We start from the raw sequence: 47,659 nt of genomic DNA on the forward strand, positions 1-47,659 counted from the left end.
TTTTTAATTTGATGCAATTTAGCAATATTACCACGTCCACTTCAAAAAGCAACGGATTTTGTCCTGAATTTGCTTGAGTTTTTGAAAAAAGTCACGAAAGCCTTGACCCACCTGGGATCCGGCGATCGTCATTTCTCATTGAACGCTCATAACCGATCCTTTTTCATGAAAACAAATCGGCTTTAGTTGCTTCTTTTCATGAAAAAAGCGTAAAAAAAAACACCCACTCAAGAACTTTCTAAACTTGAGTGAGCGCCACGGGAGTAGCCTTGGGCGAGCGAAAAATCAAAAATCTTTAATTTTCCAAAAATACGTCGTTTTAGTTTCACGATCGCTTACGCTGACATTCATCAACGTAGTCCATGCGCAAGAATAAACGCGCTACTACTAATGGTTATTCGCCTGGTTTCACAACACGTCAACAACATGATTGACCACCAATCCAGCCAGAAGATCGATTGGTATCGAAAGTTTTTTCTGCCCAGGACACAAAATCTCCCGTGCCTTCAGACTACCATTGTTACGGCTGATAAACAATGAACTCGGCCTAATTTGTGACCTGGCCGAGGCGAAACTCCCAGTGTTCATCCACCTTGTTGGCAATAAGATGTTGATCCGGGTTCGGCGTAAAAGTACCCAGGTCAATTTCAGCCGTCTCATCCGTCACTGTTAGACTTTCAAAACGGTCTTCAAAGAACGACCGCAGCATCTCTAAATAGTTATGCCGTCGTTGGGCCTGCTTAACCGCCCCAACTAGTGTATAGCCATCATCCAAATACGCCTTAATCTGTTGGACCGATAACAGCGTCTGATAACTGAATTTCCGATTATGTCCGTCGGCAATCACCTGACTGTGAATATAGCCCTTGCGTTCCCAATACCGAATTTGACTCTGTGAAACTCCCGTTGCCTCGGCAACGTCCCCGATTCCAAAGATTAAGCCTTCCATCGGAATCTTTTTTAATAATGTTTTTAGGTCTTCATCCATGGTCGTCTTGCCACCATCCTTTTCTCCGCCCCTGATCCTACCCAGTCCGGTGTCATCATAATGAAAGCGTTTGTGATTTTTATGAACTTTTTTCGGATCAATGCTCACTTTTCTCTAATCAGTATAGATAATTTAAAACCATTGTCAAGGTTGTTGACAAAGCTCCCCAATCTGAGTATAGGTATTCCCAGAAATAATTTTAATGATAAAAGAGGGAAAAATATTGGGAAATGCAACTGATACCAATGGAAAGTCCTACAACCGGAGTTTACTGGTTATTCTCCTATTGATTGGGACTTTCTGTACGGTTTTGAATCAAACCATCTTAAGTACTGCCTATCCAACCTTGATGAAGGCCTTTGACGTCTCAACGTCGACCGTTCAATGGTTAACCACTGGTTTCCTATTAGTTAACGGAATCATGATTCCGATTAGTGCTTGGTTACTCACCACGGTTAGCACCAAGTGGCTTTACATCGCCGCAATGTCGACCTTCCTATTGGGAACGGTTCTTTGTTGGACGGCGGTTAGCTTCCCAATGCTCCTAATCGGTCGATTAGTTCAAGCCGTTGGGGTTGGGGTTTCAATGCCACTGCTACAAACGATGATGCTAACGATCTTCCCAGCTAACCAACGAGGGACTGCCATGGGGTTAGCCGGAATCGTTATCGGGCTGGCGCCAGCCATCGGACCGACCTTGTCTGGTTGGGTTATTGACAACTGGACTTGGCGGGACCTATTTGGCATGATCGTGCCAATCGTGGCCATCGTCGTGATTGCCAGCTTCTGGATCATGCGGAGTGTTTTGGAAACCCACAAGGAGCCCTTGGACTTCATCTCGGTTATCCTATCCACGATTGGCTTTGGGAGTATGCTCTACGGTTTCTCATCCGTCGGGGACGACGGTTGGGGCAGCGCCATTGTGCTCTCAACCTTAGCCATTGGGGCCATCTTTGTCGGCCTGTTCATCTGGCGTCAATTAGTGATGGATGAACCATTCTTGAACTTCCGGGTCTACAAGTCTCGTGAGTTCACGGTTTCAGCTATCCTAAGTTCTGTGGTTAACATGGCCATGGTTGGGGTCGAAATGGTTATTCCTTTATACCTACAAATGGTCAAGGGAATGTCAGCCTTTCACTCTGGTTTAACCTTGTTAGCCGGAGCCTTAATGATGGGGATTATGAGTCCCATTACCGGACGGGCGTTTGACCGCTTCGGTGCCAAACGGTTAGCCGTCATGGGGATGTTTCTCCTGACCCTTGGGACCTTACCATTCGTTTGGATCACCAAGGATACCGCCACGATTTACATCGTCTTGCTCTACGCCATCCGGATGTTCGGGATTGCCATGGTTATGATGCCAGCCACCACTGCTGGGATGAACGCCTTACCACTCAACATGATCAGTCACGGGACGGCCGTCAACAACACCCAACGGCAAGTCGCCAGTTCCGTGGGAACTGCCATCTTGATCAGTGTCTTGACTAACGTTACTAAGGGTAACATGCCAGCCAAGCACGTCTTAACGACAAACCCACTGAGCTATGCTAATGGTGCCATTAACGCCACCCTGTCCGGCTACCACGCCGCCTTCTGGATCGCCATTGGCTTTAGCTTCATTGCTTTGATTATTGCCTTCTTCTTGAAGGGCAAAAACCACTCCGAGCACCTTGCCGACGAAGATTCCACTCAAGGAGGTGCCGCCTAATGATTATCTTTACGATTATTATCCTGGTTGTGCTCGCCTTTATCTTCTTTATTTACATTGAAAATAAGACAGTCAGCAACACCTTAACCGGATTAGCCGTTTTAGCTTTACTCGCTAGCATCTTTGCCATGATGCAAAACGACCGCGAACACCTCGGCTTACACAATGTAACCGAGACCAGCACCCAAAAGATCTACTCGGCCTCCCCTTCTAAGCAGATGCCGATGATGATTTACCAATCCGTGGGGACGGCTGACAAGCACCGGGTCTATGTTTATAAGACTAGTGCCAATGCCAAGAAGACCCGTCACACGGCCGCTAAGACTACCACCAAGAACGTGGTTAAGCGGACGACCGGTGCTAACCGAATTGTGACTAAGAAGATTTACCGCGAATACAAGAATAATACCAGTAAGTTCTGGTTTGGCTTAGCCGGAAACGGTCATAAGTACGTCAAGGAAACCAACACCATCTACCTCAATAAAAACTGGACGGTCCTGAGCACAACTCAAGCCAAACAGCTCCAAAAGATGGCGAGTTCCAAGAGCTTTCAAGCCAAGCAAAAGGCTGCCGCCACTGCCTACGTTAAGCAACAAATGATGGCTGCGATGCAGAAGAATCCATCAATGAGTCCTGCTCAACAGAAGCAAGTGACCAAGCAAGCTGCTGCGGCCTTCCAAGCCCAAGCCATGCAAAAACTGATTCAACAAATCAAAAAGTAACCATCAAAAAAGGACGTCCCATTTCACTATCTGCGTAGTGGAATGGGACGTCCTTTTCATTTACCAACAAACAAAAACAACCGGTGATCATCACCGGTTGCTAATCATTCAAAGTTTACTGATTCGTTACCAACACTAGTTGGTTTGCGTTAATTTGGTTTGTCCCCGGCGACACCGTGGCAGTAACCCTGAGAGGTCAGCTAAAGATGTCCCGTTATCCTGGAAACATTGGATCATGTCAATCCAGTATAAGTCTGAATCGTCAAATTCGGTGGTTGAGTGTTCCTCTCCCAGCAACCCATTGTTCACGTATTCTTCTACGCGATTAGCATCAACATGTGCAACCGCAGATAATTCAGTCAGATTCATCTTCATCACTGTACCCTCGCTTTCTTTATTGTCAATGAGAGTATCATACAACCACCTTTAGACAAATGCAACCCTTTTTCTTACGATTTTTCGAGGGTTAATTTTCGGGTTTACGGAACGCCGTCAGAGGGCTAAACTAAAGATTAAAATCTTCACATTTTACAAGAAAGGAAACCTGTCTATGAGTCCTTCTTTAACCTTTAGATCCGGCGTGCAAGATGTCTTGCCAACGGTCTTTGGCTATATTGGCGTGGGTCTAGCCTTTGGGATTGTTGCCCATACCAGTCACCTGAGTTTACTGGTTGTGGCGGGCCTGTCCTTTCTGGTTTATGCGGGATCGGCCCAGTTTATAATCACCAGTATGCTCTTACTCCACGATCCCTTATCCGGCATCTTTCTCTCAACCTTTCTGGTCAACTCACGGATGATTCTCATGAGTACCAGCCTGGCTCAGTATTTCCGTCATGAAAGCCTGGGAAAGAATCTGTTTATTGGGGCGTTGGTGACGGACGAGACCTTTGCCTTAGCCATGAGTAAGCAGAATCTCACCCACGGCCGTCTAAGCTTCGCCTGGCAGGCGGCGGCAAACTTGGTCGCCTACCTGGTCTGGGGCCTGGCAACGCTAGCTGGGGCCTGGTTAGGCGGTTTAATCGCCGATCCCGCCCGCTTTGGCTTTGATTTTGCCCTCACGGCTATGTTCATCGGGCTAGTTTACCTCCAACTTATCGGCGACCGCAAGTTAGGGCTTCCCCTGCAATTGCAGGTCATGGCTTTCGTCGCCCTGGCCTACTATCTGCTCTTAAGCATCATGAGCCAAAATTTTGCCTTATTGATGGCAACCATCGCCGGTTGCCTATTCGGAATGGAGTTGAGAAAATGGCAATCACATTAACCGAACTGTGGGCCATCCTAGGATGTGGTGCTGTGACCTTGCTCTCACGGGCGCTACCATTTGCCTTCGTCAAACAGATGCGGATGCCCGGCTGGCTCCTCGACTTCTTGACCTTTGTACCCATCACCATTATGACGGCCTTAGCCTGCGAGAGCCTCTTTGTGGGCCACACCGGCCACCTGGCTACCCTCAACGTTACCAACTGTCTGGCAGCGATTCCCGCAACCATTGCAGGGATCCTCACCAAGAGTCTATTGATGGTGGTGGTTGTGGGTATCATGGCCATGGCGGTCATCCGATACTTCACACTTGGAAACTAACCGAATGGGATAGGAACGACAGCGCTGGTCGTATGCGCATTTCAAACTTATAAGTTCAATTGCATTAAAAAACGAGCCTGATTTGTCAGGCTCGTTTTTTTACGCCTTTTTCTCGTACGGTAAAATTAGATTCAGAACAATCCCGAGCACGGCGGCCACCGCCAGGCCAGAAAATTCGTACTGACCAACCTTCAAGTAGTCGTTTCCGATCCCAATCACCAGGATGGCGGAAGCAATCATCAGATTACGTTTCTGATTAAAGTCCACGTGCTTCTCAATCAAAATACGCAGACCACTGGAGGCAATAACCCCGAACAATAGAAAGCTAATACCCCCAATAACCGGGTTAGGAATACTGTCAATTAAGGCACTCAGCTTGCCCACAAAGCTAAAGATAATCGCAAAGGTGGCGGCGCCAATCAGAACGTACACACTGTGGACTCGTGTGATTGCCAACACACCGACATTTTCGCCATAGGACGTGACTGGTGGGCCCCCCACAAAACTGGCAATAATCGAGGCCAACCCATCTCCAGCCAACGTGTGATTCAATCCCGGGTCCTTGAAGAAGTCCCGGTGGGTAATTTCATTTAGAACCGTGATGTGTCCAATGTGTTCAGTCATCGTTACAAAGGCAATCGGGGCCAGACTAACGACCGCCCCCCAATAAAAATGTAGCGGATAGCTCACTCCAGGAAATTCAAACTTGGGGAGCTGGAACCAGGCTGCCTCTAGTACCGGTTGGAAGTTGACCAGTCCAGCCACGACGGCAATGAGATAGCCACCAACAATCCCTAGGAGAATCGGAATCAGGGCCAAGAATCCCTTCAAATACAGGTTAAACCCAATGGTCAGCAACAGCGTTAGCATGGCCACCAGGAAGAACTGCCAGTGATAGGTGCCGTTGCTATCGACCGTCGCCTTTTGGGCCGCACTACTGGCCAATGACAGGCCAATCACCATGACCATCGGCCCGACCACCACCGGTGGCAAGGCCCGGTTGATCCAGTCCGAGCCAAATTGTGCCACGACTAGCGCCACAATCAAGTAGACCAGGCCGACTGCCATCGTCCCCTGAGCAATTCCCGGGTAACCGGTCGTCTTCATCAGGGCCACCATGGGCACAATAAATGAAAAACTCGAACCCATGTAGGCGGGAATTTTCCCCCGCGTAATCAATATGTACATCAGCGTGCCGACACCAGAACTAAATAAAGCAATCCCGGGATTCAGTCCAACCAAGATGGGCACCAGAACCGTGGACCCAAACATCGAGAATAAATGCTGTAGCGACAGACCAAACCATTGACCCCAGCTTGGGCGCTCCCAAATATCGATGAGCGCGTCTGGATTGCGATAACGTGACGGTGATTTCATAGGTGGTAACCTCCAAGATGATTTTTGGGTACGAAAAAGGGCGCGTCCGTCCCGTAAGGTAACGTCGTGCCCACTCAGTGTTTGCATTTAGCCCAGCATCAGCCAGAGAGTGCACCCTTCATTGCCTCACGGGACAATGGTTAAAGGAAACTATTTCTACGAATTATACGGAGCGTCAGCACCCCTGTCAAGGGTTCTAAACCGACAATCATCTCGAGGCCGTTAGCCGTTGATGCCACACATTAATTAACCACAAACCAATTAACAAACAGCCGCCGATGATAACCAGCGTCCGATTAGCTAACCAGTCCGTCACAAAACCAAAGATAAAACTCCCCACCGGTTGAAAGGCATCAATTGCTAGAAACAGGATACCAAACATCCGGCCGAGAAACTCCGGGGCCGTTAAATTCTGGGTAATGGTGATCGCCCGAATTTCAAAACTGGAATAACAGAAACCAAAAACCGCGCTGACCGCTAAGAGCACCCAATAGTTCGGCCAGAGACCCGCCAAGATTAACGCACTACCGGCCAAAACCAAATCCCGATAATTCTGGCTCCGCTGCGGATCCTGATGATCCAAGGTCAACCGCAGGCCACCGAGAATGCCCCCGACGGCTAACATCATCAGCAAGTAACTATAGCGGCTGGAATCGCCGTCATACAGGTGTTGAACATCATAAGGGAATACCAGCCTGACCGCCGCAAATAGGACATTAATCAGACCACCTAAGGCGATCGTTTCTACCAGGCCCGGCCGTTGCCAGACATAGAGCCAGCCCGTAATAAGACTGGCCCGAACCCCGAATTGAGACGCCTCTCCCGTGGGTGCCTGGTAACGAATGCTCAGGTACAACGCGAATGAAAGTAAAAATGACCCCGCGTTCAGCAAGAGGAATCCTCGCAAGTCTAACCAATGCAATGCTAGTAGTAAGCCACCCAGTAGTGGCGCGCAGATATCCGCTAGGTCAATCAACGTATTGCTGACGGCATTAAACCGTTGGCGACCACTCAAAGTAATCAGCTCCGGAATCATCGCCTTGGCAGCCGGCAAACTAAAGGCTAGCCCAATATCCAGGAGAATGGTCAGCGTGATCAACGGCGCGGCTGTGATCTGCTGAGGATTCAGCCAGAACGCACACCCCAAGCATCCTAAAACACTCAATAACTCGGCACTTACTACAATCCATTTCCGATTCAAGTTATCAACGACGACGCCACAGAGGAGGTCACCAAAAAACAAAACCACCCCACCGATCGCCTGAATGATGCCTAACAAGGACGCGTTATCCGTGGCCTTGACCACGAACCAATTTAACCCAAACAGGTAAAGGGCATCCCCTAATCGGGAAATAAACGGTGCCAATAACAGGGGATAATTAAAGGACTTGGGGGTCGACTTGACCGTTGGCATAAGCCCCACCTCTTTTGTGATTACCGAAATTAATCGACCATCCGCCAGGCTCCTTCATCGGCCTTCGAAATATCATTCAAGAACTTTAAGACTCGTTTAGCTCGATTGGGCTGTTGTTCGTTGAGCAGATTCAGCCCCGCACCGGTCACCATTGGTTGACTCAGCCGGAAGTTGCCTTCATCCGTTTCTCCTGTTGCAAAGGCCATTACGGTTTCACCGGACTCAATCTGCGTGGTCAGGAAGAACATGGTGAAGTCATCATCGTCCATCATGTAAGCCGGCATGGCCCAGATATTGGGGGCAATCTCTTGCATCTCCCCCGTGCCGGTCCCATCGAGAAACTTAAACTCCTTGTGGTTGGCCTGAGTAACGGGCTCCTTCAATACCAGCATCATTTGAGCAAATTCGTCGTCGCCCATCTGTAGGTTATCTTTCATCTTAAATTGCCTCCTTGAATAGATTCATGCTAATCATTATACCAGCGTTGTTTGTAAAATTAAATCACGCTGTGCATCGCTGCCCAACTGAAAGACATGATCCCCAATCTGTTGGAAGCCCATCCGCTCGTAAAACTTTCGGGCCGGCCGATTGTGTTCCCAGACACCGAGCCAAATGGTCGTCTTGTGTAACCGCTGAGCCCGCTCAACCGCATGTTGATACAAGGTCCTGCCCAGTCCCTGCCGCTTGTAGGCGGGGAGGATATAGATTCGCTCAATTTCTAAGGACTGGTTCCCGCAGGGCTCCGATTGCGACGCGTCCCAATTCAGCTTCAAGTAACCGGCAACCTGACCGTCGACTAGAATGAAGTCAAACGTTGTGGTTGCCTGTGTCAGTTCCTTCGTCAATTGTTGTGAACTATAGGCCGTATCCAAATAGGCGGCCAAGTCTTCGGGAGTGTTCGCCTCACCAAACGTATCCGCAAAGGTCTGGCGGCTCACCCGTTGTAAGGTGGCCAAGTCACCCAGCGTACATGGTACAATCTGTGTTGTCATCATTAATAAACTCCTTAATAGTGCCTGGTCTGTCCCTGCTTAACGCGTTCCCAATCTGCTGCGACGTTGCCCGCCACCTGTTCCAGTAAGGTCGCCAATGTGGTCGCTTCCTCGACCGTCAGCCCCTTTAGGGCCACACCATTCGAGTAGGCATTCTCGCGTTGAACCAACGGATACACGTCAGCCCCTGCCTCGGTAACATAGAGTCGCCGAATCTTCCGGTTGGTCTCATCCGGTCGTTTTTCAACCAGCCCCTGCTGTTCGAGCTTCTTAACCGACCGGGCAACCGTGGTCCGGTCAACCTTCACCATCGTCGCCAAGTGGTCCTGAATAATTCCCGGATGCTCGGCAATTCTTGCCAGATAGAGGTACTGGCCCTTGGCCAGCTTGACCTGCTGGAACTCACGATTGGCAATGGCGTCTAGTGCCCGGTAGATTGACCCAATCGGTCGTAAAATTTCCGTCATGAGTGACGACCTCCTTTGAATAGTCTCTAGTCTATCGCGATTATGTTGTATTTGCAACATAATTAAGCGAACAAAAAAAGGCCTCTCCTAATCAAGAGGCCTCTGCATTAGTCATTAATTAGCGATACTGATTGGTTTCCCAATCTCCAGTTGCATGTGGTAGTAATTGTGATCGCCAACCACTTGGGTTCCAACAACTTCATAGCCCATCCGTTCATACAAACGCATAGCGCCAGGATTCTCGAAGTCTACGATCAGTCCAATTACTGACTGTCGGTCACGCCGGGCATAGACGGGTAAGGCCCGCAACAATTGGCGGCCAATTCCCTTGCCCTGCTGAGCAGGGTCTACTGCCAGTGAATCCAAGTACCATTCACCAGCTGCTGTTTCCGGTTCAGATTCCAGCGGTTCGTCGAACGCTTCACTCTGCGCCGTAAGGCGTGTAATGACATCATCCACGATGTCTTGTCGTTCGCCAGGATAACCAAAGGCTACCCCAACAACTTGGCCATCGGCCTCGGCCACCACCGTGGTTGCCGCACCGGACAAGTATGTCCGGGTACGGTACGCCGCCGTGATGACCTTCAATAAATCGGGGCCTGGAACGTCTTCCAGGTCAGTCAACTCCATCTCATCATAGATCAAGTTCATCAACGGTGCTATCTGAGGCGCATCCGCTGGTCGAGCTTCACGAATTATCACAAAAAATCCTCCATTTCTAGTTCACTCACTAGATTACCGGAGGATGTCATGCTTGTCAATGAATATGATTACCGTGACGCGTGGATTGCAACCCGTTGTCCAAAGTGCAGGCCAACGAGAAAGAGGACACTAGCTGTGATCCATGTTCTCATGGTGAGACTCCCTTCGTTTCGTCGAATCACCGTCAGTGGCCGCTGCCGCCTCCCGTAATTCTACTAATTCTTGTCGAATTTCACCTAAAATTTCTAACTGAAACCGTTCAATTTCCATTGTATGCGGAACCTGATTCTGAGCCAGGTGATCAACCTTGGCATGGAGCAACCGTAACTCATGCTCCGATTTCAGATTAACATGGTAGTCATTTTCGGCCATCATGCGGTCCCGGTCCGCGGAGCGGTTCTGACTCATCATAATAATGGGCGCCTGAATCGCTGCTACACAGCTTAACACTAAGTTAAGCAGAATAAAAGGATAGTTGTCAAAGTTGACGCCAAACATATGGAGTCCGTTAATAATCATCCAACTAATCAGAACAAACATAAAAATAAAGATGAACCCCCAAGATCCCCCAAACCGGGCAACGTCGTCCGACACCTTCTGACCAAACGTTAAACTTTCGGTCAGGCTCTCATTAACGTCAATGATATCGTAGTCGTCACTCTGTAGGGCCTTGGTGAGCTTGTGATTAATTTTCCGAGTTTGCTTCAAATCGGCGTTGATCATGGCATCGACATGTTCTAAGCGATACTTTAACAGGTGATGGCCGCAGATATAATCGGTGGTATGACTCTGGGGAAACTCCCGTTTAATTCGATTGCGCAGGCCCGCCTCTAATTCCGACAACTGCAGACTAGATTCCAACGAAACAGGTTGTCCATCAACTAGACAAACCAGTGATTCTTTTTCAGCCATCTGATATTGCCCCCCTAATTGGCTTTAAGTGTTATCAACAACTGTTTGAGGTCTTCAGGCAATGGACTCACAAATTCGCGGGGCGTCTGATCGAAGGGATCGGTAAACGCCAGTCGCTGAGCATGTAGCGCCTGGCGGGTTAACCCCGCCACCTCGGGACCACCGTACAGGGCATCCCCGATTAAGGGATGGTCCAAGGCCGCGAAGTGGGCGCGGATCTGGTGGGTCCGGCCGGTATGAAGTTGTACCCGGACGACCGTTGCCGTAGCAAAACGCTCGGTCACCCAATACTCCGTCACGGCCCGGCGACCAGCCGGCGATACCATTTGATTATAACCGCCCGGATCGCTGGCCAATGGCTGGTCAATGATGTCATGGTCCCGTTTCAATTGACCGGCAACCATGGCTAGGTACTCCTTGTGCACACGATGATCCGCCTGCAGCTGACTGGCCAGACTGTTGGCCAGCCGATGCCGCGCCACCCAGACCACACCACTAGTGAAGCGGTCCAACCGCGTCACAATATGGGGGCGCAAGTCCGCACTACCCTGGGCTGCCCAATGGCCTTTAATCCGATTAACCAACGTATCTTCACGATTGGCCGGACCCGGAACAACGTTCAGTCCTGCCGGTTTGTTCACGATTAACCAATCACGATTCTCAAACAAGACCGCGATCGGCTTCTCACTGGTCGCAACCGTGGGGTCACTCTCCTCGGCAGGCAGGTTAATCGTCACCCGATCACCCACCTGTAAATCAACAGCGGCCGTTGCCGGTCGATCATTGACACGAATCGAACCCGCCGTCTTCAGATCACTGAAGACCCGGTGGCTAATGCCCTGTTGTGTTAAGAACCGCTTTAAACTCGTCACGGGTGCCGTTACCGGCCAACTTAACTCCATTACCCAATCTCTCCTTTAATCAACGACCAGATCAACCATCCAGTCCAATTGATCATTGTGTTGGTTTAAATACTCCGGATGCGCCATTAACTCTGGGTTAATGGCCGCAATCTTTCCGGCAAACGGAAAACGGAGGGTCAAGGACTCCTGCTCACCGGTAACAATCATCAGGGGGTCGCCGAGTAAGACACGACCAGCGGGCTTCAACCACTCAATTTCCTTGACGGCTCCCACCATTTCCCGGCCGTCATCGGCAAAGCCGATCCGGACCATATCTTCCGCGTGCGGTGTTAACCAAAGAGCATCTGCACTGGCTTCCAAACGATCAATCATCCTGGTCACCCCTTCAATAAAGTCTGTTTATCAATCAATAACCATTTTACCATAGGCTCCGAATTCACGGGATTTATTTTCCCCGTTCCCTAGCCAAAACCGTTATAATGAGACTATTAAAAGGGGGAGATTGCCATGATGAAACCAGGTTATTTGAACGGGGGACTCATTCTCATCGCCGGCATTGCACTACTAATCTTTTTGATTTTAAAATTGATTCCCAACACCACTCACGACAAGGATACCACCGCTCTATTGGTGATCTTTACCGTCGTAGCCTTGGGGATTATCGGCATGGGCAGTTGGATTTGCTGGAGCTAAACGTTTCACCAGGTGAATAGACACACTAAGGGCGAGTGACAACTGTCACCCACCCTTTTTAATTACGCCTGTTTATTTGCACGAATCACAGCCATGAAGGCCGCACCATACTTGGTAAGCTTACTTAACCCAACCCCCTTAACCGTCAGGAAGGCGTCGTCATCCGTTGGCATGATTTCACACATTGCCTTCAGTGACTGATCGGAGAAGATCACGAATGGCGGCACGTGTTGCTCTTCCGCCAAATCATGCCGAACCGCTCGTAATTCTTGGAAAAGTCCATCGTCAACTGGTGCCAGTCGCTGCACGCGTTGGGCCATCTTACGATAGACTTTGGTCTCCCCTTTCAGGACCTGGGCACCAGTGGTGGACACATGCAGCGTGGGGTATTGACCCCCAATCGCTTGAAGATACCCGCCTGCCGTCAAGAAATCGATCAATGTGGTCAGCGTCTTCTGACTAGTTCCTCGCATGATGCCGTAGGTTGACAGATCGCTCAGATTATTGTCACGAATCCGCTGGTTATTCGCGCCCGCCAGGACCTGAGCCACCACACCCTTGCCGAACCGCGATCGCAACCGCACCACGCACGACAAGATCTTCTGGGCTTCCACGGTGATATCCTGCGCCTGTCGGTGGTCCTGACAATTACTGCAACGACCACAAGGCTCCGAGTCCTCACCAAAGTACTTCAGAATGAATTGTTGCAGACAATCTTGGGTATTCGCGTATTGACTCATCATCTGCAACTTCACATACGCCTGCTGCCGGTGTGCATCGTCCATCTCCGATTGATCAATGAAGAAGTGTTGAATCTGCAAGTCGGCCGCATGAAACAGCAGAATGGCCTCACTGGGCAAGCCATCCCGGCCAGCCCGGCCAGCCTCCTGGTAGTATGCCTCCAAGGTCCCCGGTACTTGAGCATGAATCACAAACCGTACGTTACTCTTGTCAATCCCCATCCCAAAAGCATTGGTAGCCACCATGACCTGAACTCGGTCATACAGAAAGTCTTCCTGGTTCTGTTGGCGGACCACATCATCGAGGCCCGCATGGTAGGCTGCCGCCTTAATATGGTGTCCCGTCAACAGCTTGGTCAGCCGCGTCACTTCCTTACGCGTACTAGCATAGATAATCCCAGTCTCCCCTTGATTGACCTCTAAATAGTCCAGGATGTAGCGGTCCGTATCCTGATCCTTGACCACCGTCAAGTCCAGATTGTCACGGGCAAAGCCGGTGTTGACCTCGTTTTGGGGATCAATTTGTAATTGCTGGCAGATGTCTCGGGCCACCTGTTCCGTTGCCGTCGCCGTCAACGCCAAGACCTGTGGGTGCGTTGGCAACTGTTCAATCGCCGTACTCAGCGCGAGATAACTTGGTCGAAAGTCGTGGCCCCACTGGGAAATACAGTGCGCCTCGTCGACAGCCAGTAGATCAATCGGTAGTTGCGCCAACGCCTGAATAAACCCCGCTGAGTCAAGTCGTTCCGGGGCAACATACAGCAATCGATAATCCCCGCGCCGTAATGCGCTCAGACGGTCTTGAATATCCGGCCACTCGAGGGAACTGTTGATAAAGGTCGCCGGGATGCCACTGTCGTTCAAGGCATCGACTTGATCCTTCATCAACGAGATCAGGGGCGATACCACCACCGTGATCCCATCGAATAGCATGGCAGGAATCTGATAACACAGGGACTTCCCGCCCCCAGTTGGCATAATCGCCAGGCTATTATCGCCGGCTAAAACATGTTCCAAGACCAATCGTTGCCCAGGTCGAAAATCATCAAAGCCGAAATTTTTCTTCAATACTTGTTGGGCCGCCGTTAGATCCATTGTGTTTACTCCTTAATAGTCAGTGTGTCCATTCTAATAGGAAAACTTGTTCGTGACAACCGAACAGCGCCGGCCGGCGACTTCAAGTCACTGTGGCAGATCATTGATTTCTACCGCATTAGTTTATCCTCATCGTTCTTTAATGCTATAATATTAATCAACAAAAGGAGTGATTGTATTCATGAAAAAAGCTATCAAAGGTTCATGTACCACTATCCTCGTTGGTAAGAAAGCCTCCCTCGACGGATCAACCATTATTTCCCGAAATGATGACGGTCACGAAGCTCTCGACCCAGAACAATTTGTCGTGATTAACCCCGACGATCAACCCCGTGACTACACGGCGGTTATCAGTGGCGTTAATGTTAAATTACCCGACAATCCCCTGCGCTACACGTCAATTCCTAACTCTGTGTTAACCAATGGTATCTGGCCAGCAGCCGGCATTAACAGTGCCAACGTGGCCATGTCCGCTACCGAAACGATTACCACTAACCCCCGCGTCTTGGGCATCGACCCTTACGTTGTTGGTGGAATTGGTGAAGAAGACCTGGTAACCTTGGTTCTCCCTTACATTCACACCGCGCGTGAAGGGGTTGAACGGATGGGCAGCCTTCTGGAAGAATTTGGGACCTACGAGCCTAACGGCATTGGCTTCTCCGATAACGACGAAGTATGGTGGTTAGAAACCATTGGTGGTCATCATTGGGCTGCCAAGCGGATTCCTGACGACGCCTACGTGGTTGCGCCTAACCGCATGAACATTGACGACTTTGATTTCAACGCCGACGATACCTTAGCTTCCGCCGACTTGGAAGACATGATTGCCAAATATCACTTGAACCCCGACTTCAACCAAGTCAATCTTCGGCATATCTTCGGGAGTGCTTCTGTGAAAGACACGGTTTACAACAACCCCCGTGCTTGGTTCGGCCAAAAGTACTTCAATCCTGAAATTGACCAGGATCCCCAAGGCCAAGACTTGCCATTCATTTGCCACGCCAATCGGAAGATTTCCATCGAAGACGTGAAGTTCGTGCTGAGTTCTCACTACGAAAACACCAAGTACGACCCTTATGGTCACGGATCAGAAGACGATAAGAAACTCTTCCGTCCAATTGGGATCAACCGGAACCATGACGTGCACATTCTCCAAATCCGGAACGACGTGCCACAAGCTATCGCCGGAATTCACTGGTTAGCCTTCGGTGCCAACACCTTCAACACGGTCGTACCTTTCTATGCCAACGTTGAGGACACCCCGGCCGTCTACAAGAACGCTACGAGCACATTTGACTTGAACAACATGTACTGGTTGAGCTGCACCACGGCCCTCCTGGGTGACACGGACTACGACCTATACGAAGACTTCCGTAACACCTACGAATTGGAAGCCATGAGTGCCTACCGCAAGATCCAAAACGACACCGATGCCGCCGTTGTTGCCGGCAAGGATGCCGACTTGGCTCAAGCCAACGAAAATTTAGCTCACGAAGCTTTCACGCGTCAAACCAAGTTACTCGGTGACATGGTCACCTTTGGTTCCGAACACATGAAGCTCCGTTATAACTTAAACGATTAATTTCCCATTTAAAAAGCGCTGCGAATTAATTTTCGCGGCGCTTTTTTGGCTAGAATTTCAGCCCATATTCAAACTTTAGTTGCTTATAATAATCCAATTCGATAAAGTCGGTGGGTCGGACCTCACCCTCACGCTTGTCAAAATAGGCCACCCCGGCCAGTTTCAGCATCTTATAGACGAACTGAGAGCAGAATAAGATGTTGGGTTTAAACGAATGTTTCGCCACGAGACCGACCATATTATAGGCACTGCCTTCCCGATTAATCTCGGCAATCTTGTCAACGACAAACTGCTTTTGCTCCCGCGTAACTGGCAAGCTGTAGACTAACAGGGATGCCCCGTCCTTTTGGTGAAAGAACTCTAGGGCTTCAGCATTCATCCCCGGCGGATAGACGTTATCACCCCCGTTATAACTGATGATGGTATCCAAATTGCGGTCAAACGCCAGTGACACGTGGTTAAATTGCTTCTGGGTGAACACCGAAATCATCTCGGAAGCCGCGCTACCAGTATTGGAAACGGCTAGATATAAATGTAAGTCATCCAGGGTGGCGGTCGCCGCATCGAAGTATTCTGACGTCAACGTCCCATGATTGATGTAATGGGTGGCACTATGCCGGGGTAAATCAGCCAAAATGGTCTTAAGATGATCCAGAGAAATTTTATCCCGCGCCTCACTCGCCTGCCCTAAGACATTATTGATTTTCTGAGCGTCCGCTCGTAGCTCATCGAAGCTGACCGTGGCTGCCTCTTCAATGGTTGGCAGATAGAAAACCTGTTCATTATTGGTCGTCACAAACCGCTCCACCCATAACGGAACGACCAAGACCAGTAACGCCAACGCCTTGGCCACGAAGTACATGATCGACTGCCCGCGTAATGGGAAAACCCCCACTGCATAGAAGACTATCTGGAGGGCCAGTAGCAGTCCGTAAACCACGGTCAACCCCCATTTTGCGCCGCGGGGGAATTGTGCCAACCAAGTCTTCACCACCATCATCACCACCAGATAAACACTGGTAGTAATTAGAATCGGTAAATTAGCAAATAAAAACAGGCCCGCCAACAGGATCCAGCCCAACCCCCGAATGCGGATTGATTGCAGGTCATTGATTAAACCACTCATTGTTTGTCACCCTTCACTGTTTAAATAACATAGTCTAAAGAATACACGAGCCATCACTCCCTAACAACCTAAAAATGGATGCGACCATCATGGCCGCATCCATTTCTGTTTAATCCCAATTATTTAATTGCCTGGGCAACCGCAGCATTTACCGCTGAGGCTTCTGCTTCGATCAGCGCAACTCGTGTGGCCACCACCTTGGTGTCCATTTGAATTTCTCGGGTCAAACCAGGGGTATTGATCTTAGGTTCGAAGAAGGCCTTGAACTCAGCCAACCGCTCTGCCGTCCGGAAGACACCGGATGTGACCGTGATGTAAGTGGAGAACTCCATGTCGCCACCAACGGTATCTTCTAACCATTGCCAGTCGTTACGTAACCAATCCCAAGCCGCCTGCTCACCGGCGTCATTTGCCAGGACGCCACGATACCAAGCCCGTAAGTCTTGGGGCTTAATGGTATCGGCATCTTCAAACTTCTCGATCAAGCGAGCAATCAAGCCCGCATCGGTCGTACTGGTTAAGGCCACTGATAAATCGGCTTTGTAGCTAGCATCGGCCGACGTCCGGTAGGCGTTCAGCAGCCGGTCAAACAGATCGGCACTCCCAAAGTTCTGGACCTCGTTGCGGAGCACCAAAACCCGGGTTGCGGCCGGTAAGGCGACCAAATGGTCACGGTTAGCTGTGAACAAATCATGAGCGGCCTGAATCGCGTCCGCATTCTTGGCGTACAGGGCGGCGTTCAACACCGTTGGCCGCGCCAATTCATCATCGTTAGCTTCACCAGCCTTAGCCGTCCAGCCTAACCGGCTAACCGCGGCAGCACTTATCTTGTCGAAGAAGGTCTTCAGAGCCTTTTCGGCATCAGAGTCCGGCGTCACAAACTTCTTCAGGTTACCCGCCACGCTGTACAAAGCGGTATTTACCACCGCCGACTTACTGTCGGAGAACCGATCTAGTAATGGCACGATCTCGGCGTAGGAAACTTGACGACCATCGGCCAGTAACCGTAGATCTTGGAGTAATTGTAGTTTGGTGATGGGATCCAAACTGTCGGCGTGATCCAGGATGTCGGCTAACAAGGTGTCGTCGTACTTAACGATGAAATGTGAGCTGTTTCCTTGATTCAACCGGAACGGCTTCCCGTTAGCTTGCCGTAGGTCGGCATAATCTCCCACCGTTAGACTCTGGTCTTGTAACAAGGTTGGCACCGCTTGATAGTTGCTTTCCAATGGCACTTGCCATTGACGGCCCACCTGCTTGCCATCCCCGATAAAGAATTGTTCTTGCGTCAACGTTAAGTTGCCATCGACAACAGCGGCCGATACCACCGGATAACCAGGTTGTTCCAACCAGTCGTGCATGATGGCGCCAATATCCATTCCAGAGGCGGCTCCTAAGGCGGCCCACAGGTCGGCCCCGGTAGCGTTACCGTAACGGTGTGCCGTGAAGTAGGCTTTCAGGCCCTTACGTAAGGCGTCATCACCGATAAGTGCCCGAACCATGACTAGCATACGAGCTCCCTTGGCGTAAACGATGGCACTGTCGAAGACGGAGTCAATCTCTGCCGGTGTTTCTACCTGAACATGAACGGATTGGACCCCATCCGTGGCATCCCGTTGCAGGGCCATTGGCGCTTCACCGGTCTGGAAGGCTTCCCAGATGTGCCAGTCCGGTTCCAAGGCATCGACGGCTACGTATTCCATCATGTTAGCAAAGCTTTCGTTTAACCAGAGATCGTCCCACCACTTCATGGTTACCAGATCGCCGAACCATTGGTGGGCCAATTCGTGGGTGATGACCGTCGCCACGCGACCCTTGATATCAAAGGCCGTGTTGTCCGGATCAATCAGTAAGTAAGCCTCCCGGTAAGTCACCAGACCCCAGTTTTCCATCGCCCCAGCCGAGAAGTCTGGTAAGGCCAACTGCCAAGAGTGTGGGAGTGGATATGGCGTTTGATAGAAGTCTTCGTAGAATTCAATTGCCCGCTTCGCAATGTCTAAGGCAAAGTCGAGTTCGTTGGCCTGGTGGGCCTTAGTGGCGAATACCCCAACCTTGACCCCACTCTTGGTCGTGGTGATCTTGCTTTGCATATCCCCAAAGGCTAAAGCAATCAGATAGGTTGACATCCGAACCGTGGTATCGAAGACGTGCACGCCATTGTCGTTGCGGATTTCGGGCATGTTGCTAATAATCGTTTCGCCCGGCTTTTCGTCGAACTTGATAGCCAGGTCAAAGGTCGCCTTGGCCTCTGGCTCATCAACACAGGGGAAGGCCTGTCGCGCAGCCGTCGTTTCAAACTGTGTCCCGATCAGTTCCTTCTTCACCCCATCGACTTCATAGTAGGATGGGTAAATACCCATCATGGAATCGGTCAGGGGCGCCGTGAAATCAATTTTCAGCGTGGTTACTCCCGTCCCTGGCAAGGTGATGTGAATGCCCTCGCTCTCATCATCAAAGGTAAAGGGAACCGCCTGATCATCGGCCGTAACGGCGCTGATGGTCATGAATTTTTGGTGAACGGCAATGGTCGTCTGCTTGGCGTCCCCCGTAATGGTGGACGTCCCGGAGATCAACTTGGCTTGCCGGTTAATATCGAGGTAAACGTTGTAATGTGTGGGTTGAAACAACTCGTAAAAATGTGTGGATTCTGCCATGATTTTCTCCTTAAATTGTTAGAATAGTTTAATTATACGACAATTAAATACCGGACGCCACGAATCCTATCGGAAGAATCGAAACGGGCCCACCAGTCGATTAAGTACCGACTGACGGGCCTATTTGATAGACTGGTTTAAAATATCACGAAAAGCAGTTACTTCGCGCGGGTCATGAAGATGCTAGTGCCCCGTTCCGTGCCAAAGACGATCTTCTTGCCATAGGCCGCCAAAAAATTTTGTCGGGTGAACATCGTTTTCCCTTTCAAGGTAACCATGCCATAACGATATTTAGTTGACTTGATGGTATGAACCTTATGGTCATAGTGTCCACCATCAACCGGCAAAGTCCCCTTCATCTGCCATTTAGCCGACTTCTTGTAGACCTTCAGCTTCAGTTTGGGTAGCCACATCGTCTTCTTGCTGTGATGCTTACTGTTGTATTGTGCCTTCGATACCCAGGTCCCCCGTAGCTTCTTCGGAATCGTCTTCGAACTCGCACTAGCCGATACCGTTAGTGACGGGAGAATGAGTCCTAATACCATGACTGATAATAACCGCTTTTTGAATTTCACATGTCTCACTCCAAATATGTATTTTGCCCCATCATTAGAATAACATGTTAATTAAAAACAGCCAACCTTTAATCAGGTTGACTGTCCAAGTTCTAATAACTTAACTCACTGTCCGTGGCCAAGTCGTCATAAGATTCAGATTCCAGCCCAGACGCGGGCGTGAAATAGTTAATGTCTAATGAAAGACGCGGGCGATCCCCGCAACGTTAGAGCGTTGACCGTTCTTGATCGGTTGCACCATAATCCGTGGTGGCCAGCTTTCAATAACCTTGCCTTTGCCCAGGTAAATGGCGACGTGCCAAATCGTATGCGTCCCTGGTTGGTAGTAGAAGACCAAGTCGCCCCGCTTCTTGTGACGGTAAGCCACGTGTTGAAACTTCTTGCTAGCCCACAAGTTCCGGGAATTCCATTCATTGCCGGGATAAGCATGATGGATAGCGCTGATTGGCTTGGGATTGATGCCACCCGCATACAGTGCCTGCATGACGAGGCCAGAACAATCCGTCCCATAAATTGGCTTGGAAGAGGAACCCACTAAATAAGGCTTGCCCTTATACTTATAAGCTTGTTTGATCATGGCTTCAATGTGGTCAGTCCGACCGTTCCAAGCATGGGCTCTTAATGGCGCCACATATGAATCAATACTCTTCCAGCTAGACTTAGAGAACCCGAGCTTGACCCAGGTCTTCTCGTTGACCGTCCCTGTGGCCTTCAGGTGATGCTTACGCTGGAATCTCTTCACGGCATAAGACGTGGCTGAATTGTACTTGTTGTACCCATTTGCAGTGCCCAAGCGGCGCATAATTTTCCACGTTTTGATACCTTCGTAGCCGCGCTTGACCGTGTACCCCACCTTGCCGTAAGGTTTGATCTGGTTGTAATTGACTTGATAATACTTCTTCGGGTTTTGGTAACCCTTCGTCTTGGCAACGCAGGCCTTGTTGGCGGTGACGTATTTGCCGGTATTGGTCTTTAAAACGGGGGCATGCCCATCAACCGTCACTACCTTAGAAATCTTGGCATAGTGGCCTTTGTGTACCGTTGATGCGTGATGCTTCTTCGCGGCGTCTTTGTAGTAGGCAACCGTCTTCTTAACCCGGATGATCCCAGGATTGGTCGTGTAGTAACTGGTCTTAGCTTGCGCGGAAGTACTGAACCCAACGCTGGTTAGACCGGCAATAACAAGTAAAGTGGATAGCCATTGTTTCTTCATGATGATCTACTCCTTTATAAATTTTTATGTAATCAGTGACTAATTAGTCAAACAAGCTCCAGTGGGGGCGACCAGGACGATTAATGCCCCAGCCACTGAATGACCACTTGTTCGTTCAGTAATAATACGGCTTATGAGCAAAGGCTCTAGTTTTCGAAATCTTTAACCGGTGATGGCTGAACGTCTTGATGTAATAGTGAACATGTTTGCCATGCCGGGTAACACTTTTAATCGCATAAGGATTCGAACTGATTTTGTGCGAAGGAACCTTCGTCATCAGCAGAACAGTCAGTTTCCCGGCTTGTTCTTTTGGGGCCTTGCCGGATCGGTATTCATTAGAAATGAAGTTTTTACCAATCCCGAGTAGCTTAAAATGTTTCTTGACCACCTTCGTGACATACATCGTCCGAACCCTTTTCGGCGTCTCGGTTTGCCATTGGTCGCAGCTGGGGCTTTATGGGTGACCCAAATAGACTAACGCCGACGATGATCAGTGTCATGGCGATCACCAGCCTTTTTTCATAAACTTCTTTTCTTAAACTAATTAATCTTGCCTGTCTGAATCGCCGATAAACGTGCCATCCTCACGATAATTAAATGAGTAGTTTTCTGGCTTAAACGTCGCTAAATACCGGCCAACCCCTACGATGGTAAAGAACAATGCAAAGCACCATAAAATGGCGTGGCCAAAAACCTTAAACATCATTTTCATGCCAGCGGCATCGCTCTTGACACCACTTTTAATTTCGCCAAAGGAATGATCGTTATTTCTAAAATTAGAGTTAACCAATCGGACCGCTCGAAATTGTGCTTTTCTGAAATCTGCCGCCTGCATCTCAGAATAGTTGTCAAAGATCCCCTTAGCCTGTCGGCCATGTTCCCATTCATAAAACACTAAAAATCCGTTCGCAATTGGATAGAATATGGCGGCCTGAACACCTAAAAAAATGAAGTAAAAGGGCATCTGGCCACCCATAAAGGCTTGCTTACCTAAGTAAATCCAGGCGATGGCGGAAAAAATTGAAATACCGTAACGCGTTGCCCAAAACCGTGCGTTCAATCCGAAAAATAACTGCTTAAGAATATCCAATACTTTTTGAAACATAAAGTACCTCCTTATTAATAATTCTCCACTTACTCCTATATAAGTAGATTCATAGACTAATATACCGCAAACGTGTACTATTTTCCTTCTTTTTTAAATAAAAGAGTCTTTTTTTCTCTGTCAATGGCATAAATACTCCATTATGGTTAGCTTTAACGCTACAAGAGGAGATCAGCCAACCATGCAAAACTCAATTAGTAAATTGGTGAGCCAGAAACGACGCGCATTAGATTTGACCATTGAAGCCTTAGCCGAAAGAGCTAGCGTATCAGTTAGCTTAATATCACGAATCGAACGCGGGGAACTTAACAATATCAGCCTGAATAAGTTACAGTCCATTGCTTCAGCTCTGAACCTAAAGCTAAGCGACTTCTTCACGGACGAATCGCTAACCGGCATCCACACTTTAGAGTTAATTTCCTACTTGAAATCCCTGCCAGAAGATCAACGGGAACTCGCCTCAGAAAGTATCTTGCGAATTTTAAAACTATAACTGGTACTTCTGAATAATAAGCTTGGCGATCTCGGGCAAGGTACACTCACTCGCATGAGTCCGGTACTCGGCCACCAGATCAATCACCCCCGTCGTCAGCCTAATTTCGAAGATCCGAAAGCGTCGATAGTCAATCCGGTGGTTCGAACCTTGATCAATCAGAAACTTCAAATCTTGCAATAACTGTAATTTACTCAACAATGGATCTGCAACCTTCTCCATACGCTGTTCACCCCTAAAAAGATAAGCAAAAAAATAAGCTAGCCTTAACCAAATTGGTTAAAACTAGCTTAACGCGCCCCAAAAATAAAAAACAGACTTGTAAAAATCTGAAAATTAATTGTTTAAGGTCGGCTCTTAAATTTATTTATTAAATTAATTTTAACATACGTGTCAAGTCTAGAGTGAATATTCCAAAAAGGACAGCTACCAGCGAATTTCTCCGTTAGTGGCTGTCCTTTTTGGTTCCTTATCAACGGGTGTTGATAAGCGGGGAAGGATTTTAAATTCACTTCTTTTACGTGAATTAAGCATTGAAAATGGCCTTTTTATTTACCAAAACGATCAAAGTCGGATTGGTAAGTTTTTCTGCCGAGACTTATGACCAGCCCTTATGTGGCTTGACCGTCTTCAATATTCTAGTCACTGACTTAGTCGTGTTGCCCTTTTTCAACGCGCTACGCCGGACCCAGCCAGTGAACCCAGCTCCGTTTTTAAACTTGTAGTAAACGACTTTTTTTCCGTTTTGAGTGACGTGCGATGCGTAGGTAACAAGCACATACTCACCTTTGTCCCCGAAGGCCCCCAGCATAAAAATGGTCTTGTGCGTGATTTTACCGTTAGAGTAGACATAAGGCTTCGTCGTCTTGATTTTATATGTATGGTCCTTGATGTTCTTGTAATACCGAAACTTGGTGTTAGCCGAAGCCGTAACGGGATTGGTCGTGGTGATAATGCCGCCGGTGACCCCCATCGTGGCAACAATCAGGGTGATAAATTTTGTAATCTTTAACATGATAATCTCCTCCTATAAAGTTAAGTACCAACCGATAGTGACCAACAATCCTCCTCTCGGTTAAATGTTTATCGAATTATTTATTATGGTCAACGGCTATATTCTATCACATTAAGGGATTATTATCCTGAATTATTTATAAAATAGGTATTTTAATATCTAAAATTAGCAAAACAGACCTTACCGCCCCTCCTATAAGCGCACCCATTAGTACGTTGGTGAACCAGAAATGATGAGCATTGGCTTTACTCATTGAAAAATTAGCGGTAAGCCTAAAAAAAGACAGATGCTAGCCAGTAGGTGCGCTAGTGTCTGTCTTTTTTACCTATATCCAAAATCCCCGGTAGGAAAATTGGTAGGGAACTACTTGATGTTAACCCAAATTTGACTCAATATAGTTGTTCTAAATGCCGTCTTATCGGCATTCACAATTCAACTTGTCTGTTGGAATTATTCCCACTCAATTGTCGAAGGCGGCTTGCTCGTGACATCGTATAAGATACGGTTAACGTGCTTGACTTCGTTAACAATCCGCACAGAGATGTCTTGAAGGACATCCCATGGAATGTGGGCGAAGTCTGCCGTCATCCCATCGATAGACGTTACGGCCCGAATACCCACGGCGTAATCGTAGGTTCGGCCATCCCCCATGACCCCAACACTCTTGATATTAGGTAAGACGGTAAAGTATTGCCAGATATCGCGGTCGAGGCCGGCCTTCTTGATTTCCTCGCGGAGAATCAGGTCACTGTCCCGGACGATCTGTAACTTTTCGGGCGTAATTTCACCGAGCACCCGAATCCCTAAGCCGGGACCAGGGAACGGTTGTCGCCAAACGAGGTCGCTGGGCATCCCCAACTTTTCACCTAGCTCACGCGCTTCATCCTTGAAGAGTGAGCGGAGTGGTTCGATTAACTGGAAGTGCATGTCTTCTGGCAAACCACCCACGTTATGGTGCGACTTGATCGTCTGCGCGGTGTCGGTCCCACTTTCGATAACGTCGGTATACAGGGTCCCCTGCGCCAGAAAGTCAATCCCATCGAGCTTTTGGGCCTCGTCATTGAAGACTTGGATAAACTCGTTCCCGATGATCTTCCGCTTTTTCTCGGGTTCGGTCACCCCAGCCAGCTTGCCCAGGAACCGGTCCTGCGCGTCGACCTTCACAATATTCAGGCCAAACTTACCTTCCAGGCTATCCATAACCTGCTTGGCTTCACCCTTCCGCAACAAGCCATGGTCCACGAAGATACTGGTCAGTTGTGAACCGATCGCCTTGTGTAACAGGACACCGACGACGGAGGAATCAACTCCACCGGATAACCCGAGCAGGACGCGCTTGTCGCCAACCGTCTCCCGGATTTGTTCGATTTGCAGATCGATGAAGTCATCCATGGACCAGTTCGACTTTGCCTGACAAACGTCAAAGGCAAAATGCTTGAGGATGTCATTCCCGTAAACCGTGTTCCGCACCTCAGCATGGAACTGAATCCCATAGAAGTTGCGGTCAACGTTTTGCATTGCGGAAATTGGGCAATTCTCACTGGTAGCAACCCGTTCGAAACCATCAGGAACGGCGGTGACCAGGTCACCATGACTCATCCAAACGGTTTGTTCCTTAGGCGTGCCCCGGAAAAGGGTTGCGTCGTCACTTAAAACAGTGATATCGGCGCGGCCATACTCGCGGTTATCGGCGGATTCCACCTTACCACCAGGGAGATAATGGGCCATCAGTTGCATCCCGTAACAGATACCGAGAATTGGGATCCCGAGTTCAAAAATTTCTGGATCCACATTAAAAGCGCTGCTGTCGTAGACACTGTTGGGACCGCCGGAGAAAATAATCCCTTTGGGACCCCATGCCTTGATTTCAGCGGCACTCATGGTGTGTGCCTTGAGTTCTGAGTAGACCCCCAGGTCGCGAATGCGCCGGGTAATCAACTGGTTGTACTGACTACCAAAGTCTAAGACGATGATCTTGTCAAATTTTGACATATCAACGTTTGCCAAGCCCTTCACCCTTTCTTCATTTTAACATTGGGTCTATCATACCGATTTCTGAAAGGCCGGTCAATCTAAATTCAACCGACCCACTTAAATTGTCACCCCAATCGGTAACGTAAGTGAAGTGTCAATTGCCGGTCCAGCCGGCGTTCTTGCTGCACCACAAAGCCAAACTGGGCCGCCAAATTAGCCAGGTGCGTCCCCGGTCGAACATCCATCCCCATAACGGGTAGGCCACTCAGTCGCGCCTGATGAATGGCATCGCCCAACAGCCATTCGTCGAACCACCATTGCTGATAAGTCTTCCCGGCTGAACGAGAACGCACCGTCAACAGATCGAGATACCATTCGTCCGGCAACGCTCGCGGCGTCACCACGGGTTGTTGTGGCGGCGTGATCTGCAGGCGTTCAAATAGGCCGGTCCACTGATTATCCAGCTCGACTTCCCGCGCAGCCGGATAGCCATAGGCCACCCCCACCGCAACGCCCTGATTCTGATAGACTCGAGCTTGTGGATAACCGTAGCGAAAGTTGGGCTGCCGAAACCCCACAAATAGCAGCTGAGACAACTGTTCCTTACTGACGCGCCGGAGTCGTCGCAATTGCCGCCGTTCCAGTTCGTGCAAAACCAACATAGCAACGGCGTCCGCATCAACCAACGTGGCCTCACGTAACATGGCCTCGCCTCCTAATATTTCCGCAAGAGTAGCCGATCGATCCGGTGACCAATCGTCTTGTGAATAATCATATCGGCCCGATTACGGGTTGGCAGAATATATTCCTCCAGATTTTTCAAATCGATATCTTCCCAGACCTTCTTACCCTTAGCCATCGCCTCGTCGCGATCGCCGATGGCATAAGGATAGTAATAGTTTTCGGGATCTCGAAAAGCCGTTTCCAACAACAGCTCAAATCGTTCGAGAAACCAGTCTTCGATCAGATTGGCTTCGGCATCGACATATATTGAGAAATCAGTGAAGTCGCTAACATAAATTTGTTCATTAGTCGGCAATTGGAGGGTATTGATCCCCTCGACAATCAGGATATCTGGCGCCGTGATGGTCTCAAACTCATCGGGCACAATATCGTAAATTTTATGTGAGTAGAGTGGGGCCTTGATCGAAGGCACCCCCGCCTTGACATCGTTGAGAAATTGAATCAACGCGGCCATGTCATAGCTTTCGGGAAAGCCCTTACGACTCATCAACTGACGCCGTTTCAACTCATCATTGGGATAGAGAAAGCCGTCGGTCGTAATCAATTGGATATTAGAATTCTTAAAGTAGTGATTTAATAACACTTCCAACAGTCGCGCCGCGGTACTCTTGCCAACGGCCACACTCCCGGCGATCCCAATGATGAAGGGAACCCGGTGGGCCGGCTGTTGCAAGAACGTCGCCTTGTCCTGTTGCAGCAAGCGATAATGGTTGAATTGTAGCCGCAATAAATGGATCAACGGAATATAAATATCCTGGACGTCTTGCAACGAGATGCGGTCATTAAACGCCTTGATTTGACGCAGACTTTCCTGGGTCAACGGGAGCTTAGCGTCGTCGGAAAATGCCCGCCACTCGGCCCGGGTAAATGCATTGTAGTTAATGGGATCGCTCATGAAGACACCTCAACTTTAATAAAATAATTAAGTCCTATTATACCGCAAACCACCTGTCGGTCGGGTGAAAAAGGTTGTCTCCGACTGATTGCCGACACAAAAAGGCAGCGACCATCATCGCTGCCTTCATAATTAATCTAATTTACGGTTATTTGGTAACCGTGTATTCAACTTCGGGCACATCGCTCAGTAGTGGTGACAGTTCACCAACCCCGACAATGCTCAGGCGATGCATCGCCCGTGAACAAATCGTGTAGAGTAACTGTCGTTCGTCCTCCGCCGCATAACGACTAGCAGATGCTTGCCAAACGATGACGGCATCGAATTCCAACCCCTTCGCTAAGAAGGACGGCACCACGATGACACCAGGTGCAAGTCGTTGGTTTTCGGATTGAATCAAGGTCACCGCCACGCCGGCAGCCTTCAGCTCCTCGGTTAAGGAGCGACAGTCCGCTAGGTCCTTACCGATGATGGCGGTCGTCTCATCCTCCGCATTATTTTGCTTCAGTTGCGCGATCACCCGCTCACGAGCGGCGGCCTCATCCGGTGCGACCGTAATCGTCGGTAGTTCCCCTTCACGGGCAAACGCCGTCACGGCTTCCCCATTTTTGAGAATGTGCTTGGTAAAGTCCGTCACCTGTTGCGTCGACCGGTAAGACTGAGTCAACTGAACGACCCGTGTCTTATCAGGGTCAAACATGGTGCTCAACTCCTGCAAGAGGGTCCGACTGTTTTCTTTGGTGAAGATGGCTTGGTTCAAGTCACCCAGCATGGTGAACCGGGCCCGTGGAAAACTGTACTTCAAGAAGGCCAGTTGAAAAGCATTGTAGTCTTGGATTTCATCCATGAAGACGTAACGCATATCCCGTTCACCGGTCTTCCCGGTCATCTTGTCGTACAGATAGAGATATGGCGTGGTATCCACCAACTGCATCCGGTGGTCCTTCAACTTGGTGATGGTTTCTTCGACGCTAGCATTCCAGTCGGCCACCGACACGTGGCTATCCTTTAACTCCAAGCGGTTCGGCATGTCGCGTAACATATGAACATACTGATTATTAATGCTGAGGAACCGGGCCCGGACAATGGCCTTACGAATCGGATCGAAGGCCTTCATGACAATCTTACGAGCCAGGAACTGGAATTCTTTGTCGGAAGATTCAAACTCCCGTGGATCATCGCCGTACAAGCTATCCAGCTCTTGCTTACTCAGATCTTGAATCGCCTGTTCAACCCACTTGGTCTTCATTTCACTGGAAATTCGCCGGTTCAGGATTCGAATCAAGGCTTCCTTCGTGGCCTGAAGCCGGTTAGCCAGATGATAGTTCCGGTTGAAGCTGTAGTAGATGGACTCGATCTTTTCCTTAGGAATGAAAACATTCCCTTGGAACTTGATGTTTCGAAAGACCATATCGCTGGCCTCTAGGTGGTCGGCATAGGCCGTCACAGCATCAAAGAAGGCCAAGCTCCCCTTCAAGCGGTTAATCTGCTTTTGAGCCGGCGTGTTAGTTTCACCAAAGCGTTGGGCAAGCGTTTCTACCTCAATCTTGGGTAACCGCCGACCGGCATATTGATAATACGTCATTTGAACCATGTTATGTTCCCCTAATTCGGGCAGCACTTGGTCAATATAGTCATTAAATAATTGGTTAGGTGAGAACAGCATGACCTGACCCGCGTTCAGATGGCCCCGGTAGCGATACAGGAGGTAAGCTACCCGTTGTAAAATTGCGGCCGTCTTCCCCGATCCGGCAGCCCCTTGAACAAATAGCAGGTCGGACTTGGTATCACGGATAATTTGGTTTTGTTCCTTTTGAATCGTCGTCACGATACTCTTCATCTTGGTATCGGAGTGCTCACTCAGTGCCGATAGCAGCATCTGGTCGGTCACGGTCTGATCCGTATCGTAGAGGGTCACAATTGTCCCATCTTCAATCTGGAATTGCCGCTTCAATTGCACATCGACCGTCTGCTCGCCATCCGGCGTTTGGTAGCTAACGTCCCCTAATTCCCCATCATAGTAAATGCTAGAGATGGGGGCCCGCCAGTCGTAAATCAGGAAGTGATCGGGGGTATCAGAAAATGATCCCAGCCCGATATAGATGGTTTCTGGCTTCGACTTAGGCCCTTCTTGAAAATCAATTCGGGCAAAGTAGGCCTTCTTCTCCAGCCGTTGCAACGTACTCAGTTCAGTTGTGGCATGTTGCCAACTGTTCTGACGTTCGGCTAGCAATTGTTGTTGTTGGCGAACGGATAAGGCCGTTTCCAATAACCCCTCGTAACTATCTGTCTTAATTCGCAGATCGTTCACAAAGTTCTTACGAATCCCCGCCTCATCGTCTTCAGCCGAATCAATTCGCTGCTTGGCCTCCGTCTGGGCCGTTCTAATCTTAGCAACCACAGCATCTAAATGTTTTTGTTCTTGAGCTCTAATTGAATCTGGCAAGCCAATCCCTCCTCGATTAACCGGTCAACATCCCGCTTAATGCTTGATAATTCGACTTACAACTATACACTTACTTCCCTTATAAGGAAAGCATTCTGTTTACGTTTAACCCGGTTAGTAAGCCCCATCTTTGTTATAATAGTGGTGATTTCTGAAGGGGTGACATTATGGATCAAACGTCCTTATTAATTGTCTTAACGGCTGCACTTATTACGCCACTAGCCATGGCTCGGTTTAAACTAACCATTCTTCCCACCGCCGTCGTGGAAATCCTCGTCGGCATCCTATTGGGACCCAGTCTGTTCAACATCGTTCACACCAACAGTACCCTGTCGTTACTATCTAATACAGGGGTTATTTTCCTATTGTTCCTGAGTGGGATGGAAATTGACTTTAGCCTGTTCAACCGCCGCCAGCGGCCCCAAACTCCGCTTGCCGCCAAGGTCGCCGGTCAGGCCTCAAAGTATTCACCGGTTTTCCTAGCAATATCCAGTTACGTGGCCGTCATCGGCTGCTCACTGATTCTGGGATTCTTGTGTCAATGGACCGGAATCTTCAAGGATCCGTGGCTCGCGGCCATCATTTTCATGACGATTTCCCTCGGCATCGTGATTGCAACACTAAAGGAGAAAGAACTATTGAGTAAGCCCTTTGGCCAAACGGTCCTCCTGATCGCGGCACTAGGTGAAATTATCCCGCTGTTCGCGTTGACCATCTACGCGTCCATCTTCGGCAGCGATAGCCAGTCGCTCTGGCTAATCCTGTTGGTCTTCGCCGCGGCTGCCCTCTTATTCCGGCGGTTCAAGCCATTCTTTAACTTCTTCGATCGAATCAACAAGTCCACCACCCAACTCGACATTCGTCTGGCCTTCTTCTTAATCTTCAGTCTGGTGGTCATTGCCGAATCCGTGGGGGCCGAGGGTATTCTGGGGGCCTTTGTCGCCGGGATCGTGATGAAGCTTCTTCAACCTCATGAGGACACTAAGGTCCGCCTCGACGCCATCGGATATGGCTTCTTTATTCCCATCTTTTTCATGATGAGCGGTATCGAACTGAATCTTAAGACCCTGCTAGCCGATCCAGCAACGTTATTACTCATCCCGATCTTCTTTGGTGCCTACCTGGTCTCAAAGTTCGCGGTTTTCCCAATTCTACGGTTGCGATTCAAGACTAAGAATGCGCTAGCCGGAACCGCCATCTCGGCCACAACCATCACCATGGTCCTGGCCGTCCTGCAGGTGGCAAAGACCATGAAGGTCGTCACGGCCCAACAATCGGGGGCCTTCCTGCTAGCTGCCATCCTGACCTGTGTCCTGGGCCCTCTGTTGTTCAACACCAGCTACTCAGCTGAGGCGGAAGATCTCCAACGAACGACCGTTCATTTCATCGGGACCAACCTATTTACGGTTCCCGTCGCCCAACAATTGGCCAAGGAATGGTACGACGTCAAGATGTATACGGACAAGCCCGAAAACTACAAAACTTATAATTCGGAAATTAACGTCGAGCTCTTGGACTCACTGGAGGTCAGTGCCGCCGAAAAGGTGGCCGCCTTCGATGCCGATATCGTGGTCCTCGGTCACTTCAATGCCGACAAGAACTATGAATTGGCCAAGGCGGCCAAGGCCTACGGTGTTCGTCGGGTCATCGCCCGGTTCGAAGACCGTAACGTCCTCAACGAACACGAGGACGAGTTGACCGACCTGGGAATTGAAGTCTACAACACGCCCAACGTCAATATTGCCATGTTGCGAAGCCTGGTTGAGGCCCCAACGACGCTGAGACTGCTCACCTCATCGACGTCCGTCGTGTACGAAGTGGCCCTGCGAAACCGCCGGTATACTGACCAGGAGATTCGCAGTTTACCCTTCATTGCCGATATTACGATCAGTCAAATATTCCGCGCCGGGAAATTTATTCGACCAACTGGTACCACAGTCTTAAAGATGAATGACCGCATCATTTTCACCAGTAGTCCCGAAACGGCTCGCGAAATCCGGCAGAATCTTGGCATCCTGAATTAAGACTGTTAGACTAGATCCAAATGATTCTAAAGGAGCGACTTACATGGCAACCGTCACACTTTACCTGGTCCGTCACGGCCAAACCTATTTAAACAAGTATCACCGCATCCAAGGGTGGTCCGATTCACCCCTGACCACCAAGGGTGAGGCTGACGCCGCACGGGCCGGCCAACGGCTCTCAGACATCCATTTTGCCGCGGCTTATGCCAGTGACACGGCTCGGGCTCAGAACACGGCTAAGGCCATCTTAGCGGCCAATACCACGCCCGTTACCTTGACGACCGAACCGGCCTTTCGTGAAGTTAACTTCGGTTACTTCGAGGGCTTGGATGCCGGCTTCACGTGGCACACTCTAGGCAGTCCGCTAGGTTATGATGACTTCAATACCATGATTGCCAATCTGACCATCGAAAAAACCAAGGACCTGTTCCACGCGCAGGACCCCTGGGGTGACGCGGAAGACAACACCACCTTCTGGGCGCGGGTACAACCGGGCCTCGACCATGCTGTGGCTGCCGCCAAGGACGGCGACAACCTCTTGATCGCGACCCATAGCACAACCATTCGAAGCATTGTCTCCAAGTATTCCGATGTCGACGTGTCGATTCCGGTTAAGAACGGAAGCATCACCCAGTTGGTTGTCACGGACGGTCACTACAGCGTTACCGATTACAACAACAGCGAGGGTCCCCTCGCCTAGATGAGATGACAAAAAGACGAGTCGTTAGAAATAACGGCTCGCCTTTTTTGAGGTCGATTTTTGATTGATAATCTGTAGCAGTGGAACCATGCCGGAAATCCACCGGCTAGGCCATCTCGTGATAAATATCCCTGCCTAAGGAACGATACCATACGGATAGTCGATACCGTCGTTATTAAACTGCCAAGCGTAGCCGGAGGGGGCCAACGTACACCCCCACCCAAACTCAGACGAGTGTTTGCAAAGGTCGTCAGTCGTAGCCGGAGGCCGGCAGGAAGGGTCCGGCTATGACGGCAATGTTGGTCGGTGGTCTGCCGACTTACTGTGCGGGGCGAGCTTGGAGACCTGCGGGTTTGGCAGGGCTGCAAGTCGAGGTGTAAGCCCGCTCTTTGGCTGGAACCGACCCCATAGCGGGCGCCCTTCCTGGCGGCCGGAGGCGGCCAACATCAATAGAAGAGCAAACAAAAACCCGCCAAGCTCCTCACAGTGAGCTAAGCGGGTTTCGTATTTAGTCTTTGATCAATGACGCTTCATGGGCCCGCCTGGTGTACATGGCGATTTCATCATCGGCCGCACGAACCCAGTGCCGTGGCGAAATTTCCACCATGTGACGGGACTTGCCATCGTTCTCTTGACTGCCATCATAGGCAATCTCTTGGCGAGTCCGTTCGAACTCGGGATCAGGAACTGGCACCGCTGACAACAAACTCTTAGTGTAGTCATGCAGCGGGTGCGCGTAGATTTCATCGGAATCAGCAATTTCCAACATCCGGCCATAGTGCATCACACCAATTCGGTCGGAGATATACTTCACCATCGAAAGGTCATGGGCGATAAACAGGTAAGTTAAGCCCTGCTCCCGTTGCAGCTTCTTCATCAGGTTGACCACTTGGGCTTGAATCGACACGTCCAACGCGGAAATCGGTTCGTCAGCAATGACAAACTTAGGATCCACGGCCAACGCCCGGGCAATCCCAATCCGTTGCCGTTGCCCCCCAGAGAATTCGTGAGGGTACCGACTGGAGTGGTCCTTATTCAACCCAACGGTTTCCAGCAAGTCTTCAACCCGCTTAGAACGATCGGCATCGTCCTTTGCTAAATGGTTGATATCGATCCCTTCGGCCACAATATCCTTAACCTTCATCCGTGGATTCAAGGAGGCATATGGGTCTTGGAAGATCATTTGCATATCTTGCCGGAACTCGCGGTGATCGGCGGCACTAGTGAAAGTGTCCACGTTTTTCCCGTTAAACAGGATTTCACCATCAGTTGGTTCGTAGAGGTGAATAATAGCCCGACCAGTGGTGGTCTTACCAGAACCAGATTCACCAACTAAGCCAAAGGTTTCGCCCCGGTAGATGTCAAAGGAAATGTCATCAACGGCCCGGACTTCATCGGGCTTGCCCACGTTGAAGTATTGCTTGAGGTGCTTCACTTCGAGGATTTTCTCGGCATTTTCATAGTCCATTATTGCTTTTCCTCCTCTTCTTCAACCGGACCCTGAGTCCGTTGCTGTGCTAACAATTCCTTATGCATCGCGGCGTACTTCTTTTGCCGTTCGACAATTTGTTCTGGTGGCGTAACCTTGGGTGCGTCCGGATGAAGCAACCAGGTTGCGGCGTAGTGTGTATCGGAGACCTTAAAGAATGGCGGTTCTTTCTCCGTATCAATCTTCAAGGCGTACGCGTTCCGGGCCGCAAAGGCGTCGCCCTTTGGTGGATCCAATAAGTCAGGTGGCGTCCCCGGAATCGATGGTAACTCGTCACCACCGGTATCCAAGGTTGGCATGGAACTCAGTAAGCCCCACGTATATGGATGCTTAGGATTGTAGAAGATTTCATCGACGGTACCGTATTCCACGATTTTACCCGCGTACATCACGGCCACTCGATCGGCCATCCCGGCAACCACCCCTAAGTCATGGGTGATAAAGATGATAGACGTTGAAATCTTATCCTGGAGTTCCTTCATCAAATTCAAGATTTGTGCTTGAATTGTCACGTCCAACGCGGTCGTTGGTTCGTCGGCGATCAGAATTTCTGGGTAGTTAATCAGGGCAATGGCAATAACGATCCGTTGCCGCATCCCCCCTGAGAATTGGTGAGGATAGTCGTTGATCCGATTCTCGGCATCGGTAATCCCAACCAGCTTCATCATTTCCAAGGCTTGGGCCAAGGCCTTTTCCTTCTTCATACCCTTATGAATTATGAGTGGTTCGGCAATTTGCCGACCAATCTTCATGGTAGGGTCCAAAGAAGTCATCGGGTCTTGGAAGATTTCGGCAATATCTTGGCCCCGAATCTTTTCCATGTCGGCCTCACTCTTCTTGAGCAAGTCCTCCCCTTTGTACTTAATGGTGCCACTAGCAATGTCCGCGTTGTTGGCATTTAAGCCCATGATTGTCCGTGTCGTCACTGACTTACCGGAACCAGACTCCCCAACAATCGCAAGGGTTTCACCCTTACGCAAGTCGAAGCTGACATTCCGAATAGCCTTAACGTCACCGGCATAAGTCTTAAAGTTAACTTGTAAGTCGCGAACTTCCAAAATGTTCTTGTCGTTATCCATGACGTTTCTTCACCTACTCTTTCGTCCGGGGGTCAAATGCATCCCGCAAGCCATCACCTAACAGGTTAAAGGCTAACATGATAATAGAAAGAACCACTGCTGGCCACCACATTTGGTAAGGCAAGAACTGGAAGTTCTTTTGCCCATCGTTCAACAACGTCCCTAGTGATGCTTGAGGCGAAGAAATCCCAATCCCGATGTAAGACAAGGTTGCTTCGAAGAAGATCGCGTTAGGAATCGTGAACATGGTGTTAATGATGATGACACTGGAAAGGTTCGGCAACAGGTGTTTAAACGCGATTTTCATCGGGCGTTCACCCAGTGTTCTCGCCGCCAAGATAAATTCTTGTTCCTTCAATTCCAGCGTCTGCGCTCTGACTAGCCGGGCCATGTTGGTCCAAGACGTCAGGGCAATCGCAATGATAATGGAAAGCATCCCGGGCTTCAGAATCAGAATCAACAGAACGATCACCACTAAGTTAGGAATAGACAGGATGATTTCAATGACCCGTTGCATGAACGTGTCGATTCGACCACCCTTCCAACCCGAGAACATCCCATACGCTACTCCAATTGTCAGGTCAAATAACGTGGCAACTAAGGCAATGATGAGGGAAACTCGCGTCCCGTAAAGGACCCGGGAGAAGAGATCTCGACCCAAGTAGTCGGTCCCCATGATGTAGTGGACATTGGATGCGCCCGCTTGTTTATAAGCATCAATCCGTTGGCCCGCTTGCACCAGCGTTCCGTTAAATCCGTTAATGTTAATCCCAGGAATCTTCGAAGGTAAGTTCGCATACGACGGGTTCGTCGCATTAGGATCGTGGGGTGAAACGAAAATGGACCCGAAGGCCATCAGGAAGACAATCGCCAAAACAATCAGGGATGCCCAGGCACCCTTGTTCTTCTTCAACCGACGCCATGCATCTTGGGCGAAGGTTAACGAAGGTGCGGCAATCTTTTCACTGTCCAGCGCTGCCCGGTCATCGGCTGAAATTGGCTTAAAGCTATCTTCAGGGAGTTTTACTGTATCTGCCATTTATTTACCTCCTAGTTAGCCTTTCCTGTAATCCGAATCCGTGGGTCAACGATTCCGTAAAGGATATCGGTGAACAACAGAACGACACATAGCATGAATGAGTAGACAATCGTCAATCCCATGATAGTTGGGTAATCGTTAGTCAACACGGACTTAACGAATTGTTCCCCAATCCCAGGAATAGAGAAGATGTTTTCAACAACCATGGATCCCGTCATGATGTTAACCGCTAACGGACCGACGATCGTGATTAGAGGAATTAAACTGTTCCGCAACGCGTGATGGAAGATCACACCAGTCTTGCTCAGCCCCTTGGCTTTCGCTAACTCAATGTAATCCGAACTCAACACGTCGACCATTTCGGTTCGGACGAACCGGGCCGATTCAGCCAACGGTTGCGCTCCCAAGGCCAATGTTGGCAACACCGTGTAGATGAAGCCACCCCATTCAGCGATTGGGAACCAACCGGCCTTTAACCCCAAGTAATATTGAAGTAAGACAGCCAAAACGAAGGAGGGAATTGAAATCCCTAAGATTGAAACAACCGTCGTGGTTGAATCAACCCAAGTGTTTTGTTTCATCGCACCGAAGGCCCCAACGATAATCCCAATGACGACACCGACGACCATAGCTTGCAGCCCAATCTGTAAGGAAGGCCCGATCCGACTTGAAATCAAGTAAGAGACCGGTTGATCGCTGAATTGGAATGAGGTCCCGAAGTCCCCCTTAACCGCACCAGCGAGGTACAGAAGGTATTGCTGCCATACGGGTTTGTTCAGGCCATATTGTTCGTAAATTAACGCAATTTGACTCTTGGACAACTTCGCTTGGTTGGTCAGTGGCGTCCCGGGTAACAACTTCATCAGGAAAAACGTCACGGTAATAACGATGAATAAGGTCAGGATCAGATAGAAGATCCGCTTTGCTAGGTACTTTGCCATTTGTTTACCTCTCAATCAGTAGACTTATTCGTTACCGTTAAGTTGTTAAACTTAACAAGAACTCCACGAAAACAACAAGATGATAAATGATTGCAATAATATCGAAAAGTAAGGACCAACTCGCGTCAATCCTTACTCCCCGATAAAGCTTATTATGTCGGCGAACCGACGAGTAATAACAGAATTAATCGTGGCTTACTTAGAAATGTAAGCTTTACTGAAGTCCCAGTTGGCGCCGGTTGGGAAGTAAATTAATCCCTTAACATCGGACTTAACCAATTGTGCCTTACCTTGTTGGTAAACCGGGATAATCCCTTGGTCGTTGAGGATGGTCTTTTGGGCATTGACCATGTCGTTCCAACGAGCGTCAGCATTGTTGGCATCCTTACCACTTGCGGCCTTAACATACTTGTCGTAAGCAGATGAAGACCATTTCCCGTTGTTGTAAGAGTTACCCGAGGTGAACAAGGATAAGAAGGAGATTGGGTCAGGGAAGTCGGCACCCCATGCAGAGATAACGGCATCGAATTGGCCATTTTGTGAACGACTCAAACGGGTCTTGAACGGTAAGTTACTGTTCGTGACCTTGATGTTGCCTAACTTAGCCCATTGACTTTGGACAAACTCGGCGGAGTTCTTACCAGCCGGCGTATCGTCAGCAAGTAAGGTCAAGGAGTAGTTTGACCGACCAGTTTCCTTCAAGGCTTCCTTCCAAAGCTTCTTAGCCTTGGTTAAGTCTTGTGTGGTCGCTGATGGTACCGCAGCATCATCGTTGAAGTCCTTACCATTCTTAGTTGCTAAACCGGTTGAAACGAGGCCATCGGCAGCAGTTGAGCCGTCTTGCAAGACCTTGTTGACAAATTGCTTCCGGTCGATAGCCAATGATAAGGCTTGACGAGCCTTCTTGTTCTTCATCATTGTATCTTTCTTTTCGTTCATTTCAATGTAGAAGGTTGAAGCACTCTTCCGTTCAACGTATTGCTTGGAGTGCTTGTAGTTCTTAGGTTGTTGGCCACTCAGGTAAGTTGCATCCAACTTGCCACTCTGGTATTGACTCAAAGCCGTTTGTGGATCTTTAATCGTCTTGACGTTAATCTTCTTAAGTTTAACATTCTTGGCGTTCCAGTAGGAAGCGTTTTTACTCATCGTCCAATTGTCAGACGTCCCGGTCCAGTAAGTCAGCTTGAACGGTCCGTTGTAGACGTTGTCCTGGGCCGTGGTAGCATATTTCTTACCGTACTTTTCAACAACTGACTGGCTTTGTGGGAAGAACATTGGGCTAGCAACTAAGGCTGGGAAATAGCTCGTTGCTTGCGTCAAGGTAACGACCACTTTGTAATTACCTTCCGCTTTAATCCCTAAGCTAGAGACGGGCTTCTTTTTAGCAATGATGGCGTTAGCGTTTTTAACTTGCGCATACATGTAAGCATATTGCGAAGCCGTCTTAGGATTAACGGTGCGTTGCCAGGCATAAACGAAATCTTTAGCGGTAACTGGCTTCCCATTACTCCATTTGGATTTACGAAGATTGAAGGTATACGTTTTTCCGTCTTTTGACTTGGAATAGCTCTTAGCCACACCAGGAAGCGTCTTACTATTCTTCCCAAACCGGAGTAAACCTTCACCAGTGTTGTTCATGGTTTCCCCGGAAACCACGTCGGTAGCGGTTGATGCGTCCATTGAAGGTAATGCTGAACTTTCCATCCAATTTAACGTCTGTTTATCTGCTTCTGAACTAGATGACGAAGACCCACACGCCGCTAGGAATACTGCGGAGAACAGCGCCACCGTCCCTAATTTGACTGCCGAATTAATTTTCATTAATATCCAACCCCTCTTAGTTGTTTGAGCAATAAATTGACAACCTCAAATTTGATGTTTCCAATTGTATATTAGAAAACAATTAAAATCAATAACAAAAACTAATTTATTTTAACTTTTCATAAATAAATACCTCTATACCAGCGTTTTAACCGAAAAATTAAAATTTGATTTCACATTTTAAATACGATTATTCGCTATTTTTTGTATAGCATATACAGGTTTATGAGAATTTTTTCGTTCAAACCTTTTAATTATTCAATTTTTCAAAATGATAAAAAATACGAGTCACCCGACAGTTGGTCGGTACACGTACCACCCAGTTAGAATGGCCAAAAAAAGAATCCGGGTTTGGTCCCGGACTCTTGATTTCTAGCTTATTTAGCAATGTAGGCTCGACTGTAATCCCAGTTGGCACCAACTGGGAAGTAGACGACACCCTTGACCTTTGACTTGAGTAATTGCGGAACCCCGGCTTGGTAAACCGGAATGATCCCTTGGTCTTTGAGCAGAACCTTCTGCGCATCGACCAGGTTTTGCCACCGAGCAGCTGGCTTGTTAGCATTCGTTACCGAAGCAGCCTTCATCAACTTGTCGTAAGACTTGTTGGACCACCGACCGTTGTTGTAACTGTTCCCAGTAGTGAAGAGGGACAGGTCGGTTGATGGGTCTGGGTAGTCTGCGCTCCACCCACTAACAACGGCTTGGAATTGGCCATTTTGTGACCGGGACAACCGCGTCTTGTAAGGAATGTTAGAGTTCGTTACCTTGAAGTCAGATAACTTGCTCCACTGACTTTGGATGTATTCAGTGGCACTCTTACCGGCTGGTGTATCGTCGGCTAACAGCGTCAGGGAATAACTCTTACGACCCGTTTCCTTCAACGCCTGCTTCCAAAGTGATTGGGCTTTCTTCAGATTGTGTGACGTAGCGGATGGCACCGTGGCCTCCGAAGCAAAGTCTTTGCCGTTGCGAATAGCTAAGCCACTGGAAACAATCCCAGTTGCGGCCTTAGAGCCATCTTGCATAACCTTGTTCACGTATTGCTTCCGGTCGATGGCCATTGACAAGGCTTGACGAGCCTTCTGGTTCTTGAGCATCGTGTCCTTCCGTTGATTCAATTCAACGTAGGTAATCCGGGAACTGGTCCGTGAATGGAAGTCGTTATTATTCTTGTAGTTCTTTGGTTGTTGACCACTCAACGTGATCGCATCAAGCTTGCCACTCTGGTATTGGCTTAGCGCGGTCTGGGGGTCCTTAACCGCACTGTACTTCACGTGTTGGAGCTTAACAACCTTCGCATTCCAATACTTTTTGTTCTTGGTTAAGGTCCAGTTGTCTGAGGTTCCAGACCATGACGTCAACTTGAAGGGACCGTTGTAGACGTTGGTCTTAGCATTACTAGCGTAATTTTTCCCGTACTTATCAACGGCACCCTTGTTAACTGGGTAGAAACATTGTTGAGCCACTAACGTTGGGAAGTAGCTAACTGGATGCGACAGCGTGACAACCAGCTTGTAATCTCCCGCCTTCTTCACGCCTAAGGCTGACGGATCCTTCTTGCCTGCCATGACGGCGTTAGCGTTCTTAATATCGCCATACAGGTAAGCGTATTGCGACCCGGTCTTAGGATCGACCGTCCGACGCCAAGCGTAAATGAAATCTTGAGCTGTCAGCTTTTCACCGTTGCTCCAGACCGATTTCCGCAGGTTAAAGGTATAGGTCAGCCCATCCTTGGACTTAGAGTAAGTCTTTGCTAACCCTGGCAAGGTCTTGCTGTTCTTACCAAATCGCAGCAAACCTTCACCAGTGTTGTTCAACGTTTCCCCGGAAATAATATCCGTGGCTTTCGCATTATCCATTGAGGCTAATGCTGATGTTTCCATCAGGTTCAAGGTCTGATCCTTGGCCTGACTACTACTGGACGAGTTCCCACACGCTGCAAGAATTACCGTTGCAAACGTGGCGACCGTCCCGAGCTTAATGGCTGATGTAACCTTCATAAACTTCCGACCCCTCTATTATGTAATGCTTGGTAACTTGACGTTGCAAACTATACTAAATTAAAAACAGATTAGAATCAATAGTGAATTTTAATTTCCGGTTACTGCCCTTTCTGATATCGCCGTCATAACAACGTTTTAACTGATTATAATTTATTTTATCTAAGAACTTGATGATAAGGTAAGGGTAAGCTTCAATCGTTTTGATCCAAAAAAAGGCGTGGCACTTTGGCCACACCTTTCGTCAATCATTACTAATCAATCTACTTAGCCATGTACGCGCGGCTGAAGTCCCAGTTGGCGCCAACCGGGAAGTAGACCACGCCTTTGACGTTACGCTTAACCAATTGGGGCTTACCTTGTTGATAGAACGGAATAATCCCTTGGTCTTTCAACAAGACTCGTTGGGCCTTAATCAGATCTTGCCAACGCTTACCGGTCTGGTTGGCATCGACACCGGTAGCGGCATCGATCAACTTGTCATAGGTCTTGTTAGACCACTTGCCTTCGTTATAGGAGTTTCCCGTTGTAAAGAGTTGCAGGAAGGTAATTGGGTCGGCAAAGTCGGCCCCCCAAGCAGTCACAATACTGTCAAAGTCTCCACTGGCACACCGAGCAAGCACCGTCTTATAGGGTACATTTGCATCGGTAACCTTCAAACCAGGTAACTTAGCCCATTGACTTTGAACATATTCAGTCGAGCTCTTGCCAGCAGCCGTATCATCCGCCGTCAAAGTCATCGAGTAACTCTTGCGCCCCGTCTCCTTTAAGGCTTCTTGCCACAGCTTCTTCGCCTTGGCCAAGTCTTGGCTGGTGGCAGATGGGACCTTAGCGGAAGCCGCGAAGTCCTTGCCCTTATATGAAGCCAGTCCATCCGTAACTAAACCAGTCGGTGCAGCCGACCCATCATCCATAATTTTATTGGTAAATTGTTCCCGGTTAATGGCCAAGGAGAGGGCTTGACGGGCCTTCTTATTCTTCATCATAGTGTCCTTACGCTGGTTCACTTCGATATAAGAGGCCCGTGAACTGGTTCGGGAAACGTACTCTTGGCTATTCTTGTAGTTCTTAGGTTGTTGACCGCTCAAGTAAATTGCATCCAACTTACCACTTTGATATTGACTCAAAGCCGTTTGGGGATCCTTGACCGTGTTAAACGCCACCTTGTTTAGCTTGACGTGCTTGGCATCCCAGTAACTGGCATTCTTAGAAATTGTCCAATTATCGGAGGTCCCCGACCAGGAAGTTAACTTGAATGGTCCGTTATAAACATTGTCCGCGGCGTTGCTGGCATACTTCTTGCCATAGTGATCCACGACCTTTTGGTTTTGGGGGAAGAAGGTGGTTCCAGCAACCAGGTCTGGGAAGTAGGAAACCGGATGGGTCAGTGTAACCACCAATTTGTAGTTTCCTTCCGCCTTGATACCAAGATTAGAGACCGCCTTCTTATGCTTCATGATCGCATTTGCATTTTGAACATCGCCGAATAGATAGGCGTATTCCGAGGCGGTCTTAGGGTTCACCGTACGTTGCCAGGAATACACAAAATCCTTGGCCGTTACGGCATCCCCATTACTCCACTTAGATTTGCGAAGATTAAAGGTGTAAGTCTTCCCATCCTTAGATTTGCGGTAACTCTTGGCTACCCCAGGATGTAGACTGGTCTTTTTACCAACCCGCAGTAGGCCCTCACCCGTATTGTTCAACGTTTCCGCGGAAACCGCATCCACGGATTTTGAAATATCCATCGTTGGCAAGGCCGAGTTTTCCATCCAGGTTAAGGTTTGATCCTTGGCCTGGGCCTGACTGTTGCTGGTACTTGACGTGGTCCCACAAGCTGCTAAGACACCCGCTGCTAAGGTTGCCACAGTTCCTAACTTTACAACTGAACTAATCTTCATCTAAGGTCCGACCCCTCTAAATTTGTAAACTGATGCTTTTTTCTAAAACCGAGGATCATTCTAGATGATAGGACGATTAAAATCAACCTCAGATTTTAATAATGCAGGTAGACCAATCGTCAAAATTCTTTCAAGTTGCCGGCCATGTTATACTGGTAACAATAACTTTAAAGGAGGGTGATTCTTTGGAAGAAACCCCACGAACACCAGTCATTACGATTGGTTTAAACTCGGGTCAGGCGACGTTCGATTACGCCATGACCGAACTGAAAAACCTGGTGGAAGCCAACAATATGACGGTCGTTGAAGAGATTCAGCAGGCCCTCACCAAGCCCAATCCCGGCACCTACTTTGGAACCGGTAAGGTCGAGGAATTGGCCGCCATCGTGGTCGACGACGGCGTCGACACCATCGTGGTTAACGACGAGCTGTCACCCAGTCAAATCCGTAATTTGGAAAAGGTTACCAAGGCACGAATCATGGACCGGACGGGACTCATTTTGGAGATCTTTGCCAACCGAGCCCAGTCTCGGGAAGCCAAACTCCAGGTTCAATTAGCGATGTTGCAGTACCAACTTCCGCGGTTGCACACCAGTGCGTCGCAACGGCTGGACCAACAAACTGGTAGTGGCGGTGGTGGCGGCTTCACCAACCGTGGTGCTGGTGAGTCACAAACGGAAATGAGTCGGCGGACCATCCAACGATCCATCAACCACGTTAACCATGAATTGAAAGAAATTAATCAGGCAGCCGCCACTCAACGCCAACAACGTGAACGAAATCAATTACCTTCCGTTGCACTAGTCGGCTATACCAATGCCGGAAAATCAACTTTAATGAATGCTTTGGTCCGGCAATTTGGGATGAACGAGGAGAAGCAAGTCTTTGTTAAAAATATGCTCTTCGCCACCCTAGACACCAGCGTGCGGCAGCTCACCTTCCCCGATCAAAAGAAGTTGCTTTTGAGCGATACGGTTGGCTTCGTCAGTCAGTTGCCAACCCAACTGGTCAAGGCCTTCCGTTCCACGTTAGCCGAGGCCGCCAATGCCGATCTGTTGATTCAGGTTGTCGACTATGCCGATCCCAACAAGGCCGCCATGATGGCGACGACGGAACAAACCCTACATGACATTGGGGTAACCGATGTCCCAATGATCACGGTCTTCAATAAGGCCGATCTAACCGACACCAGCTTCCCGAGTCGGGCCGGAGACGCCTTGATCCTCTCGGCTAAGGATACCGATTCCATTGCGTTGTTGACGCAAACCATTAAGGAAAAAGTCTTCCACAATTACGTCACGGCAACCTTCCTGGTCCCCTTTGCCAATGGGGACGTCGTGGCCTACCTAAATGACAACGCCAACGTGTTACAGACGTCGTATGAAGAAACTGGTACCGCCCTGAAGGTCGAACTTCAACAGGCCGATTTTGCCCGTTTCAAGAAATATGTCGTCACGCCCTCAACGAATGACTAAGCCTTAAATAACGAAAGTCCCGCGGATTTCTGATCCGCGGGACTTTTTTACGCTCATGCTCTAGCCTGGCGCCGTTCCAGCCAATGAGCCAGTAACGACAGCAAGAAACAAACAATGAAATACAACGTCGCAACCGCCACGAACATGGGCACAATGTAATTGCTATCTTGGCCATAAATAATCTGCGACCGATACAGCATTTCGGGTAACAGAATAATCGTCGCCAGGGACGTATCCTTTACGAGTGAAATGAATTGACTCACCAGGGCGGGAATCATCTTGACCATGGCTTGCGGTAACACAATATGCCACAGCGCCTGCCAATAAGTCAACCCGTTGGCGCGCGCCCCTTCCATTTGCCCCTTGTCGATCGCTTGAATACCGGAGCGAACAATTTCGGCCAACATGGCCGATTCGAAGATGGTCATCGCCAGAATTGCCGCCACCAGCACCCCGGGACGAATCCCCAGGTTGGGGAGGCCAAAGTACGTAAAGAACAGGATTAGAATCAATGGTAAATTACGGATGACATCGATGATGCCACCAACCGCCGCCGACAGCCCCTTGATGCGTACATACCGGATAATTCCTAGGATCGATCCCAACAAGAAGCTCGCCAGGATTGACACCACGGATACCAACAGAGTCAGGCCCAGGCCACCGAAGAGATACCGGAGATTGGCCGGCGTATAGGCTGCAATAAAATCATGTAACATGCCACTCCCCTCCTTAGGCCAAACGCTTTTCCAGATAACGCATATATGAACTTATGGGTAACGTGATGGCTAAATACAACAGGCCAACCACCGCATAGGTGGCCATGGTCGCCATGGAATCCGAAGCGATGTTATTACCCTGATACATCAGATCAAAACCGCCCACAAAAGCCAACGTCGACGAGTTCTTAACCAGGTTAACGAATTGGTTACCCAGTGGCGGAATCACATAGCGAAAGGCCTGCGGCAAAACAATGACGCGCATGGCCTGCCAGTAGCTCAAGCCATTGGCCCGGGCGCCTTCCATTTGCCCTGGGTCGACCGCCCGAATGCCAGAACGAATCGTCTCGGCAATGAAGGCCGACGTGTAAAGGGACAGCCCGATGGTTCCGGCCACGAAGCCCGTGAGCTTAATCACGTAGAGCGGCACCACCACGTAGAAGAAGAGCGTGATGACCAACAACGGAATGTTGCGAAAGATCTCGATATAGGTGCGAGCGACCCCACGCAACCAGCGTTCCGGCGCCACCTCTAGTAGGGCGACGACGGTGCCCAGTAGCAGGCTGGCCGCCAATGCAATTAGGCTACAGGTTAGCGTATGCCGGAGACCTACCAGGAGCAGACTACCATAGGTATGAATAAGATTTATCATTGTCGGGCCGCCTCCTCGTAATCGAACCCCTTAACAGTATGGAACCACTTGTTGATGAGTCGTTGATACTCCCCATCGCGACGTAAGGTGACCAGTGCCCGGTCAACGGCCCGCTTAAGGGGCTGTTGATTCTTAGCCATGGCAATTCCGTAAGGTTCAGCAACAAAGGTCCCACCGGTCACCACATAGCCGGGATTCTGTAGCGACAGGCCGTAGAGAATGCCGTTGTCAGTCGTCAATGCTTGCCCCTGGCCGGACTTTAATGCCGTCATGGCTTGTGCGTAATCGGTCAATTGGAGCCCCTTGGCGTGGGGTGCGATGGCCAACGCTTTTTCCACCGAATTGGCTCCGACAACCCCCAGAATGGTCCCATGTTGCGCATTCAAATCCCGGATGTTCTTGATCGAACTCCCCTTCTTAACCAACAACGACTGACCCGCATTGAAATAAGTGCTGGAGAAGGCCACCATTTTGGCCCGCTCCGGTGTCTTAGTGACGGTCGCCATGATGGCATCGACATCCCCATTTTCCAGCATCGGCATCCGGGTGGCGCTGGTGACCTGAACAAACCTGGCCCGACCATTGGGCCCAAGAATCTGTTTCGTAATCGCCTTAGCCAGATCAATTTCGAATCCTTTAATCTGGTTGTCCTTGGTATCTAGTAGGCCAAACAACCGAATATCGGCACGGACACCCCAGGTCATGGTCTGATGCTTACGATCCGACTGCAAGACATCTTGGGCCGCCAGCGAAGGATTCCCACAAGCGCTGAGGCCGATCGACAGCCCCAGCACACCAAGGATGCCAGCTAGTATCCTGACCAATCTTCGCATGGGTCTCCCCCCCCTTCTAATGAGTCAAAATTTTACTGAGAAATTGTCGAGCCCGCTCATTCGTCGGTTGCCCGTCAAAGAAGGTCTCCTTGGGATCATCTTCCAAGATTTTCCCATCAGCCATGAAAACCACCCGATTGGCGACCTCGCGGGCGAAGCCCATCTCATGAGTCACCACCAGCATGGTCATGCTAGAATCCCGAGCAATTCCCTTCATGACATTCAAGACATCATCGATCATCTCGGGATCGAGGGCACTTGTCGGTTCATCGAAGAGTAAACACTTAGGATGCATGGCCAACGATCGGGCAATCGCAATTCGTTGTTTTTGGCCCCCTGAGAGTTGTGCGGGGCGCTTCACCGCTTGGTCGGCCAAGCCCACGCGGTCCAACATGGCCAGTGCGGTCCGATGATTCTCGGCCTCATCACGATGAAGGACCAAGCGTGGTGCTAACATGATATTTTCCAACACCGTCTTGTTGGCATACAAATTGAAGTGTTGAAAGACCATCCCGACGTTCTTCCGAATGCGGTTGATGTCCGTGCGCTTCTCCGCCAGATCTTGCCCATTCACGATCAGTTGACCCTGTTGAATCGATTCCAGCCCGTTGATCGTTCGAATCAACGTGGACTTGCCCGATCCAGATGGCCCAATCAAGACCACCGTCTCACCGGCTGCAATGGTGAGATTGATATCGGTCAGCGCGTGAAAGTTACCATAGTATTTCTCGACATGATGAAATTCAATCATCGACATCGTTATCCCTCCTCAGCTAAATCCTAACCAGCGATGGTAACGGTGGTCCCGTCACTTGGGGCCATCCTAGTTGCCTACTCAGCATCGGTCAAAATTGGTTACCGCATATGGTTGGTGACCGAACTATTTAATCCGAAAACGTCACCTGACGGG

The 47,659-nt window shown here is 49.3% G+C and carries 45 protein-coding genes; 10 read left to right on the forward strand and 35 right to left on the reverse strand.

What is annotated here, in order from left to right; translation table 11 throughout:
* Nucleotides 1-547: 547 nt before the first annotated feature.
* The gene (locus LSE01S_RS07470) at nucleotides 548-988 is read right to left on the reverse strand and encodes a MerR family transcriptional regulator (RefSeq protein WP_061777012.1); all 441 of its coding nucleotides are present in this window, start codon (nucleotides 986-988) and stop codon (nucleotides 548-550) included.
* Nucleotides 989-1,211: 223 nt separating this feature from the next.
* On the opposite strand from LSE01S_RS07470, the gene LSE01S_RS07475 reads away from it, so the two are divergent.
* Together LSE01S_RS07475 and LSE01S_RS07480 are read left to right on the forward strand one after the other, a co-directional pair.
* Nucleotides 1,212-2,696: an MDR family MFS transporter gene (locus LSE01S_RS07475; protein WP_061777013.1), complete on the forward strand. Its 1,485-nt coding sequence runs from the start codon at nucleotides 1,212-1,214 to the stop codon at nucleotides 2,694-2,696.
* On the forward strand, nucleotides 2,696-3,418 hold the full coding sequence (locus LSE01S_RS07480) for a DUF4811 domain-containing protein (RefSeq protein ID WP_061777014.1): 723 nt from the start codon (nucleotides 2,696-2,698) through the stop codon (nucleotides 3,416-3,418). The genes LSE01S_RS07475 and LSE01S_RS07480 overlap by 1 nt, the downstream gene beginning before the upstream one ends.
* A 135-nt stretch (nucleotides 3,419-3,553) precedes the next feature.
* Here LSE01S_RS07480 and LSE01S_RS07485 read toward each other — a convergent pair whose 3' ends face one another.
* The gene (locus LSE01S_RS07485; RefSeq protein ID WP_061777015.1) at nucleotides 3,554-3,793 is read right to left on the reverse strand and encodes a MerR family transcriptional regulator; all 240 of its coding nucleotides are present in this window, start codon (nucleotides 3,791-3,793) and stop codon (nucleotides 3,554-3,556) included.
* 175 nt (nucleotides 3,794-3,968) lie between these two features.
* Between LSE01S_RS07485 and LSE01S_RS07490 the strand changes: the two genes are divergently transcribed.
* Nucleotides 3,969-4,679 (forward strand): AzlC family ABC transporter permease, encoded by a 711-nt coding sequence (locus LSE01S_RS07490; protein WP_061777016.1) that lies wholly within the window; start codon nucleotides 3,969-3,971, stop codon nucleotides 4,677-4,679.
* Nucleotides 4,664-4,999 carry an AzlD domain-containing protein gene (locus tag LSE01S_RS07495; RefSeq protein ID WP_061777017.1) on the forward strand — a complete coding sequence of 112 codons (336 nt, stop codon included), beginning with the start codon at nucleotides 4,664-4,666 and terminating at the stop codon, nucleotides 4,997-4,999. Before LSE01S_RS07490 ends, LSE01S_RS07495 begins: the two co-directional genes overlap by 16 nt.
* A gap of 99 nt (nucleotides 5,000-5,098) precedes the next feature.
* On the opposite strand, the gene LSE01S_RS07500 is transcribed toward LSE01S_RS07495, so the two are convergent.
* The 9 genes from LSE01S_RS07500 to LSE01S_RS07540 all read right to left on the reverse strand — a co-directional run bounded on the left by LSE01S_RS07500 (nucleotide 5,099) and on the right by LSE01S_RS07540 (nucleotide 12,098).
* Nucleotides 5,099-6,376 (reverse strand): uracil-xanthine permease family protein, encoded by a 1,278-nt coding sequence (locus LSE01S_RS07500; protein WP_061777018.1) that lies wholly within the window; start codon nucleotides 6,374-6,376, stop codon nucleotides 5,099-5,101.
* 208 nt (nucleotides 6,377-6,584) lie between these two features.
* The gene (locus tag LSE01S_RS07505) at nucleotides 6,585-7,790 is read right to left on the reverse strand and encodes an MFS transporter (RefSeq protein WP_061777019.1); all 1,206 of its coding nucleotides are present in this window, start codon (nucleotides 7,788-7,790) and stop codon (nucleotides 6,585-6,587) included.
* A 29-nt stretch (nucleotides 7,791-7,819) separates the two neighbouring features.
* On the reverse strand, nucleotides 7,820-8,227 hold the full coding sequence (locus LSE01S_RS07510) for a hypothetical protein (protein ID WP_061777020.1): 408 nt from the start codon (nucleotides 8,225-8,227) through the stop codon (nucleotides 7,820-7,822).
* A gap of 36 nt (nucleotides 8,228-8,263) precedes the next feature.
* Nucleotides 8,264-8,782: a GNAT family N-acetyltransferase gene (locus tag LSE01S_RS07515; RefSeq protein ID WP_061777055.1), complete on the reverse strand. Its 519-nt coding sequence runs from the start codon at nucleotides 8,780-8,782 to the stop codon at nucleotides 8,264-8,266.
* Nucleotides 8,783-8,796: 14 nt separating this feature from the next.
* On the reverse strand, nucleotides 8,797-9,249 hold the full coding sequence (locus tag LSE01S_RS07520) for a MarR family winged helix-turn-helix transcriptional regulator (protein ID WP_061777021.1): 453 nt from the start codon (nucleotides 9,247-9,249) through the stop codon (nucleotides 8,797-8,799).
* A gap of 114 nt (nucleotides 9,250-9,363) precedes the next feature.
* Nucleotides 9,364-9,951, reverse strand: coding sequence for a GNAT family N-acetyltransferase (locus tag LSE01S_RS07525; RefSeq protein WP_082622301.1), 588 nt, complete (start codon nucleotides 9,949-9,951; stop codon nucleotides 9,364-9,366).
* Between the two features lie 129 nt (nucleotides 9,952-10,080).
* Complete coding sequence (locus LSE01S_RS07530) at nucleotides 10,081-10,863, reverse strand: DUF1003 domain-containing protein (protein WP_061777022.1); 783 nt, start codon at nucleotides 10,861-10,863, stop codon at nucleotides 10,081-10,083.
* 14 nt (nucleotides 10,864-10,877) lie between these two features.
* On the reverse strand, nucleotides 10,878-11,765 hold the full coding sequence (locus LSE01S_RS07535) for an RluA family pseudouridine synthase (RefSeq protein ID WP_061777023.1): 888 nt from the start codon (nucleotides 11,763-11,765) through the stop codon (nucleotides 10,878-10,880).
* Nucleotides 11,766-11,780: 15 nt separating this feature from the next.
* Nucleotides 11,781-12,098 carry a biotin/lipoyl attachment domain-containing protein gene (locus LSE01S_RS07540; protein WP_061777024.1) on the reverse strand — a complete coding sequence of 106 codons (318 nt, stop codon included), beginning with the start codon at nucleotides 12,096-12,098 and terminating at the stop codon, nucleotides 11,781-11,783.
* 135 nt (nucleotides 12,099-12,233) lie between these two features.
* On the opposite strand from LSE01S_RS07540, the gene LSE01S_RS07545 reads away from it, so the two are divergent.
* The gene (locus tag LSE01S_RS07545; RefSeq protein WP_061777025.1) at nucleotides 12,234-12,419 is read left to right on the forward strand and encodes a hypothetical protein; all 186 of its coding nucleotides are present in this window, start codon (nucleotides 12,234-12,236) and stop codon (nucleotides 12,417-12,419) included.
* A gap of 62 nt (nucleotides 12,420-12,481) precedes the next feature.
* Here the strand turns inward: LSE01S_RS07545 and recQ are convergent, their stop codons facing one another.
* Nucleotides 12,482-14,254, reverse strand: a complete 1,773-nt coding sequence (recQ, locus tag LSE01S_RS07550; protein WP_061777026.1) for a DNA helicase RecQ — start codon at nucleotides 14,252-14,254, stop codon at nucleotides 12,482-12,484.
* Nucleotides 14,255-14,435: 181 nt separating this feature from the next.
* Between recQ and LSE01S_RS07555 the strand changes: the two genes are divergently transcribed.
* A complete protein-coding gene (locus LSE01S_RS07555) occupies nucleotides 14,436-15,836 on the forward strand; it encodes a C69 family dipeptidase (protein ID WP_061777027.1) in 1,401 nt (466 codons plus the stop codon).
* Between the two features lie 49 nt (nucleotides 15,837-15,885).
* Here LSE01S_RS07555 and LSE01S_RS07560 read toward each other — a convergent pair whose 3' ends face one another.
* From LSE01S_RS07560 to LSE01S_RS07585, 6 genes are all read right to left on the reverse strand, one after another.
* Nucleotides 15,886-16,962, reverse strand: coding sequence for a hypothetical protein (locus LSE01S_RS07560; protein WP_061777028.1), 1,077 nt, complete (start codon nucleotides 16,960-16,962; stop codon nucleotides 15,886-15,888).
* 119 nt (nucleotides 16,963-17,081) lie between these two features.
* A complete protein-coding gene (locus LSE01S_RS07565) occupies nucleotides 17,082-19,616 on the reverse strand; it encodes a M1 family metallopeptidase (protein WP_061777029.1) in 2,535 nt (844 codons plus the stop codon).
* Nucleotides 19,617-19,774: 158 nt separating this feature from the next.
* Nucleotides 19,775-20,191 carry a hypothetical protein gene (locus tag LSE01S_RS07570; protein WP_061777030.1) on the reverse strand — a complete coding sequence of 139 codons (417 nt, stop codon included), beginning with the start codon at nucleotides 20,189-20,191 and terminating at the stop codon, nucleotides 19,775-19,777.
* A gap of 175 nt (nucleotides 20,192-20,366) precedes the next feature.
* Nucleotides 20,367-21,404 (reverse strand): DUF5776 domain-containing protein, encoded by a 1,038-nt coding sequence (locus LSE01S_RS07575; protein ID WP_061777031.1) that lies wholly within the window; start codon nucleotides 21,402-21,404, stop codon nucleotides 20,367-20,369.
* 115 nt (nucleotides 21,405-21,519) lie between these two features.
* Complete coding sequence (locus LSE01S_RS07580; RefSeq protein ID WP_061777032.1) at nucleotides 21,520-21,807, reverse strand: hypothetical protein; 288 nt, start codon at nucleotides 21,805-21,807, stop codon at nucleotides 21,520-21,522.
* 141 nt (nucleotides 21,808-21,948) lie between these two features.
* On the reverse strand, nucleotides 21,949-22,509 hold the full coding sequence (locus tag LSE01S_RS07585; protein WP_061777033.1) for a hypothetical protein: 561 nt from the start codon (nucleotides 22,507-22,509) through the stop codon (nucleotides 21,949-21,951).
* Between the two features lie 181 nt (nucleotides 22,510-22,690).
* Between LSE01S_RS07585 and LSE01S_RS07590 the strand changes: the two genes are divergently transcribed.
* Nucleotides 22,691-23,002: a helix-turn-helix domain-containing protein gene (locus tag LSE01S_RS07590; protein WP_061777034.1), complete on the forward strand. Its 312-nt coding sequence runs from the start codon at nucleotides 22,691-22,693 to the stop codon at nucleotides 23,000-23,002.
* Here the strand turns inward: LSE01S_RS07590 and LSE01S_RS07595 are convergent.
* The 6 genes from LSE01S_RS07595 to helD all read right to left on the reverse strand — a co-directional run bounded on the left by LSE01S_RS07595 (nucleotide 22,997) and on the right by helD (nucleotide 30,076).
* Nucleotides 22,997-23,224, reverse strand: a complete 228-nt coding sequence (locus LSE01S_RS07595; RefSeq protein ID WP_061777035.1) for a hypothetical protein — start codon at nucleotides 23,222-23,224, stop codon at nucleotides 22,997-22,999. The two genes, LSE01S_RS07590 and LSE01S_RS07595, sit on opposite strands and share 6 nt — an antisense overlap.
* Nucleotides 23,225-23,600: 376 nt before the next feature.
* The gene (locus LSE01S_RS07600; protein WP_061777036.1) at nucleotides 23,601-24,017 is read right to left on the reverse strand and encodes a hypothetical protein; all 417 of its coding nucleotides are present in this window, start codon (nucleotides 24,015-24,017) and stop codon (nucleotides 23,601-23,603) included.
* A gap of 450 nt (nucleotides 24,018-24,467) precedes the next feature.
* Nucleotides 24,468-26,009: a glutamine-hydrolyzing GMP synthase gene (gene guaA, locus LSE01S_RS07605; protein WP_174520193.1), complete on the reverse strand. Its 1,542-nt coding sequence runs from the start codon at nucleotides 26,007-26,009 to the stop codon at nucleotides 24,468-24,470.
* A gap of 107 nt (nucleotides 26,010-26,116) precedes the next feature.
* Complete coding sequence (locus LSE01S_RS07610) at nucleotides 26,117-26,695, reverse strand: hypothetical protein (protein ID WP_061777038.1); 579 nt, start codon at nucleotides 26,693-26,695, stop codon at nucleotides 26,117-26,119.
* Between the two features lie 11 nt (nucleotides 26,696-26,706).
* Nucleotides 26,707-27,630 carry a type I pantothenate kinase gene (gene coaA, locus LSE01S_RS07615; RefSeq protein WP_061777039.1) on the reverse strand — a complete coding sequence of 308 codons (924 nt, stop codon included), beginning with the start codon at nucleotides 27,628-27,630 and terminating at the stop codon, nucleotides 26,707-26,709.
* Nucleotides 27,631-27,778: 148 nt separating this feature from the next.
* A complete protein-coding gene (gene helD / locus LSE01S_RS07620) occupies nucleotides 27,779-30,076 on the reverse strand; it encodes an RNA polymerase recycling motor HelD (protein ID WP_061777040.1) in 2,298 nt (765 codons plus the stop codon).
* Nucleotides 30,077-30,243: 167 nt separating this feature from the next.
* Between helD and LSE01S_RS07625 the strand changes: the two genes are divergently transcribed.
* Nucleotides 30,244-32,100 carry a cation:proton antiporter domain-containing protein gene (locus tag LSE01S_RS07625; protein ID WP_061777041.1) on the forward strand — a complete coding sequence of 619 codons (1,857 nt, stop codon included), beginning with the start codon at nucleotides 30,244-30,246 and terminating at the stop codon, nucleotides 32,098-32,100.
* A 43-nt stretch (nucleotides 32,101-32,143) separates the two neighbouring features.
* On the forward strand, nucleotides 32,144-32,800 hold the full coding sequence (locus LSE01S_RS07630; RefSeq protein ID WP_061777042.1) for a histidine phosphatase family protein: 657 nt from the start codon (nucleotides 32,144-32,146) through the stop codon (nucleotides 32,798-32,800).
* Nucleotides 32,801-33,308: 508 nt separating this feature from the next.
* Here LSE01S_RS07630 and LSE01S_RS07635 read toward each other — a convergent pair.
* The 7 genes from LSE01S_RS07635 to LSE01S_RS07665 all read right to left on the reverse strand — a co-directional run bounded on the left by LSE01S_RS07635 (nucleotide 33,309) and on the right by LSE01S_RS07665 (nucleotide 43,073).
* Complete coding sequence (locus LSE01S_RS07635) at nucleotides 33,309-34,268, reverse strand: ABC transporter ATP-binding protein (RefSeq protein WP_082622302.1); 960 nt, start codon at nucleotides 34,266-34,268, stop codon at nucleotides 33,309-33,311.
* Complete coding sequence (locus LSE01S_RS07640) at nucleotides 34,268-35,368, reverse strand: ABC transporter ATP-binding protein (RefSeq protein ID WP_061777044.1); 1,101 nt, start codon at nucleotides 35,366-35,368, stop codon at nucleotides 34,268-34,270. Before LSE01S_RS07640 ends, LSE01S_RS07635 begins: the two co-directional genes overlap by 1 nt.
* A gap of 13 nt (nucleotides 35,369-35,381) precedes the next feature.
* A complete protein-coding gene (locus tag LSE01S_RS07645) occupies nucleotides 35,382-36,407 on the reverse strand; it encodes an ABC transporter permease (RefSeq protein WP_061777045.1) in 1,026 nt (341 codons plus the stop codon).
* Between the two features lie 11 nt (nucleotides 36,408-36,418).
* Nucleotides 36,419-37,348 (reverse strand): oligopeptide ABC transporter permease, encoded by a 930-nt coding sequence (opp3b, locus tag LSE01S_RS07650; RefSeq protein ID WP_061777046.1) that lies wholly within the window; start codon nucleotides 37,346-37,348, stop codon nucleotides 36,419-36,421.
* A gap of 195 nt (nucleotides 37,349-37,543) precedes the next feature.
* Complete coding sequence (locus LSE01S_RS07655) at nucleotides 37,544-39,169, reverse strand: peptide ABC transporter substrate-binding protein (protein WP_061777047.1); 1,626 nt, start codon at nucleotides 39,167-39,169, stop codon at nucleotides 37,544-37,546.
* 377 nt (nucleotides 39,170-39,546) lie between these two features.
* Nucleotides 39,547-41,172 carry a peptide ABC transporter substrate-binding protein gene (locus tag LSE01S_RS07660; RefSeq protein ID WP_061777048.1) on the reverse strand — a complete coding sequence of 542 codons (1,626 nt, stop codon included), beginning with the start codon at nucleotides 41,170-41,172 and terminating at the stop codon, nucleotides 39,547-39,549.
* Nucleotides 41,173-41,435: 263 nt separating this feature from the next.
* Nucleotides 41,436-43,073, reverse strand: a complete 1,638-nt coding sequence (locus LSE01S_RS07665) for a peptide ABC transporter substrate-binding protein (protein WP_061777049.1) — start codon at nucleotides 43,071-43,073, stop codon at nucleotides 41,436-41,438.
* 185 nt (nucleotides 43,074-43,258) lie between these two features.
* Between LSE01S_RS07665 and hflX the strand changes: the two genes are divergently transcribed.
* Nucleotides 43,259-44,548 carry a GTPase HflX gene (gene hflX, locus LSE01S_RS07670; protein WP_061777050.1) on the forward strand — a complete coding sequence of 430 codons (1,290 nt, stop codon included), beginning with the start codon at nucleotides 43,259-43,261 and terminating at the stop codon, nucleotides 44,546-44,548.
* Between the two features lie 53 nt (nucleotides 44,549-44,601).
* Here the strand turns inward: hflX and LSE01S_RS07675 are convergent, their stop codons facing one another.
* Genes LSE01S_RS07675 through LSE01S_RS07690 form a run of 4 tightly spaced genes read right to left on the reverse strand, consistent with a single transcriptional unit; the run spans nucleotide 44,602 to nucleotide 47,506 of the window.
* Nucleotides 44,602-45,264 (reverse strand): amino acid ABC transporter permease, encoded by a 663-nt coding sequence (locus LSE01S_RS07675; RefSeq protein WP_061777051.1) that lies wholly within the window; start codon nucleotides 45,262-45,264, stop codon nucleotides 44,602-44,604.
* Between the two features lie 13 nt (nucleotides 45,265-45,277).
* Nucleotides 45,278-45,916, reverse strand: a complete 639-nt coding sequence (locus tag LSE01S_RS07680) for an amino acid ABC transporter permease (RefSeq protein ID WP_061777052.1) — start codon at nucleotides 45,914-45,916, stop codon at nucleotides 45,278-45,280.
* Nucleotides 45,913-46,749 (reverse strand): transporter substrate-binding domain-containing protein, encoded by an 837-nt coding sequence (locus LSE01S_RS07685; RefSeq protein ID WP_061777053.1) that lies wholly within the window; start codon nucleotides 46,747-46,749, stop codon nucleotides 45,913-45,915. Before LSE01S_RS07685 ends, LSE01S_RS07680 begins: the two co-directional genes overlap by 4 nt.
* Before the next feature lie 16 nt (nucleotides 46,750-46,765).
* Nucleotides 46,766-47,506: an amino acid ABC transporter ATP-binding protein gene (locus LSE01S_RS07690; RefSeq protein ID WP_061777054.1), complete on the reverse strand. Its 741-nt coding sequence runs from the start codon at nucleotides 47,504-47,506 to the stop codon at nucleotides 46,766-46,768.
* Between the last annotated feature and the right edge of the window lie 153 nt (nucleotides 47,507-47,659).

Source organism: Levilactobacillus senmaizukei DSM 21775 = NBRC 103853 (genome assembly GCF_001592085.1).
Lineage (GTDB): Bacteria > Bacillota > Bacilli > Lactobacillales > Lactobacillaceae > Levilactobacillus > Levilactobacillus senmaizukei.

What these genes read in the sequence shown, in the direction of transcription:
- LSE01S_RS07470 (WP_061777012.1), bottom strand. Translation starts at nt 988, where the DNA reads ATGGATGAAGACCTAAAAACATTATTAAAAAAGATTCCGATGGAAGGC.
- LSE01S_RS07480 (WP_061777014.1), top strand. Translation starts at nt 2,696, where the DNA reads ATGATTATCTTTACGATTATTATCCTGGTTGTGCTCGCCTTTATCTTC.
- LSE01S_RS07485 (WP_061777015.1), bottom strand. Translation starts at nt 3,793, where the DNA reads ATGAAGATGAATCTGACTGAATTATCTGCGGTTGCACATGTTGATGCT.
- LSE01S_RS07490 (WP_061777016.1), top strand. Translation starts at nt 3,969, where the DNA reads ATGAGTCCTTCTTTAACCTTTAGATCCGGCGTGCAAGATGTCTTGCCA.
- LSE01S_RS07495 (WP_061777017.1), top strand. Translation starts at nt 4,664, where the DNA reads ATGGCAATCACATTAACCGAACTGTGGGCCATCCTAGGATGTGGTGCT.
- LSE01S_RS07500 (WP_061777018.1), bottom strand. Translation starts at nt 6,376, where the DNA reads ATGAAATCACCGTCACGTTATCGCAATCCAGACGCGCTCATCGATATT.
- LSE01S_RS07505 (WP_061777019.1), bottom strand. Translation starts at nt 7,790, where the DNA reads ATGCCAACGGTCAAGTCGACCCCCAAGTCCTTTAATTATCCCCTGTTA.
- LSE01S_RS07510 (WP_061777020.1), bottom strand. Translation starts at nt 8,227, where the DNA reads ATGAAAGATAACCTACAGATGGGCGACGACGAATTTGCTCAAATGATG.
- LSE01S_RS07515 (WP_061777055.1), bottom strand. Translation starts at nt 8,782, where the DNA reads ATGACAACACAGATTGTACCATGTACGCTGGGTGACTTGGCCACCTTA.
- LSE01S_RS07520 (WP_061777021.1), bottom strand. Translation starts at nt 9,249, where the DNA reads ATGACGGAAATTTTACGACCGATTGGGTCAATCTACCGGGCACTAGAC.
- LSE01S_RS07530 (WP_061777022.1), bottom strand. Translation starts at nt 10,863, where the DNA reads ATGGCTGAAAAAGAATCACTGGTTTGTCTAGTTGATGGACAACCTGTT.
- LSE01S_RS07535 (WP_061777023.1), bottom strand. Translation starts at nt 11,765, where the DNA reads ATGGAGTTAAGTTGGCCGGTAACGGCACCCGTGACGAGTTTAAAGCGG.
- LSE01S_RS07540 (WP_061777024.1), bottom strand. Translation starts at nt 12,098, where the DNA reads ATGATTGATCGTTTGGAAGCCAGTGCAGATGCTCTTTGGTTAACACCG.
- LSE01S_RS07545 (WP_061777025.1), top strand. Translation starts at nt 12,234, where the DNA reads ATGATGAAACCAGGTTATTTGAACGGGGGACTCATTCTCATCGCCGGC.
- recQ (WP_061777026.1), bottom strand. Translation starts at nt 14,254, where the DNA reads ATGGATCTAACGGCGGCCCAACAAGTATTGAAGAAAAATTTCGGCTTT.
- LSE01S_RS07555 (WP_061777027.1), top strand. Translation starts at nt 14,436, where the DNA reads ATGAAAAAAGCTATCAAAGGTTCATGTACCACTATCCTCGTTGGTAAG.
- LSE01S_RS07560 (WP_061777028.1), bottom strand. Translation starts at nt 16,962, where the DNA reads ATGAGTGGTTTAATCAATGACCTGCAATCAATCCGCATTCGGGGGTTG.
- LSE01S_RS07565 (WP_061777029.1), bottom strand. Translation starts at nt 19,616, where the DNA reads ATGGCAGAATCCACACATTTTTACGAGTTGTTTCAACCCACACATTAC.
- LSE01S_RS07575 (WP_061777031.1), bottom strand. Translation starts at nt 21,404, where the DNA reads ATGAAGAAACAATGGCTATCCACTTTACTTGTTATTGCCGGTCTAACC.
- LSE01S_RS07580 (WP_061777032.1), bottom strand. Translation starts at nt 21,807, where the DNA reads ATGTATGTCACGAAGGTGGTCAAGAAACATTTTAAGCTACTCGGGATT.
- LSE01S_RS07585 (WP_061777033.1), bottom strand. Translation starts at nt 22,509, where the DNA reads ATGTTTCAAAAAGTATTGGATATTCTTAAGCAGTTATTTTTCGGATTG.
- LSE01S_RS07590 (WP_061777034.1), top strand. Translation starts at nt 22,691, where the DNA reads ATGCAAAACTCAATTAGTAAATTGGTGAGCCAGAAACGACGCGCATTA.
- LSE01S_RS07595 (WP_061777035.1), bottom strand. Translation starts at nt 23,224, where the DNA reads ATGGAGAAGGTTGCAGATCCATTGTTGAGTAAATTACAGTTATTGCAA.
- LSE01S_RS07600 (WP_061777036.1), bottom strand. Translation starts at nt 24,017, where the DNA reads ATGTTAAAGATTACAAAATTTATCACCCTGATTGTTGCCACGATGGGG.
- guaA (WP_174520193.1), bottom strand. Translation starts at nt 26,009, where the DNA reads ATGTCAAAATTTGACAAGATCATCGTCTTAGACTTTGGTAGTCAGTAC.
- LSE01S_RS07610 (WP_061777038.1), bottom strand. Translation starts at nt 26,695, where the DNA reads ATGTTACGTGAGGCCACGTTGGTTGATGCGGACGCCGTTGCTATGTTG.
- coaA (WP_061777039.1), bottom strand. Translation starts at nt 27,630, where the DNA reads ATGAGCGATCCCATTAACTACAATGCATTTACCCGGGCCGAGTGGCGG.
- LSE01S_RS07625 (WP_061777041.1), top strand. Translation starts at nt 30,244, where the DNA reads ATGGATCAAACGTCCTTATTAATTGTCTTAACGGCTGCACTTATTACG.
- LSE01S_RS07630 (WP_061777042.1), top strand. Translation starts at nt 32,144, where the DNA reads ATGGCAACCGTCACACTTTACCTGGTCCGTCACGGCCAAACCTATTTA.
- LSE01S_RS07635 (WP_082622302.1), bottom strand. Translation starts at nt 34,268, where the DNA reads ATGGACTATGAAAATGCCGAGAAAATCCTCGAAGTGAAGCACCTCAAG.
- LSE01S_RS07640 (WP_061777044.1), bottom strand. Translation starts at nt 35,368, where the DNA reads ATGGATAACGACAAGAACATTTTGGAAGTTCGCGACTTACAAGTTAAC.
- LSE01S_RS07645 (WP_061777045.1), bottom strand. Translation starts at nt 36,407, where the DNA reads ATGGCAGATACAGTAAAACTCCCTGAAGATAGCTTTAAGCCAATTTCA.
- opp3b (WP_061777046.1), bottom strand. Translation starts at nt 37,348, where the DNA reads ATGGCAAAGTACCTAGCAAAGCGGATCTTCTATCTGATCCTGACCTTA.
- LSE01S_RS07655 (WP_061777047.1), bottom strand. Translation starts at nt 39,169, where the DNA reads ATGAAAATTAATTCGGCAGTCAAATTAGGGACGGTGGCGCTGTTCTCC.
- LSE01S_RS07660 (WP_061777048.1), bottom strand. Translation starts at nt 41,172, where the DNA reads ATGAAGGTTACATCAGCCATTAAGCTCGGGACGGTCGCCACGTTTGCA.
- LSE01S_RS07665 (WP_061777049.1), bottom strand. Translation starts at nt 43,073, where the DNA reads ATGAAGATTAGTTCAGTTGTAAAGTTAGGAACTGTGGCAACCTTAGCA.
- LSE01S_RS07675 (WP_061777051.1), bottom strand. Translation starts at nt 45,264, where the DNA reads ATGTTACATGATTTTATTGCAGCCTATACGCCGGCCAATCTCCGGTAT.
- LSE01S_RS07680 (WP_061777052.1), bottom strand. Translation starts at nt 45,916, where the DNA reads ATGATAAATCTTATTCATACCTATGGTAGTCTGCTCCTGGTAGGTCTC.
- LSE01S_RS07685 (WP_061777053.1), bottom strand. Translation starts at nt 46,749, where the DNA reads ATGCGAAGATTGGTCAGGATACTAGCTGGCATCCTTGGTGTGCTGGGG.
- LSE01S_RS07690 (WP_061777054.1), bottom strand. Translation starts at nt 47,506, where the DNA reads ATGTCGATGATTGAATTTCATCATGTCGAGAAATACTATGGTAACTTT.